The organism is Corynebacterium sp. 239_CJEI, from assembly GCF_001055995.1.
In the GTDB taxonomy this organism is placed as follows: Bacteria; Actinomycetota; Actinomycetes; order Mycobacteriales; family Mycobacteriaceae; genus Corynebacterium; species Corynebacterium jeikeium_D.
In genome coordinates this window covers 1-56,128 of sequence record NZ_JVOW01000001.1, presented here as the reverse complement: position 1 = coordinate 56,128, position 56,128 = coordinate 1, and the positions used below count along the sequence as shown (strand labels likewise).

Sequence of the window (56,128 nt, the reverse complement as noted above, 5' to 3'; positions counted from 1 at the left end):
AAGCCATACCGGACCAGCGACTATCCCCATTATCGGGGACACTCACAAGGTAACGGGCAGTAATGGCACTGATTTGGGGCTTGAGCAGTCAGCCGCTCAAGCCCCAAAAAATGCCCAACTTCCGCCCCCCCCCCACAACTCACCCCCAAATTTTCACTTTCCCAGAAACAATTGACCGTTTTCACACACTCGGTTAACACCGCTTCAAATGCTTAAGTCCCTAAAACGGGGTTGCATGAACTGGCGTGTTCCAATCATTATGGAATAGTGACTTCTCTCCTGTGCATCCTGTTCGTTACGGCAGCGCTTGCACCATGGACGATTAAGTGGCTCGGAACCCGCGGGTTCCTCGTACTCAGCCTCCCGCTGGCAGGCGGTGCCATCTACACCGGCACCCATCTCGTTCGCTTAGCTCTAGACAATGGCAACGGGGAAACTTCCGCACTCACGCAACCCGCCGTCACGCATTTTTCGTGGATGCCCATTATCCACTTGGATGTAAACCTGCGATTAGGTCCTATTGAATCGCTCTTCGGCACGCTGGTTTTGACCATCGGCTTTCTCGTACTGGTGTACTGCTCCGGTTACTTCATCAACCCGCCACTCGGCAAACGTCGCCGCGTAGGTTCCTTCGCAGCCCAAATGATCGCCTTCGCTGCGGCGATGTACGGCCTGGTCATCAGCGACAGCATCATGCTGATGTTCGTCTTCTGGGAAATTACCTCGGTTCTGTCCTTCCTCCTGGTGGGCTACTACGCCGAGCGCGCCTCCTCCCGTCGCGCAGCAGGCCAGGCGCTCCTGGTCACGACGCTGGGTGGCCTCATCATGCTGGTCGGTATCGTTCTGATGGGAGTGACCACCGGTTTCTGGAACTTCTCCGAACTCACCGCGCCTGGCGCTCTGACAGCGGCACAGCTGGACTCCACGGCAGTATCCACGGCCGCAATCCTGCTGGTCGTTGGTGCGCTGTCGAAGTCCGCTATCGCGCCCTTCCACTTCTGGCTACCCGGTGCAATGGCCGCCCCTACCCCGGTTTCTTCCTTCCTGCATTCGGCAGCGATGGTCAAAGCCGGTGTGTTCCTGGTTGCCCGGCTCGCGCCGACCTTCAATGACACCAACGCGTGGCAGCCAATCATCATCCCGCTCGGCCTCTTGACCATGATCATGGCCGGCTGGATGGCCCTGCGCCAGAAGGATCTCAAGCTGATTATGGCGTATGGCACTGTCAGCCAGTTGGGATTCATCATCACAGTCGCGTCGATAGGCACGCGTGCGACGATGCTGGCAGCCCTGGCGCTGACTCTCGGCCACGCCATGTTCAAGGCCACGCTGTTTATGGTCGCGGGCACAATTGACAGGCTGACTGGTACGCGCGATATCCGTGAGCTTTCTGGGCTCGGTAGAAAGTCGCCGCAGTTGCTGGTGATTTCGGTTCTCGCGGCCGCCTCGATGATGGGTGTGCCGCCGTTCTTCGGCTTTGTCGCGAAGGAAGCGGCGCTGGAGGCCACGCTCAATGCTGAACCACTGCATGGTATGCCGTCGGTGTTTACCACGATTGGCCTGGTCGTAGGGTCGATTCTTACCGTGGCGTACTCGCTGTACCTGCTGCGAGCCGCGTTTGCGACTAAGGCCGACACGCACGCTAGCGGTGGTGGCACTTCCCCCGTCGTCGCCGAGATGGATTCCCCGACATGGGATCAGATTGGCCCGGCTTGGCTGCTCGCGCTGGCAGGTTTGGTTTTCGGCCTGGTTCCGCGCGTCCTTGACTCGATTATCTCGCCTTACCTCACCAGCGCATTCCCGAATACGGAAGCAGAATCGCACCTGGCTCTCTGGCACGGATTCACCCTTCCGCTGGCGCTGACGGCCACAATTCTGCTCGCGGGTGCCATCATGCATTGGCAGCGTAATCTGGTGCGTCAGCTGCAGTTTGATCAACCGGCTCTCGGTAGTGCGGATGCGCTTTACGACGGAATCCTGGACTTGGCCCGCCGTCTTTCTCTCCGTGTCACTGCCGCGACCCAGCGTGGTTCCCTCCCGTTGAATGAAGCGGTCATTCTGCTGACCCTCATCGTGCTGTCCATCGGCGCGTTGTTGCTCGGCGAGCGCGATGAGCTGCGAATGGAACTGTGGGACTCAGCTCCGCAGGGTGCAGTTGCGCTCATCATGATTATCGCGGCGCTGGCCGCTACCCGGCAGAAGAACAGGCTTTCCGGAGTCATCCTGGTAGGCGTGACCGGCTACGGCTTGGCCATTATTTTCGCCATGTACGGCGCTCCTGACTTGGCTCTGACGCAGCTGCTGGTTGAGACGGTCTCAATGATTATTTTCGTGTTGGTGTTGCGTACGCTCTCCCCGCGGGCGCCGGCATCGAACCCGAGGTGGACACGACACCGTGCTTGGTTGGCCATTGCAGTCGGTGTCACGGTTCCCGTGTTGGCCGCCTACGCCATGGGCTCCCGTCGTACTGAGCCAATCTCGGGCGACATTCCGCCGCTGGCGCACGATATTGGACACGGCCAGAATGCAGTCAACGTACTGCTTGTCGACATCCGCGCCTGGGACACCTTCGGTGAAATCACCGTGCTGGTGATGGTGGCTCTGGGGATTACCTCACTGGTCTTCCGCACGCATACCATGCATATGCGTTCAAAGATTAAGCCGCAGCGGAATCGAGCTCGCCGCACCAACCGTTGGTTGAACACTCTCGATGAGTCCGGTGAAGCCGAGCGGTTGCGCTACCCGATCATGGTGCTGGTGGCATCGCGCGTGCTCTTCCCCGCCATGATGGTGGTTTCCTTCTATCTCTTTTTTGCCGGCCATAACGATGTCGGCGGTGGCTTCGCCGGTGGTCTCGTGGCTGCGCTGGCACTGACCATGCGTTATCTCATCGGTGGTCGTCGTGAGTTGGCGGCAACTCTGCCGATTCCTAACGAGATACTTCTCGGCGGCGGTTTGCTGGTGTCGGCACTCAGCGCGTTGTGGCCACTGTTTGTGGGGTGGGCACCGCTAACTTCTACGTATGGCTCGCGGGAAATTCCGCTGGTCGGCGATGTCACTGTTGTCTCCCCGATGCTCTTTGATCTGGGTGTGTACATGATTGTGGTTAGCACGATTGTCTACATCCTGCGCAGTTTGGGCGGTGGCATCGATGCTCAGATAAACCTTCGCGCTGAGCGTGATCGTTCACGTCGTGTGAATCGAGCCGCACTCGGCCAGTCCCGCCAGCTGCGCAGCAAGTTGGCGGCGGCTAAGCCCGCAGGTGTTAAGTCCACAGGCGCTAACCCCGCAAGCGTTAAACCTGCCGGCACTAAACCCGCAGGCTCTGCCAACACAGCCACCTCAGAGGCCTCAGAAACGACAGCCCCAGCTAGGACCGAAGGAAAGGACACACACCCGTGATTCTCAATTTTGTTCTGCTAGCTACTGTCGGCACGCTGATTGCTACAGGGGTGTACCTGTTCCTCGATCGTTCGTTGACAAGGATGCTCATGGGACTGTTGCTGATGGGCAACGGTATCAACCTGCTCATCCTGCTTGGTTCCGGTTCCCCGGGGCAGCCACCGATTTGGGATAGAGAATCGCTAGTCAGCGATGCCCAGGCCGACTCGCTGCCTCAGGCCTTCATCCTCACCGCGATTGTTATTTCCATGGGCATGACCGCATTCCTGTTGGCTCTGCTCTATCGCCAGCACCGCTACCGCATCGGCGATCACGTGCAAGATGACCACGAGGACCGCAGCCTGGCAATGCGTCGGGCCAGCGACCCATCAGCTGCTCCGGATCACGACAAATCCGACGACCCCACCACCGGTCGCCCCACAGAGGCCGGCGATAGCTTCGGTCCGGCCAGTTTCGAAAAGCCCGTGACCCCGCCATCAAACTCCCCGGGAGGTGACGACGATGACGACTGAGCAACTAATTCTGGCACTAATTCCGCTGCCTATCATCGTCCCCGCCGCCACCGCCGCGATTGCACTGCTGCTGGCGCGTTTCCCCAAAGCACAGCAGGCGATCGCGCTGTTTTCGCTCGGCAGTCTGCTGGGAGTCGCCAGCGCCTTGGTGTATCTCATCTACGCGCACGGCGTCCACACTGTCCAGGTGGGCGGCTGGGACGCACCAATCGGCATCACGCTCGTAGCCGACAACCTCGCAGTGTTGATGATTACCGTCTCTCAGCTGGTCCTCTTTGCCGTGATGTGGTTCGGCATCGGTCAGGGTATTAGCGATGGTGACGAAGATGAGCCGATCTCCGTCTTCGTTCCGACGTACATGCTGCTCAACATGGGCGTCTCAATGGCCTTCTTGGCTGGCGACCTGTTCAATATGTATGTCGGTTTCGAGGTTCTGCTCGTAGCCTCCTACGTGCTGCTCACGCTGGGGGCATCGTCGTCACGCACGCGCGCAGGCGTGTCGTATGTGATGGTCAACATGCTGTCCTCGATGGTGTTCCTGCTGGCGATTGGCCTGGTTTATCAAGCGGTCGGCACGGTGAACTTCGCACACATTTCCCTGCGCATGGAGGACATCCCCGATGGCACCCGCACCGCGATCTTCGCAGTGCTGCTCGTCGCCTTCGCGGTGAAGGCGGCGGTGTTCCCGCTGTCGGCGTGGTTGCCAGACTCCTACCCCACCGCACCGTCGATGGTTACCGCGGTCTTCGCGGGGCTGCTGACGAAGGTGGGTGTCTACGCGATCATCCGCACGCGCAGTGTCGTTTTCCCAGACGGCAGGCTTGACGACGTCCTGATGTGGGCCGGCCTAGCGACAATGCTCATGGGCATTCTCGGTGCCATGGCCCAAAATGACATCAAACGTCTCTTGTCATTTACGCTGGTATCCCACATCGGATACATGATCTTCGGCATTGCCGTCGGCAATACGCTGGGGCTCAGTGGCGCGATTTTCTACATCGTCCACCACATTCTGGTGCAGACGGCATTGTTCCTGGTGGTCGGGCTTATCGAGCGCCAGGCGGGCTCGTCCTCCCTGCGCAGCCTCGGTAGCCTGGCCAAGACGTCGCCGCTGCTGGCGTTGCTATACCTCGTGCCCGCGCTCAACCTCGGTGGTATCCCACCGTTCTCAGGCTTCCTGGGCAAGGTCATGCTCATTGAGGCCGGCGCACAGAACGGATCCGCCACCGCATGGATTCTGGTTGCGGGATCTATCATCACCAGCCTGCTGACCCTCTACACCATGATTCTCGTCTGGTCGAAGGCCTTCTGGCGCGACCGTTCCGACGCCCCCGAGGGCGACACCGTGCTTGCGCAGCCAGCCGCGCTCCGGGAAAGGACTCAGATGGTTGCTATCGCAGAGCGTGACGACGTCGGCAAGATGCCACTCGGCATGGTGATGCCGACGGCCCTGCTGGTGATTGCCTCTGTGGGGGTTACCGTTCTGGCCGGGCCGCTGTCCAATGTAGCTACCGAAGCGGCAAGCAACGTCGCGAATGTTGATGAGTACCGCGCAGCGGTCCTCGGTATCGACTCGGCCGATGACAAGGGCCTGGAGCAGCTGGAAAACCCAGGCCGCACCAAGAGCCCATGGAAGTCGGATTCGGCGACCGAACGTGCCACCAGCACGCTGGAAGGAGCAGGTGAAAGCTGATGAGTAAAACGCGCGCCAAGGTGGCTGCAAAGCGACCACCACGTATTTCAATCCTGCTCTTCTTATTCACAGTGATTATTTGGGTCATGCTGTGGGGCGAGGTGACATTTGCCAATGTGCTCTCGGGAATCCTGGTAGCCACGTTGCTGAACCTCGCCATGCCTATCCCGCCAAGCAGCGCACTGGACATCAACTTCGGTGGCATGGTGCGACTGTTCGGTTCTTGGACAATCGACTTCGTGAAGGCCTCTATCAGTGTCGCCTGGCTGGCCATCCGACGAGATAATCCGCCACCGACTGCCATTATCAAGGTCCCCATGCGGACCAATGACGATATTTCGCTCACGACTGCAATGGCACTAATTAATCTGCAGCCGGGCGGCATCATCGTGGACATCGATAAGCGAAAAAAGACGCTGACCATGCATCTTCTCGACGCTTCGTCGACAGGCAAGGTAGCTGAACAAATCAACCAGTTGACCCGAATCGAGCGACGGGTGATTCGCGCGTTTGAGAACCGCGATGTACATGAGCAACCGACTAAGCCAGGCTCTGGCGAAGAGCAGCCGAGCAGTGCGAAAAGCGGCGAGCAAGGCGAAACGAGCAGCGAAAAAAGGGGAGAAAGGAGTAGCCGATGAACCCGGAAGTTTTTAACATTCTGCTCGGAGTGGCTGCCGCAGGCTATTTCATTGCGGTGATGATTACCCTCGGGCACATGATCGCAGGACCAAACTCGCTGGACCGCCTGGTGGCGCTGGAGTCCATGACTGCAATGTTGCAGGGCATGCTCGCTGCGTTCATGGCCTGGAGCTTGGACACTTCGGTGGTCTACCCAATGCTCATCGTTGCGCTGCTCGGTTTCCTGTCTTCGCTGGCAGTCGCCAAGTTCCGTGTCCCAGACGAAGGAAAGAAACCCGCGAAGAGCGCTCGGAAGGGCACGGGGAAAGCTGCAAGCAAGGTCGCCACAAAGAAAACCGCACAGAAAGCAGCGCCTAAGGCAACGCCAACAGCAGCTCCGACAACCATAAAGGGAGAGCCCAAATGATTCTCGTGGCAGACATTATCGCCATCGCACTCATTATCACCGGAATGCTACTGTGCGTTGCAGCGTCCGTGGGATTAATACGCTTCCGCGACACCATCAGTCGCATGCATGCATCCTCCAAGCCACAAACGCTGGGGCTAATTCTGACGCTGTCGGGTTCGCTTTTGCACGTCGCCACGCACGCGTCAGCTCACACAACTACTAGTAGTGACTTGGCTCTGTTGACCCTGATTATCCTGTTTGCTCTGGGTACATCGCCAATTGTCAGTAACCGCGTTGGCCACGAGGCGTTCAAGGAGAGGCTCGTCGACGAGGACAGCCTCGCCCGCGATGACAGCCGGGAATAACGAGAGGACACTCCCCGTCAAGATTCGACCCCGATCTGGAGCGGAACCGGGTTCGACCGGGGCCGCCCGGGGCGCCTTTCTTCAGTTAGTGGCTAGGTTTATGCACCCCAAAAGTGCTATAGGCCTAGTCGCTAATTTTTGTCTAGGCACACACCGCTTAACGACGGCTAGTCGTCTACTTGCTCGTGGAAATCTGCAGGCGCTATCGGATGCCCGGCGCGCAGTTCCTGCACCGCAAGATCCACGGCGGCACGCCACGGGGTGTGGCCAATGCGCTCTTCGTTCGCCCGTACGTCGTCTTCGGTAGCCATGGAAGGCAGCGCCCCGGCCGCATCCGCCACAGTGCGCTGACGCTCATATGCCGCGCCCATTTCCACGATGTTGTTGACGAATTCCAGTTCGGCTCGGCAACCCAGTTCGTCGGCAAGCGGGGCGAGTTGAACCACAAGTTCACGAAGTTCGTCGCGAACCCACCGCTCGTCGGTATCGCGATTGACGATGACCAGCGCGTCCATGCCGTAGCGAGCGGCGCGCCACTTGTTTTCGGCGATGTGCCAGGACTGTAGCGACGGTAGTTCCTCGCCAGCCTCCCACATGCGGTCGTAGTAAACCGTCAGACAGTGCGTCAATGCCACGATAGCGGCGAGTTCCTGCAGGTTAGAGGTAGCGTCAGCGACACGAATCTCAATGGTGCCGTACTTTGATGCTGGGCGAATGTCCAAGTGCATCGAGCCGGTGTGGTTGATGACGCCGGAGCGGGACTGGTCGTGCATGTAGGACTCCCACTCGGACCACGTGTAAATCGCCGGCGGCTGACCAGCGGTGGGAAGCTGCTGGTAGAGCAGGCTTCGGTTGGAAGCGTAACCCATGTCCTCGCCGTTCCAGGCCGGTGAGGAGGCAGACAACGCCAACATGTGCGGCAGCTGCGTTGCCAGGGCCTGAATGATCGGCCAAACGCGTTCGGAATCCTTAATGCCAACGTGGACGTGGACTCCCCAGATGATCATCTGGTTGCCCCACCACTGAGTGCGGTTGATGATTTCGGAGTAGTGCCCCTTGGCGCTGACCTGCTGAGCAGTACCGCGGGCGAACGGATGCGAGCCCGATGACCACACATCCACCCCAACGCGGTCAGCGGCATCGAGAACCATGTCCAGCTGGCTTTGGAGCTCCGCTACGGCATCGGGCACGTTCGTGTGCACACCGGTGACGAGCTCTACGGTGTTGGCGAGGAACTCTCGCTGGAGCCCATGTCCGGGATGCTCCGCATCGATGATGTCGAGCACCTCGGCGGCAGCGGGGGCGGTGTCGCGCGTTCGTCGGTCAACGAACGCCACTTCCCATTCTACTCCCAGTGATGGCTGCGCCGATCCGGAAAATTGCTCAGTCATACCGCTATTTTTTCACACTAGGAGTCGTTTTCCTCAGTTGGCTCCGTCCAGGTGACGGTTTTTGCGCAGGAGGCAAGGTCACCGTTGGAATCGACAAGCGCAACTGTGGTGAAACTGTCTTCATCCACCTTGGACGGAACGTTCCAGACATCTGCATTCCGTTTGTCATCGACGTGCACTTCGCCGATGACACCCAACCCTTCGGTTGCGGGGCTGCCGATGCCACTGCAGCCAGATGCACCGCGCGCCTGCACTGTGTACTTGCCCTTATCCAAGGTAGTGAACTGACCTTTTTCGTCGGACAGTCCCATCCATCCCTTGGCGCTCATGACCTGTACAGTTGCCAGCATTTTCATTGATCCGTCGTCGTTTGTTCGGATGAAGTTATAGGCGCTGACTCGCTCGGTCAGCTTCGGTGCAGCCGGATCTACGCTCACTGGCGCAGTGCTTGTCGACGCGCCTGCGTTCCCGTCCTTGTCGCTGCTGGATTCAACCCCCGAGCAGGACACCAACAGTGTTGCAGCACAACCCAACGCGGTGGCGACAGCAACACGACGACGCTTTACGGCGAACATAAAAACCTCACAGACCTCACTGGCTACTAGCAGAATACTAGTACCCCTTTTTCAGCCGTGATCTGTTTGAGACTGCAAAATATGCAAAAGCCCCGCGTAGGCCATGAAATGTGTGGCTTACGCGGGACTTGGAAAGCTATGGGGCTTCGCACCACGGCGGCAGGTTTTGAGACTTAGGCCGCAAACCTTAGTGAGAGACCAAAGCCTGGTGGGCCGGGAGTCTAGTGAGCCGGGTCAGTGGCGACCACGACGATTCCCGCCGGAGCGTCCCGGAGGCGGTCATCGCGAGGTGCGGCTTCCCAACCGTTGTCATGCGCGATCTGCTCAGCGGCGGCCTTTTCCTCTTCGTTCCTCGGGTCGAAGTAGACGGTGGTCTTCTCCCACACACCCATCTTCTCTTCAGGAGCATTGCCGGTCTCGCCGGCGCCCCAGCCCTGCTCGCCCATCTGCTTGGACAGGTCATCGGCGAGGCCCACGACCTCAGAGTTATTCAGGACACTGACCTTGACAGTCTTGCGGTCAATCTGGGGCGCTTCGTTGGCCTCATCCTGTGCCGGCGGATTCTCAGCGGGAGGAACCGGTTTGCCTGGCTCATTTGCCGGTGGCGGCGGCGGAACCTCGCCGTCACCATCTCCAACAGCACCATCCTTTGCCGGATCACTGCCGTTGGCCGAGTCAGCAGGCGCACCAGAGTCAACCGGAGCGGATGCCGAGGTGTCATTCTGGCCGGTGTTCTCGGCATCGTCGCCACGTGTGCTGAGTGCATAGGCACCGTAGGCGACCAGGCACACGCCGATAGCGAGCAGCACGATAGCGAGAACGCGCATGTAGCGGCCATCACCGGCACCGTCGCCGATGTCGCCGTCATCAACACCATCAGCAGCTGCGGAATTGCTAGCAGCCCCAGCGCTGGCACCGGTCGAGGCGGCGGTGGCACCAGCAGCAGCTGCACCAGCGGCGGGAGCCGCAGATTTTGGCGCTGTGTGTTGAGCATCCGACGGCTCGGAGTACGCATGGGCGCCGCCAGCGGCGGGAGCCTCCGCGTAATCGCTGTACTCATCGAAGTCGTCGAAGTCGTCATCGAGTCGATGACGGCCCGGACGCGGCGAATTCTGAGGGTTTAGTTGGTCAGACACATCCCACATCCTATATGTTCTGCCGCCGAACCGTGAAGTGAAACTTGAACCTTATGCGTCTTGGTTGTCCCGCACGGCGCGCAGCCGATGAACCAACACGGGTTCGGCCGCTTCGGCTGCCGGAGAATCGAGAAGTCGCGAAAGTACCTGGTGGTAACGGATTGTGTTGTTGCCGAAGTCCTCGGCAAAGCGACGCCGAATTGCCTCCTGCCGCGCACCGGCCATACGCGGCCCACGGCGGGCAACTTTCAGCCATTCCTTCTCAAAATCCAGCATTTTCTGCGCCAAAATGGGCTCAATGCCGCCGGTATCGCCCGCGAGTCCGGGATGCTCGGATGAGTCAGGCCGCAGCTCAGTCTCAGGTTCGTGGCTGCCGCCTATGGGTTTCTTGCTCACCATTTTCCGCACCCCGCTTTCCTTCCCACTCGCCCTGATTTTCTATTCTGCACAACACTGCCTATGCAGATACTTAGCGAAGATACATGGTAAGGCCCAGCCGCCCAGCCCTACATACCACTTCCGACATCGCCCAACGTCTCCAAGACCCCTGACATCACCAGGCGATATAGAAAACATGGACGCCGAGTAGAATCAGCGACATGACTATCCGTCCCATTGTGATTGCCGGAGACCCCGTTCTCCACACTCCTACCCAGCCGGTAACCGAGGACATCTCCGAGCTGCGTGAGCTCATCGAGGACATGTACGAAACCATGGACCGCGCCCACGGTGTGGGGCTGGCTGCCAACCAGGTGGGCGTCGGCAAGCGTCTGTTCGTCTACAACTGCCCCGATGATGACGACGTCTGGCACCGCGGCTGCGTCATCAATCCGGTGCTGACCACCAGTGAAATCCCGAAGACCATGCCTAATGACGACGGTTCCGATGACGAAGGCTGCCTCTCTGTACCCGGCCTGTCCTTCCCCACCAACCGCGCGGAGAAGGCTGTCGTCACCGGCCTGGATGAAAACGGCGAAGAGGTCCGCATCGAGGCCACCGGTTTCCTCGCTCGCTGCATGCAGCACGAGGTCGGCCATCTAGATGGGTTCCTCTATACCGATTGCCTCACCGGTCGTTGGAAGCGCATGGCCAAGAAGGAAATCAAGCGCGCCGGTTGGACCGAGGGCGGCCTGACCTGGATGCCGGGCGTGGATCCGGATCCGTTCGGCCACGAGGATTAGATCGTGGCGGATAGGCAATTGGAGTCGTCGGCAAGCGAAAATGCAGCACAGAAGCTACCGATTTCCCGCTGGGGCGTCGGTGAAGTGGCGGTGGGACGTCGTGTCATTGTGCGGCGCGCGCTGACCGATGAAGAAGCATTGGCCAGCGGCAAGAAGACTACGGACGTCATTGGGCATGTGCTCAGCATGGATCCGTTCGTCGTGCGTCCGCAGGTTCGTGCTGGCGTGCGTGCCGACGAATCCGTGGCAGCGGTGGACTTTAGCGATAAGCACATTTTGATTGTGAAGGCCCTGCCGGATCATCCGGTGCGCAATTCGGATATTCGCGCCGTGGAAACTGCGACAGCGAAGGCCTTCCCGGGTATCGCGCATGTGGTGGAGTCGGGCTGGCTGCTGCGAGCCGGCGATGGCATTACGGAGCGTTCCAACTCCGCGCTGCCGCTCGAACCCGGAGCCAGCACTCAGCCGGTGCCGTTGGAGAAGATTAAGTCGTTTTACGATTCCCACGATTTGCCGGTGCGGATTGCGATTCCGGATAGAATCGCCAAACCTGCACAGGCGCTGGTCGCGGGGCCGGAGTGGACGGTCGGGCCGGACATTGTGGTTATGACGCGCTCACTCGATGGGGATTTGCCGCCTGCTGAATTGGCAGCTGAATCGCACAGCGCCGTACAGGTGCTTGATGAGCACAGCGCCGAACAGGTGCTCGATGAGCACAGCGTCGAGCTTGCAGACGTGCAGGTGGATATCGCTGATCAACCTGACGACGACTGGCTGGGGCTCTACCATTTCCGCGGTACCACGCTGTCCGAGCATGCACTACAGCTTCTGCGCAATGAAATTGATGGCCGCATGTGCTTCGGACGCCTGCAAGTGCCTGCCAACAATGCGCCTGAAGGCATACGCACGGTAGCCATTACGCGCGGCACGCTGACCGAATCGGACGACGGCCGTGTGTGGCTCGGGTTCTCCGCTGTGGAAGTCGCAGCCGATATGCGCCGCCGAGGACTTGGCACCCTACTGGGAATTCACATGATGCACTGGGGCGCACAACACGGGGCAGATTCTGCATATCTGCAGGTATTGGGCTCAAATGAGCCTGGCATTGCGCTATACCGGACACTCGGTTTTACCGAGCACCACCGGCACCGCTACGCGGAGCTGACAGGGGCTTAGGGGCCGGGGGTTACGTTTCGGCCCTGCGCTGCTCGCCCTGATCGCCCTACTTCCCGCGCTTAACCCTTTTAATCCGCTTCAGCTGCTTGCCCTGCTGCTCTTTGCTACCCATGCGATTGTCCATGCGGCGCTGCCCGCGCGGCAGCTCGCGCGTCTCCGGCTTTTCCACCACACGGGTGTGGACCGAGAGTTCATGACGACCTCTCCCCAGCGGATCGCGGGACGCACCCATCGCAATCCAGCCAGCCAGGCCCGCAGAGACAAACCAACCGGCGACCGGAATCATCGACGGCAGAATCCAGGCATTGCGCACAAAACCATCGCGGGCTGAGACTGGCATCCCGTGTGCACCTTCGATTTTCATGCCCATGGCGTGTTTACCCGGCGACCCGTCGAAGATGGAGTCCCCCGCCACGCGGTAGAGGTAAAAACCACCGGGACCGAGGAAGAGGCTGATCAGCATCACCATTACGCCGCTGTCCGATGTCCCCACGATGCTAGTGAGAACTGCAATGGAGGCAATCAATGCAGTGTAGATGACAGAATCCACCAACAGCGCACCACCACGACGTGCCACTGAGCCATTGGCCAGATTGGGGTCAAAGCCCAGGTGTACTGCCATTTGAGCGGTCAGCGGCGCGACTTTGGGATTAGCACTGAGCTCACCGAAGGAAGACACCCCATAGCTAGCGGGGTACCCGCTTTCATAGCCGACCGGAATGTTTGCTACCGGATATGGCACTTCCTGATACGGCATTGCCGCATCGTACGCCGCATATGCGTCGTGTTCCCGATAAGCGTTCCTGCCACTACTACCCAGGTAATCCGTCGGACTGTACTCGCCGCCGTAACGGCGATCGTCCCAGTTAGCCAACCTCGAAACTCCCTTTCCTACCGGGCTTCCGCCCACCTTATCCGTTTTTGTCCGCCTATTTTGTCACTGCTTTGTTCAACGCATGAGGCCGCCGTTTCGTTCCCCTTTTACAATCGTTGATATGCGAATCTGTGTCTGGAACGTCAATTCGGCTCGAACTCGCCTCGACCGAATGGTGGAAATGCTGCGCCGGAATGACATTGATGTCCTGGCCGTCCAGGAAACCAAGTGCAAGGACGACCAATTCCCCACCGCTGCTTTTGAAGAGCTGGGATACCAAGTCGCCCACCACGGCCTGAATCAGTGGAATGGCGTTGCCATCATCTCCCGCGTCGGCCTTGAGGACATCCAGGCAGAGTTCCCCGGTCAGCCCGGTTTCAACAAGGACCCCGACGCAACTCCCGCATTGGAGGCCCGCCATATCGCCGCTACCTGCGGTGGCGTGCGCGTCCATAGCCTCTACATCCCGAACGGCCGCGACATCACCGACCCGCACTTCGAGTACAAGCTCGAATTTCTGGAGCGGCTCCGTCAGCACATCATCGCCACGCTTGACGACGACCCGGAGGCCACCTTCATGATGGGCGGCGACTTCAACATTGCCCCGACCGACGGCGATGTCTGGTCAATGGCAGCCTTCGCAGGGAAAACACACGTCACACCGCCTGAACGCGCAGCTTTCTATGCGCTGGAGCAGGCGGGCATGAAGGAAGTAACTCGCCAATTCACCCCAAACCAGTGGACCTACTGGGATTACAAGGCTGGCCGCTTTTTCAAGGATGAGGGCATGCGCATCGACTTCCAGCTCGCCTCCCCCGACCTCGCGGCAAAGGCGTCCGCCGGATTCATCGACATCGAAGAGCGTCAGGGCAAAGGCGCATCCGACCATGCTCCGGTGATTGTGGATTACGAAGTGTAGATAAACGGGCGGAAAAGCGCGTAGGCCTAGTTCCTACTAGGGGGTGTCGCTGGGGCCGTCGTAAAGCGGAGTCTTTGCTGCCAGCCCCTAAAATCAGGGGCAGAAATGGGTGATAAAGCACCCGCACAACACTTATGAGTCTAACTTTTTGTTCAATCTACAAATTTTCACCACAGAAAGTTATTTCGACGATATAAGGTGTTTATTCAGAACATCAATTCATTACGTCGGGAAGGAAGATCATGACTTCTGCACGCTCCCCTCAGCGCACCACTACCCCGGAGCCAGCGAGCGGCTTCCCCACCGCGGATGACTCGACTGAGTCCGATGAATCCCTGCGCGAAAGCGTGCAGAAGATTTCCATCGGCCTGTATGACTTCCTTGCATCGACTCGCCGCCTCGGTGAGCGCCCGAATGCCAGGATGGACATTTCCCAGTCGGAAATGGAAGTACTGCACTTTATTTCAACCCACCCGGGCTGCGGCGTATCCGACATTGCACGCCTGCGTTTCCTACGCCCGTCCAACGTTTCGGCAACAGTTCGCCGTCTACTCGACAACGGACTGATTGAACGCGAGAACAACGCAAAGGATCGCCGTGCGCAGAACCTCTATGTCTCCAGCGATGGCGAAACGCTGCTGGAGCAACTTATCGACCACTGGGGTGCGCTGGTGTACGAAATTGTGCGGACAATGTCGCAAAAGGACGTTCGTGCGCTAATTAAGGCACTGCCCTCGCTACTAAAGCTGGCGGAGCACTCGGAAAGCTATGTTGAGGAGCACCAGCGCCGCCAGGAGCCGTTCTAAAAGCGCGCCGCCAAGCCCTTCTTACTAGGTACGATGATGCTTATGGCTATTACTTTGAAGAAGGCAAAAGACGTAAAGACCGCTCCGCTCGTGGCCACTGGCCTCATCGGCGGCTGGCTCACCGCTCGCGAAACAGGCATTCGTCCGCTCGGTGGCGTCATCTTGGGTGCCGCCGGCGCATACGCAGCACGCACCTGGAATGCAAAGACCGGCGCCCTGGGTGCCGCCGGCCTAGTAGCCGCCTACCTCGGCGCTTTCGGCCTCTCACACCCGCTGGCTAAGAAGATTGGCGCATGGCCGTCTGTCCTGACCGTCACCGCGCTGGCCGCTGGCGCGGCAGCAGTTGCCGACTCCAAGTAGTCGACGCAGAGAGCGCCGGTAGGTGCGAAGCCGACACCTAGTCAAGGGCCTCCAGCAGTTTCTCGAGGTGCGCGCGCACCCGGGGCCACGATTCCACAAAAGGCGGCAGCAGATCGAGGCTGTCGACGTCGTCAAGCGGAACCCAGCGCAACTCTAGGGACTCCTCGTTCGGATTCGTCTCCAGCTCTTCGGCAGCTAGTGCGTAGACCGTGTGGTATTTCCAGCCGCCGGCGAGCTCGGGGCGATTCGGATCGGCTGGGAAGGGACCGGTGGTGACCTGCGTGTCGAGGATGCGAAGCTGATGCTCCAGCAGCCCAGTTTCCTCAGCCGTTTCACGCAGCGCGGTCGCCTCAGGAGCCTCATGAGAATCACAAGCCCCACCAGGAACACCCCACGTTAGGGGGAACGATGTCCAGTCAGCTCGATACTGCATAAGCACAGTGCGCTGAGGGCTCACAATCAGCAGCCCTGCAGCTCCGAAGCGTCCCCAGCAGCGCGTACCGTTGGGGCCGGCTGCCCAACCATTTCCATCCTGAAGCATGTCTCCACCCTACGCCAGATACCCTTGTGTTTTCCGTCACAAGCCCGAGCGACTAAGATTTGCAAGGAACTAACGTTGCTCTGAGCGGAGAGATCGTCGCGGGCGACTTCGGTCACGTCGGAAGGACACGTGCACATGGGTGAAACCACTTCAAGTGCGCCTCATTCCCGTGCCCACGACAAAAACCGAAACCCATTCCACCGCAAGAATCGTGCTCCACGCCGAACTCGTTTCAGCGGTCGCACCACTCCTGGTGGCGAAAGCTTAGACACACACACTGCGGCTCAGGCGGCAAAGGAATCGAAAGATACTCCCGACACCACCCCGGCTACCGAGAGTGCGGCACCATCAACTGCTCTGGAAACTACAGAGTCCTCGGCTAATGCCCCAGCAACGGCCACAACCCCAACAGTCCTAACAGACTCTCCGCGTGATACCGACCTGCGTGTGGATGCCCTGGAAATTGGCCCGCGCAACCGGAGATTGACACGTTTTCTCGGTGAGCGTCTCTACGACAAGCTCGGCCCGTCGGCCACGTATGTGCGCCGGTCAGCGTCATTTTTGATGACGTCACCGGGCCGATTGACCACAGTCGCCCTCATCCTCATCGTCGCTATTCTGGCCGCCGGCCTATCCATGTGGCAAACAACCTCGCAACGCCAGCAGCAGCTCACCCGAATTTCGCAGCTGAGCGAGCCGATGGCCAATGCCTCGCAGAATCTCTATGCCTCGCTGACGATTGCCGATGCGTCGGCCAACACCGCCTTTTCCCGCGGCACACTCAACAGCAGCCAGGACTTGGTCAGCAACTTCGACGATGTCATCGCACAAGCATCCATGTCCGCTACCCGCGCAGCTACGGGCATTGAAAACGTCGATGCCCCAGAGATGAAGAATATCGCGACTGTACAGCGGCTGTTGCCGGTCTACACCGGCATGGTCGAGACAGCTCGCGCGAATGCGCGCCAGGGCAATCCCGTCAGTGTCGCGTACCTCGCCTCTGCCTCAAACTTGATGCAGGTCCAGATTCTGCCAGCTGCAAAATCGCTCTACGAACGCACCAGTACCACCACTAATGATGAGCAGCGCCAACTATCGAAGCCACCTCTTTTCCCGATGTCGGGCCTGGCAGCGGCAATTTTGATGCTGCTAATCACACAGTGGTGGCTGACTCGCCGCACCGGTCGACTATTCAACGTCGGCCTGTTTGGTGCAACCATGCTGATGGCCATCGCACTTGTCGGTGTGGGAATTGCCACCACTCAGCCGTGGCAGTCCAACTCTCTCTTCGGAGAGCAGCGCCCGGATGTTCATGCCCTAACCCAAGTACGCATTGATGCCCAGCAGCTACGCGCCAGCGAAACCCTCGGCTTAGTGCGCCGTCAGCCCGCGGATGCGGAGTCCTTCTCGCAGTCGGTGCGCACCCTGGTCGGCGAGCTGGAAAGAGTGGACGCCAATGCGCCGGACGACGATGTCAGAGCCGCCATCCACGGTATCTACAGCTGGGAGTCCGGTCACAACCTGATGATGGAGCACTTGAGTTCAGGCGACTACGCCGGTGCGGTTCGCATCGCGACCGATGTGGATAATGCCAGCTCGTCGGCGGCTGCGTTCAACCAGGTCGATGAGTCGCTACAGAATTCCATCGCCGAGTCCCGCCTGACCGCCCGTGAGAACCTCGACCAATCCCGTCGCGCTATCGCGGCACTGTCCCTCGCCACGGTTACACTGACCGTCATCGCGGCAGTTCTGGTTGTTTTCGGCTTCCGACACCGGCTTCTGGAGTACCTATGATCGTTCCGTTCTCCCCATCGCTCCGCGGTCTCGCCGGCTGGCGGCGCAGAGCCATCCTTGGTGCACTCACCGTCGCGGGCCTCACCGTCAGTGCCTGCGCGACCGATTCGCTTGCCGACGATCCCTACTCGCGCACAATCCTGGAGGCCACCGGTGACTTTCCCCTGCCACCGGGCGCGTTCTACGACAAAGCCTCCTCGAGGAAGCCTGCGGCAGAAGCCAACACCCCAGATCTGTCCACACTCGCCCCCGATGACCAAACACCGGAAGAGCGAATCCCGGAGATTTACCAGCGCGGCCGCATCATCGTTGGTGTTGACCAATCATTGAACCTGCTCAGCTTCCGCGACTTCAGCAGCGGAGAGCTCTCGGGGTTTGAAGTATCCCTGGCACAAGAGATTGCCCGGGACATCTTTGACAATCCCGATGCTGTCGAGTTTCGGTTCGTCGACAGCAACGAACGCACTGCCGCACTCGAAGACGGCACTGTCGATGTCGTTTTGCGCACTATGACGGTCACCGATGCCCGGCGCGAAAGGGTGCTGTTCTCCACACCGTATTTGACAGCACGAGCTGGAGTTCTAGTCTCTTCGCCGGGTGGCGATGCTTCCCCCGAGGACGTCGAGGACGGTCGCATCTGCGTTTCCCGGGGATCCACTACCGAGGATTTGATTCGACGGCTCTCGCCGAACAATACGCTGCTGTTGGTCGGTAACTGGTCGGACTGCCTCATTTCACTTCAAAACAGCCAGGCAGAGATTGTCGTTGCCGATGACACCATCCTCGCTGGTATCAACGACCAAGATCCGGCTACCGCCATTGTCCAGCGGGGCTTGAACGAGGAAAGCTACGCGGCCGGTGTATCCAAGGGGAACCCAGGCCTAGTTCGCCAAATCAACGCGACCCTGGAGCGTATGGCCAGCGATGGCACCTGGCAGTCCCTCTACGACACTTGGTTCGGCCCCTTCCTGCCAAGCGGTACACAGCCATCGCCACAGTACGGCGACGATGAAGACATACTTGGAATCTCCCCCACACCGGAAGCTGCTCCAGAAGGCGAGGTGGATAACCGATGAGCGACGAAAACCAGTTCTCCGAACAAGCCCAGCAATCCGAGCAAGCCCAGCATCCCCAGTACACGCCGGAGCCCCAGGAGGATGCTCACGCAGAGGCAGAGGCAGCTGCCACTCAGGCCGTCGCCTTCGACCCATTCGCCGATGAAGACGACGAACAAGAGCCCGGCACTGCCGCTGTCGCCTTCGACCCTTTTGCGGACGATGATGACGATGACGAAGAGTTCGATATCGCCGAATTGTTGGGGCGCGGAGGCTCGTCGTCAAGCGTGACGACCCAACCCGGCACCCAGGCACCAGATCCGTCGATGGCCTCGCACCGGAAAGCGTTGGAGGACTTTCGCCGGAAGCGATCGACTGCGCACCGTGGACGCACCGTCGCCGACGGCATGGTGCACCTGCCGTACATCACAACGCAGGATCCGCGCGATGCAGTAATGAGTGATGAGAAGATTCACGCGACGAATAAGCCGGCGCCGAGCCTGAAAGCCGGCGATATCGTGGCGGATCAGTACGAAATTGTGGGCCCGATTGCCCACGGCGGTCTCGGCTGGATTTATCTGGCGATTGACCACAATGTCTCGGATCGCTGGGTCGTGCTCAAGGGCATGATGGCAGCGAAAAATGAGAAGGATTTCGCCGTAGTCCAGGCAGAACGCGAGTTCCTCGCGGAAATCTCGCATCCGGGAATTGTGAAAATCATCAACTTCATCGATGAGACGGACGCCAACAGCGCCACCGGCTTCATTGTGATGGAGTACGTCGGCGGCCCGTCGTTACGCAAACAGCGACGGAGCTACCCAGACGGCGTCATGCCCTGTGACCTGGCAATTGGCTACATCCTGGAGCTGCTCCCCGCGCTGGATTACCTGCACTCGCGCGGCGTTGTCTACAACGATTTGAAGCCGGACAACGTGCTGCTCAGCGAAGACCACGTCACGCTTATCGACGTTGGCGCGGTCACCGGCATCGGCGCCTACGGCCATATCTACGGCACGCCCGGTTTCCAGGCGCCGGAGATTGCCACGACGGGACCGACGATTGCCAGCGATATCTACACAGTCGGCCGCACGCTGGCCTCCCTGATTCTGAAGTTGCCGGCGACCAACGGCGTCTACGACCCGGGGCTACCCTCACCTGTCGAAGAGCCTCTATTCCGCCGTTTTTACTCGCTCTACCGCTTCCTACTACGCGCTTGCCACGAGAACCCGGAGGCTCGCTTCGGTTCTGCCGAAGAGATGAGTGTGCAGCTCATCGGCGTATTGCGCGAGATTCTGGCGGTGCGCGACGGCGTGCAATTCCCGCAGGCGGTGTCGAATTTCTCGCCGCAGCGTTCCACGTACGGCACCAAGCACCTGGTGTTCCGCACCGATCAGCTTGTCGACGGCATCACCCGCGGCGTGGAAATCACTCCGCAAGAAGTGACCTTCGCGCTGCCTGTACCACTGATTAACCCGACAGATCCGGGTGCGCGCATCTTGAGTGCCTCGTCGTTTACAGAGCCCAACGAACTTATCGAAACACTGACCAATGCGCTGTCCGAACCCGAGTATGGCTCTTCCGTGGAAATTCCACTGGGCATCGTGCGTGCGAAACTGGACCTCGGATTAATTGATGAGGCCCGCGACAGCCTCCGCGATGTCTCTGAACGTTTGCAGCGCGATTGGCGTTACCACTGGTACGAGGGCGTGACTTATTTGCTTCTCGACCAATTCAACGATGCCCTCGCCTCGTTCCACCACGTGCTGACGATGCTGCCCGGCGAGCCCGCCCCGAAGTTGGCGCTGGCAGCGACTCTCGAGTTGATTCAACAGCGCTTGGGCATCGCCAACGCATCTCTCCTCGAGCCCGCTGTCGCCCGCGCCGCCGCGAACTTGAGCAGCGCGCTGGATAATGTCGCTGCCGATACGCCCGAGATCTTCTCCCCCGCCTGGGCCAGCGAGTCCCTGTCGCCTCAGACGATTCGTTTCAACACCCTGCGTCTCTACGCCGTCGTGTGGGCGGCCAACCCGACGACGGTATCCTCCGCCTTCGGGCTAGCTCGTCAGCTGGCCTCTGAGCGCCAACACGAAATGGCTATCTCCCAGCTTGACCGCGTACCCGGTAACTCCCGTCACCATCGCATGGCACGTTTGACGACGATTCTGATGCTCACCTCAGGGATGCCCTCCGAGTTAACTGAATCGAGAATTCGCCGTGCTGCGCGTCGTCTGGTGGAGCTGCCGACGAATGAACCGCGCATGCCACAGCTGCGCATCGCCGTGATGGCGTCCGCGCTGAACTGGTTGCGCAGCTCGAACCTCGACCATGCAGCTAGCTCCAATGGTCTTTTCGATGCGCCCTTTACCGTGGCCGGCCTGCGTGAAGGATTGGAAAAAGACTTACGGATGCTGGCACGCTCTTCGCAGTTTCCGCGACACCGCTACAACTTGGTGGATATCGCAAATCTCATTCGGCCACGGACTTGGCGTTAGCTCTCTAACAGCTCCTTACCGAACCTGGTCAAACATGCTGTTGTGGGCCTGAGCGCCACCCCAGAATTGGTGAATAAAGAGAGAATTGCCTTTCGTGGTTTAAGATATCCTCTATGTTTGCCTCTTCGAAATCCTCTCTCCGCAGCGCTAAGCGCGTAATTATCAGCGCTGCAGCCCTCACCACCGCCTTTGGTATTGGGGCCGGCACTGCCGTTGCCCTGCCGGTTTCTCCAGACCTGCAGTCGCTTAGCCAGAGTGTTCGGGACCTCAAGCTGCCGGAGATCTCGACTCTGAATTCGGGCGACCTTGCCCCTGAGCTCTCTGAGGTACTGGATTCCTCTTCGGTGAAGCTGCCGGATTCGGTCGTCGCTCTGATTAATGAAAACTTCAAGTTCGCTGAAAACAACAAGCAGGTGGCGGACAAGGTCAAAACTCAGCTGCTGAACGCCATCGACAGCCTGCCGTTGCCAGCTGCACAGAAGGCCGAAGCCACCCGCGTCGTCAACGAGATTTTCGGTTTGCTGGGGGGCCAGGACGAGCCGTCGCAGCCTGAGCCGGCGCCTGCCCCTGCTCCACAGCCAGAGCAGAAGCCACGCCCTGAACCACGCCCAGAGCCAAACAACCCGTGCCCGCCGAGCGCCCGCGCATGCGTTGACCTGGCTAACCAGAAGACCTGGCTGCAGGAAAATGGCAACATCACCTACGGTCCGGTGCCAATGTCCTCCGGTATGCCGGGTTACGAAACCACCCGCGGCCACCTGAGCGTTACCCGCAAGGTCCGCGATGAGTGGTCCCGTCCTTACAACGGTCCGATGCCGTTCTCGGTGTACTTCACCAACGACGGCGAAGCTTTCCACGAGGGCTCTGTTAATCAGATGTCCCACGGCTGCATCCACCTGAACCACGATGATGCTGTGAAGTACTTCGATACCCTGCAGGTCGGCGACGGCGTCTACATCTGGTAGTTAGCTGCGCTGATGCGTTGAAACGATGACCGGGTGACTGAGCCTGTTGAGGCATAGGCGCAGTCGCCCCGGCGGTGAAAAATGAGCTCGCCCCACTAGGTTCTTCCAGTTTGGAAGGCAGTGGGAGCGAGCTCATTTTTGTTGAGTTACAGCTGCCGATTCAACAGATGGGGCATCTAGCAGCCGTCGATTACGGAGGGTTACAGGAGCCCCTGCCTACTCGTCAGTGCCCCTGCCTCAAAACCTACTCCACGAAGCTCATTGCGTAGCGAGCAATGGCCAGTTCCTCATTGGTCGGTACCACGAAGACCTTGACCTTCGAGTCCTCCGCCGAAATCAGACGCGGGCCGTCATTCGGCTGGGAGTTGAGCTCGTCATCAATCTTGATACCGAAGTTCTCAAGCTCAGCCATCGAATCACGGCGAATACCGACATGGTTCTCACCGACACCTGCGGTGAAGGTGATGGCATCGAGGCGGCCGAGAATCAGCATGTAAGAACCAATGTAGCGGCGCAGCTGGTGGACATACATCTGGTATGCAGCCCAAGCATCCGGGTCGTGGTCATCCATGCGCTCCTGCAGAACCCGGAAGTCATTGACACCAGAGACACCCTTCAGACCGGACTGGCGGTTGCACAGATTGTCGATCTCGTCGATGCTCATGCCGTTGCGGTAGAGGTGGAAGATGACGCCCGGGTCAATGTCACCGGTACGAGTGCCCATCATCAGACCAGCCAGCGGGGTCAGCCCCATCGAGGTATCCACCGCCTGGCCACCTCGGATAGCCGCACACGACGCACCATTACCCAGGTGCAGCGTAATCTGGTTGATTTCCTCTGCCGGCTTATTCAGAAGGTCCGGCACCTGCTTGGAAACAAACTCATGCGAGGTGCCGTGGAAGCCGTAACGACGGATATCAAACTTCGATGCGACCTCTGCGTTGAGCGGGTACAGAGCAGCAGCTGGCGGCATGGTGTGGAAGAAACCAGTGTCGAAGACGGCGACGTGAGGCACGTCCGAAAGCAGCTTGCGAGACTCCTCGATGCCTACGATATTGGCCGGGTTGTGCAGCGGCGCCAGCGGAATAAGGTCGCGGATCATGCCGACGATTTCGTCGGTAATCAGCTCCGGTCCAGAGAACAGGCGACCACCGTGAACGACGCGGTGACCGACGGCCGCAATATCCACCGACTCCGGACCAACACCGTGCTCATCCATCAGCTCGAACGCGCGGTCAAGACCACTGGCGTGGTCAGCGATCGGCTCAGTGATTTCAATCTTCTGTCCGGAGAACTTCAGATTAATAATGCCGTCTTCTTCACCAATGCGCTCCACCAGACCGGAGACATACGGCGGCTGCGTTGAGTCCTTCTCCGGATCTACCAGCTGAAACTTGATAGAGGAGGAACCGGAGTTCAAAACAAGTACGTGACGGGACATAATAATTAGTTTCCTCCAGCCTGAATAGCGGTAATTGCAACCGTGTTGATGATGTCCGGCACCGTGGCGCCACGGGAAAGGTCGTTGACCGGCTTGTTCAAGCCCTGCAGAATCGGGCCGATTGCCAATGCACCACCACAGCGCTGGGCAATCTTGTAACCGATGTTACCGGCGTCCAGATCCGGGAACACGAAAACAGTTGCCTTACCCGCAACGGAGGAATCCGGCATCTTCTTCGCAGCCACAGACGGGTCAATAGCAGCATCGAACTGCAGCGGACCATCGACAGCGAGCTCCGGAGCCAGCTCCTTGGCCTTGGCCAGACCCGCCTTCACACGGTCCACATCCTCACCTGTGCCGGATACTCCAGTGGAGTAGCTCAGCATGGCGACGCGGGCATCGATGCCGAAGGAAGCTGCAGTCTCGGCGGATACCACCGCGATTTCACCCAGCTGTTCCGGAGCAGGCTTCGGCAGCACCGCACAGTCCGCAAAACCCCACAGCGAGTTGTCCATAACCATGAGGAACAGTGACGACACCGTGGAAGCCGACGGCTTGGTCTTAATGATTTGCAAGGACGGACGAATGGTGTGCGCAGTTGTGTGGGCTGCACCGGACACCATGCCGTCGACAAGCCCATTGTGAATCATCATCGTCGCGAAGTAGGAGATGTCCCGCATCGTCTCACGGGCCTGCTCCAGCGTGACCCCCTTGGCCTTGCGCATCTCTGCGAACTGTTCCGCGAACTGCTCAACATATTCGGAGGTCTGCGGGTTCCAGAGATGGGCAGCGTCGATGTCAAAACCCAGTTCGGCGGCGCGTGCCTTCATCGCATCCGGGTCGCCGAGGATAGTGAGCTCACAGATGTCCTCGCGCAGGAGGTAATCAGCGGCTTCAAGAATGCGGTCATCGTCCCCCTCTGGCAGCACAATGTGGCGTTTATCAGCCTTGGCGCGCTGCAATAGCCACCACTGGAAACGCTGTGGAGTCATCACTGCGGTGACCTCGCGGCTTACGACCTTGCGCAGCCCCTCAGCATCGTCAACGGCAACAACGGGAACGTCGAGCTCGAGAGTCTTAGCAGCCTCAGCTGCCTCCTCCCCTGTAAGGACAACTGCGAGTACCTCGCTGTGACGCTGAGCTGCACTGCTGAGAGCCAAACGAACGCGAGCCTTTGCGGCCTCTGTGTGGCAGCCCTCGCCGCCAGCGACAACGATGACACCGGCGCCGGCGACGGTGGCAATGCGGAAGTCAAAATCGAGGTTGCCGGAGCCGGTCAGAACAGCCGCCCCCTCGTTAGCAGCGCGGTCAGCCTCAACAGCACTGACGATGGTGTCAAGCGCGAATTCCGGATCCACAACAACCTGATCCACGGTGGCGCCGTGCGCCCCACCGACAGTGTGGAGGCAACGTGCCCCACCCAGTGCCTCAGACAATGCCGTAATGACATCTTGCAGATTGTCTGCGCGGTCCACTGAAGTAATCAGGACTGCGGAGTTGTTGGTGGACGCTTGGGCGTTCTTATCGCTCACCGACGTTCCTTTCTCGCACTGCGCTTAATCGTTGACTTATTTAAACGTTGACTTGGCTCGAGCCGTTGGACTGCCGGAGGCTCAAGATCATGCTGAGCTTCTAATCCTGCTGAATCTAATCCCGCTGAGTCCCAAATCATTATTTTCATCTTATTGTGAGTCACCTTACATCTCACGGCGGACTCAAACCTCTTTGGTTACCCCTGGTAGCCACACTTTTCCCCGCAGATTCCAACAATTTTCCCGCATAATCGCGGGTTTTATGCGGTTTTTCTAGTGAACTAGCCCAAATTCCCACATTAGACGTGACTAAGGTCACATTTAGTTTTGTATGCCTTCAAAAGCATCTCACCGATGATGTGATGCTCGCCTCTCGATTTTTCGTAAGTTATCGCTACGATTGGGGGCGCTACCATTGGGAATGTCGAATAAACCGATAGCTCACCAATAACTCCTTTCCCCCACGAGGTCACCGCTGGCAGCTACTTACGCCGCGGCCTCGTGGCCGTCGTAAAGCATTAGAGAAAGAAGGACACACTTCATGAATCGCCCGCTCCGCGTTGCCGTAATTGGCTCTGGCCCGGCCGGTGTTTATGCTTCCGATGCACTGATGAAATCCAGTACTGACGTGGAAGTCGATCTGTTTGAAAAGATGCCGGCTCCATTCGGTCTAATCCGCTACGGCGTCGCCCCCGACCACCCACGCATCAAGGGCATCATCATGGCCTTGCACCGCGTGATGGAAAAGCCGGAGCTGCGCCTATTTTCCAACGTTGAGTTCGGCAAGGACATCACACTCGACGAATTAAAGGAGCATTACGACGCCGTCATCTTCGCCACCGGTGCCGTCGGCGACCGCGCACTGCCAACGCCGGGAGCGGACCTGCCGGAGCACTTCGGCGCAGGCGAATTCGTGGGCTTCTACGACGGCAATCCACTCTTTGAGCGCACCTGGGACCTTTCGGCGGAGTCCGTGGCCGTCGTCGGTGTCGGCAACGTCGCGCTGGATGTCTCTCGAATCCTGGCGAAGACCGGTGAGGAACTGCACGTCACAGAGATTCCGGACAATGTCTACGAGGTTCTGAAGACAAATAAGGCCAAGGAAGTCCACGTCTTCGGCCGCCGCGGCCCGGCACAGGCAAAGTTCACTCCGCTGGAGCTCAAGGAGCTCGACTACTCACCGAACGTCGAGGTCGTTGTCGATCCGCGCGATATTGATTACGACTCCGCATCCGAGATTATGCGTCGCAACTCCAAGATCACTGACCAGGTCTGCACCATCCTGGAGAACTACGCCATCCGTGAGCCAAAGAACGCACCGCACAAGCTCTACATTCACTTCTTCGAGTCGCCAGTGGAAATCCTCAGCGAGGAGGGTACCGACGGCCAGCAGCATGTGACAGGCTTGCGCACTCAGCGCATGGAATACGACGGTGCTGGCGGGCTGCGGCCGACCGGCGAGACCACCGACTGGAAGGTCGGCGCTGTCTACTCCGCCGTGGGCTACCGCTCTGATGCGCTGCCGGGTATCCCGTTCGACAACGTGAAGAATGTCATTTCCAACGTCGGTGGTCGAGTCATCGAATCCGATAACACCGAGGATGAAGCAGCCGAGGCCATCACTGGCCTCTACACCACCGGTTGGGTTCGCCGCGGACCGGTCGGCCTGATTGGTAATACCAAGGGCGATGCCAACGAGGCCGTAGCCAATCTGCTGGCCGATGCCGCCGAGGGCAAGAAATTCAACCCGTCGAAGCCGGAGTTGTCCGCTGTCAACGAGCTGCTGGAGTCCAAGGGTATCGACTACCTGGACTGGGAAGGTTGGCACAAGCTCGATGCTGCCGAACGCACCGCCGGCGAGGCCGAGGGTCGCGAACGCAAGAAGTACGTCGAGTGGGATGAGATGGTCACCCACTCCAAGGGCGAGTAACGGCGAGTAACTAGGACGGATAAAAAGCGTCGGCTACGCCACTACCTTCACGTCCGTGTACGCGGCGCGCGAGTCCCAGCGGCAGCACACAATCGGCGCCAACAGCTCGGCCAATGGCTCACCAAAAGCCACCTGACCAGCACCGTCGGCAGCGCCTGCATCGATGACTCGATCCCACAATAGGCCCGGCGCGGTAAACAGCGGCACCACTACGAGTCCGCGTCCGCGCTTGGCCGCGCGCTCCTGCGCCGCGGCCACAGCATCGGCTCCCTTGATTTTCTCAGGACCGACCACGAATGCCGCGCTCACATGTCCCGGCAGCATCCCGCCAAGGTTTGCCGCAAACTGGTGCACCGCCGCATTGGCATCCTCATCAGAGGAGCCGACCCCCATCACCAGCGCATCGACCGGCCAGGAAAAAGATGCATTCTCCGCCGCTTCGATGATTCGCTTTACGACGGCGCGCTTCGTGCCGTCGCCAAGCCCGAGTCCTTCAGCCACTGTGATGTCAACACCATGCCGATCGCAGAGTCGAACCTGCTCGGGAACGTCGACTCGCGAGTGGAACGCATCGGTGAACAGCAGCGGTACGGCCAGTGCCTGAGTCTCGCCGGCAGCGGCGAGCTCGGCACAGACGGTATCCAGTGAGGGCTCGTCGAGGTCCAGCCAGGCGAGGCGAATCTGAGAGGGCGCATCCAGACGGGTGAGCGGCATCTTCTCGCGCACGAGCGCGACCACGTCTTCGAGCACCGGTTTGGTCTCTGAGTGCCGAGAACCGTGCGCAAGCAGAATCAGTGCGGTCATCGATGGTCTCCTCAGGCTCGCTAGCTGTGCTTTCTGGTTTCTCTACCTGGCAGCTCTACTGGGCAGCGCCACGCACGAGGCCTGCGGTGAGGGTGTCACCGGTGCCCGGCTCGATGAGCAGGAACGCACCGACACGACCACCGACGCGGTAGACATCGACCGGCAGCGGCTGTGCGACCTCGACGGTGATCTCAGCGACGTCGTTGACTGCAAGCTGATCAGCCACACCGGTGGGCTCACCGGTTTCGATGTCGATGAGCGCATCGACGGAAGCGATACGACCACGCACCAGCGCGGCACCGTAGCGCACCTCTACGACGCGACCGACTGCCAACGGCTTGTCTGCAAGGTGGACGGCCACGGCGGAGAAACGGCGCACGTCTTCCGGGCGCGTGCCACTGATGAGGTCGCCACGGGCTAGGTCGAACTCGGCATCCAGGCTGATGGCCACCGACTGGCCGGCCACGGCCTCAGTGACATCCTCAGCTGCCACGGTGATCTTCGTGACCGTAGCCTGACGGTTGGCGTCTACGGAGACAACATCGCCCACACGCACGCTACCTGCGGCGATACGGCCGGCGTAACCACGGTATTCAGTGGCGTGATCGCGAATGACATAGTCGATGGGCAGGCGCAGGTCAGCCTCGGCATCGGTTTCCAGGTCGGCACCGATGTTGAGGTTTTCCAGCAGCTCCAGCACGGTCGGACCCTCGTACCACGGAGTGTGCTCAGAAGAATCGACAATGTTGTCGCCGACCAGAGCCGACACTGGAACAACGAAGGTGTTCTGCAGACCCAGGCGCTCTGCTAGTGCTGCCACATCCGACTCAATGGCGCGGAAGGCCTCTTCGCTGTAGTCCAGCAAGTCAATCTTGTTGACAGCAAAGATTACGTGGCGAACACCCAGCAGACCGGCCACCGTTGCGTGACGCTTGGTCTGCGTCACGACGCCGTTGCGCGCGTCGATAAGCAAAACGACGGCCTCGGCGGTGGACATACCAGTGATGGTGTTTCGGGTGTACTGCTCGTGACCAGGGCAGTCAGCGAGGATGAACGAGCGGACGTCGGTGGCGAAGTAGCGGTAGGCGACGTCGATGGTGATGCCCTGCTCGCGCTCGGCCCGCAGACCGTCGACCAGCAGCGACAGGTCAGGGTTTTCCTGACCGCGCGCCTGTGAGGAGGCGACGACGGCCTCGTACTGGTCAGCGAGGATGTTCTTCGTGTCGTGCAGCAGGCGACCGACGAAGGTGGACTTACCGTCGTCCACGGAGCCAGCGGTGCACAGGCGAAGAGTGCGACGAGCGCGAGTGGCGCGGTCAGCGGTAATCAGGGTAGCTGGGGAATTTGGCTGGCTCATCAGAAGTAACCTTCCTTCTTGCGGTCTTCCATGGAGGATTCGGACAACTTGTCATCTGCGCGGGTAGCGCCGCGCTCGGTGAGCTTGGATGTGCGAAGTTCCTCCATGACCTCCGCAATAGTGGTGGCAGTCGATTCGACAGCGCCGGTGCAGCTCATGTCACCGACAGTGCGGTAGCGGACAGTGCGAACCTCGAGGGTCTCGCCGTCGCGGGGGCCACCCCACTCGCCCGGCGCCAACCACATACCGCCGCGGTTGAACACCTCACGCTCGTGGGCAAAGTAGATGGGCGGCAGTTCGATGTCACGGGCTTCGATGTAGGCCCAGACGTCGGCCTCGGTCCAGTTCGAGATTGGGAAAACGCGAACGTTCTCTCCGGCGGCGTGGCGACCGTTGTAGAGACCCCACAACTCAGGGCGCTGACGGCGTGGATCCCAACCACCGAAGGAGTCTCGGACGGAGAACACGCGCTCCTTGGCGCGGGCCTTCTCCTCATCGCGGCGGGCGCCACCGAGAACGGCATCGTAACCACGGTTGGCAATGGTCTCCACCAGCGGCACTGTCTGCAAGGGGTTACGGGTGCCGTCGGCACGCTCGGTGAGCACGCCGCTGTCGATCCAGTCTTGGACCTTGGCTACGTGCAGCTTGATGCCCGGCTGAGCGGCAATCTTGTCGCGGAATTCAATAACTTCGGGGAAGTTGTGGCCGGTGTCGACGTGGAGCAGCTCCAGCGGGATACCCGCCGGTGCGAAGGCGCGCTTGGCCAGCTCGAGCACGACGACGGAATCCTTTCCGCCGGAGAAAAGTAGTGCCGGACGGTCGAACTGACCGGCGGTCTGGCGAATAATGTCGATGGCCTCGGCTTCGAGCTCGGCAAGCCGCGGGTCGAGGCGGTTTTGTACGGAAACGGTGGTTGAGCTAGTCATGGGGGTTCTTTCTGTTGGGCTGTGTTGGCTGTTGTAACTGCGCTGTTTTAGCTGATATCGGTTATCGGCGGGCGGCTAGTGGCTGGCGGCAAGTAGCTGTCTGCTAGCCGCTCGAACTAGAGGTGCAATCCGCACTCAGTCTTCTCGGAGCCCGCCCAGCGACCCGAGCGCGGATCCGCACCTTCTGCCACTCGCGCGGTGCATGTCGCGCAGCCAATCGACGGGAACCCCTGTTGCGTCAGCGGATGCACAATGAGGTCGTTGTCCTCGATGTACTGGGCAACATCCTCATCTGTCCAGGTGGCCAACGGGTTGAGCTTGATGCGACCAGTCTTGTCGATCTCCAGTACCGGCGTGTGTGCGCGGGTCGGCGCGTCGACGCGCTTCAGACCTGTGACCCAGCCCTCGTAGGGGCGCTTCACGGCAGACAGCGGCTCGACCTTCCGCAATGCGCAGCATCGCGTCGGGTCGGTCTTGTACAGATCAACGCCCTCTTCGGCGTCCTGCTCGGCGCGGGTGCGCTTCGGCTCAATCGACAGCAGTCGGTTGTCGTAACGCTGTGCGACCTGCTCTGCCACGTCGAGGGTCTCCGGGAAGTGGTAACCGGTATCCAGGAAAATCAGATCTGCCTCCGGCGCGTGCCGAGCAGCCAGTTCCGCCAACACTGTGTCCTGCATCGACAGGGTCACAGCCAGTGGCGTGTGCAGGTGCTCCGCACCCCATTCCAGTACTTCCCCAGCAGTGGCGGTCTCCAGCTTGGAACCCCACTCCAGTGCGAGCTCAATCAGACGGCGAGCAGTTTCCGGGTTGTCCAGCGCGTCTTCACGCGCGAGCGCCTCCTGAGTCTTAATGACCTCAGCGGTTTTCAGTCCCGTGCTCATGACGCCACCTTTCTATCGATATGTCCGTGCAGTTTCACTGTGAATACCCGGCAGCATTCGCGGCATTGCCAGGCGTAATCGGTTTCCAGGTCGGGCCACAGATCATCACCGCCGCAGTAAGGGCAATGCATCACCGCACCCCGGTTCGGATTGGGGTGTGCGCTTCGGCCACCGATTCCCAGTCGCGCTGGCGTCTCGTCTTTTTCGCTTGACGACGGCCCCTGCGACCGAACCCCATTGGGAGATTCACTCACTTCAGGTCCTCCTCATCAGCGCGGACAATCCACTCGCGGAACTGTTCACCCTCGTGGCGCTGCTCCTTGAAGTGATTGACGACGCGCTCGATGTAGTCACCCAGTTCTGCCGAGGTGACCTTGTGTCCGCGAACCTTGCGGCCGAAGTTGGCATCGAGCCCCAGCGAACCACCGAGGTGAACCTGGAAACCCTCGACACGGTTGCCCTCGTCGTCGGTGACAATCTGCCCCTTGAGTCCGATGTCGGCAATCTGCGTGCGGGCGCAGGCATTCGGGCAGCCATTGAGCGCAATGGTGATTGGGACGTCGAGGTCACCGAGGCGTTCCTCCAAGTCGCCCACCAAATCAATTGCGCGCTGGCGCGTGGTGACAAGTGCGAGCTTGCAGAACTCTAGGCCGGTGCAGGCCAGGATGCCCCGTCGGAAAGCAGAAGGCTTGGCAGACAGGCCAATTTCGTCGAGTTCTGCGAGCAGGGAGTCGACCTGGTCGTCGGCGACGTCGAGGAGAATGAGCTCCTTCATCACGGTGGTGCGGACGCGGGAAACACCGTGGCGCTCGGCGATGTCGGCGAGCTTGACCAGGTCAGAGCCCGGAACACGGCCAACAGCGGGCTTAACACCGACGTAGTTGAGACCGTCGGCCTGCTTGTGCACGCCGATGTGGTCCCGGTCGCCCTCGAAAGGTTCGGGTGCGGGGCCGTCGATAAGCTTGCGGTTGAGGTAGTCGTCTTCGAGTACCTGGCGGAACTTCTCCGCGCCCCATTCGGCAACGAGGAACTTCAGACGCGCACGATTGCGCAGGCGACGGTAGCCGTAGTCCCGGAAGATGCGGCACACACCCGCCCATACCTCGGGAACCTCGTCCTCTGGGATCCAGGCGCCGAGACGCTGGGCGAGCATCGGGTTGGTGGAGAGACCACCACCGACCCAAACGTCGAAACCGGGGCCGTGCTCTGGATGATTGACACCGACGAAGGCAACGTCCTGGACCTCGTGGGTGACATCGAGACGCGGGGAACCGGAAACTGCCGACTTAAACTTACGCGGTAGGTTGGAGAACTCGTCGCCGGAGAGGTACTCCTCCTTGATGCGGCGGATGGCGTTGGTGCCGTCGACAATTTCATCGGCCGCAACACCGGCAACCGGGCTGCCTAGAATAACGCGGGGAACGTCGCCGCAGCCAAAGTTGGTGTCGAGACCAACTCGCTCAAGGCGGTCCCAGATCTCCGGCATATCTTCGACGCGAATCCAGTGCAGCTGGACGTTCTGGCGGTCGGAGAAGTCCGCAGTGTCGCGGGCGAAGTCGCGGGAAATCTCGCCGATGGTGCGAATGCCCTCGGTGGTGGTCTGGCCACCGTCGAGGCGGACGCGGAGCATAAAGTACTTGTCCTGCAGCTCGGCGTTGGTCTTCACGCCGGTGTGCTCACCGCTAAGCCCCTGCTTGCGCTGGGTGTAGAGGCCAATCCACTTAAAGCGAGGCGCTAGGTCCTCCGCGGGGATGGAGTCAAACCCCTGCTTGGAGTAGATGTCGATAACACGCTGCTTAACGGCGATGCCAGCATCTTCTTTCTTAATGCGCTCGTCGTCGTTAAGTGGCTCGCGGCCGTCGATAAGCCACTGCCCCTGTGGCTTCGGTGCGCGCTTCTTACGTCGGGTAGCCGCTGCGGAAGCTGGACGCTCGGCGGTTTTCGTAGGAGAGCTCATGGGGAATCTACCGAATCACTTTCGTTTTGTTCTCGTTGACCGAATTAGTTTCTAATCTTTATAGACCGTTTGGTCTACGTTGCATTGCAGGCAACATTAGACCGACCAGTCTGGCTAGTGCAAGCCGGGACACGCTCGGATACCTAGCGGACCCCCGCTTCGCCCACGCGGACACCGTTTTTCGCACCCACTTTGACACCTTCAGAAGCATCCTCGGCCCCGGCATCAACCGAAGCGGGTGATGGAGATCCAGAACTAGGCACATCAGCCGAGGAAGACTGAGAAGTCGGCTCAAGCTGGATCCGCTGACGAAAACCCGGAAGAGTGTCGTGCGAACGCGCCCACAGCACCAGCGCGACGACAACAAAAGCCCACACAAGCAGCACCGTTGCCAGCACGCCCCCAGAAACCAGCGACGAAAACAGAGTGCGAATATTCAGCCCCACCAACACGCCGCCGATCGCAATTCCAAGCAGCCGCGGATTAATGCGCCCCACCAGGTACGCAGCCAAGGGGGCCGCAATCACACCACCACACAACAAACCAATTACCGGTGCAGCATGCTGGGTGAATTCCTCCCGCAGCTTGGGCAAAAAGCCCAGTACAGCCGCCGAGGCAACGAGAAATTCCGCCGCAGAGACAGTACCGATAATCTTGCGCGGCTGGTCAGCCTCAGCGCCGAGCAAAGTTGAGGTGGTAACAGGCCCCCAACCACCACCTCCAGTGGAATCAAGCAGGCCACCAAAGAGCCCCAGCGGAGCGAGCTTCTTCGGCCCCCAGGCCTTCTTCTTGCGCTTAACACTGGCCAAAAAGGCGAAGCGGATAATCACCCACAGACCGAGGAAAAGCAAGATTGTCGAGGTCACAGGCGTCGCAGCATCACCGTCGAGATTCGCCAAAAAGGTCGCACCAATAAAGGCACCGATAGCACCCGGCACGCCAAGACTCAGCGCGCGTCGCCAGTCGACATTGCCGAATCGCCAGTGTGAAATACCGGAGGCCAGTGTCGTACCCACCTCTGCTACGTGAACCACCGCCGACGCAGTGGCAGCACTACTACCAGCGACAATAAACAGCGAAGTAGCGGTGACACCGAAAGCCATCCCCAGAGTGCCATCGACTAATTGCGCGCCAAGGCCGATTAGCACGAAGACTATGAGTTTTTCCATGACAAGCCCTTCCCCGCTTACCCAACCAGAGCCTGCCGTTGCCACGACGTCCGCACGACAAGCTCTTTTAGACCTCGTTCAGCAGAAGCAATACGCAGCAAAACCCTCTCAAGCCAAAGCAGTGATTCTTGCGGTGTTTTGTGTTTGCTTTTTGTAGACCAGTTTGTCTATATTCTGTTTCAGCAAGCATAGACCGATTGGTCTACGATAAGCAATCGCGACAAAGAAAACGTAGAAAAAGGATTCCACCCAATGACCAACGACCAGACTGCAGCCCAGAACACGGCCGCTTCCTCACTGCCCGATCTCGCCAACTCCACCACGCCGCTGCGTGTAGCCGTGGTTGGCTCGGGTCCGGCCGGTATCTACGCCTCCGACGCGCTGATGAAGTCCGGCCGCGATGTCGCCATCGACCTCTACGAGCGCCTTCCAGTGCCGTTCGGCCTCATCCGCTACGGTGTTGCGCCAGACCACCCGCGAATCAAGGGCATCATTAAGTCCCTCCACCGAGTGCTGGACAAGCCGCAGGTTCGACTACTGGGCAACGTGGACGTCGGCAAGCAGGTCAGCGTTGATGAACTGCGCCAGTTCTACGACGCCATCATCTTCGCCACTGGCGCGACCGGCGACCGTGATCTGAACATCCCGGGCTCGGACCTGCCGGAGCACTACGGCGCCGGTGAGTTCGTAGGTTTCTACGACTCCCACCCGGAGTTTGCTCGCGAATGGGACCTCTCTGCTGAGTCGGTCGCTGTGATCGGCGTCGGTAACGTGGGCCTCGACGTCGCCCGTATTCTCGCCAAGACTGCCGATGAGCTGCACGTCACCGAAATCGCCGACAACGTCTACGACGGCCTGGCAAAGAATGCCGCCCGCGAAGTCCATGTCTTTGGCCGTCGCGGTCCGGCTCAGGCAAAGTTCACTCCACTGGAGCTGAAGGAACTGGACCACTCTGACACCATTGAGGTTGTCGTGAATCCGGAGGACATCCAGTACGATGCCGCCTCCGAAACGTCCCGTCGCGAGTCCAAGATCACCGATCAGGTCTGTACGATTCTGGAAAACTACGCCATCCGCGAGCCAAAGGGCGCCCCGCACAAGCTCTTCATCCACTTCTTCGAGTCCCCGGTCGAAATCATCGGCGAGACCGGTGAGGATGGAGTACAGCATGTCAGCGCTATCCGCACCGAACGCACTGAACTCGACGGCGAGGGTGGCGTCCGTGGCACCGGCACGTTCACCGAATGGCCGGTCGGTGCGGTCTACCGTGCAGTCGGCTACCGCTCCGACGCAGTCACCGGCGTACCGTTCGACACCGGCACCCACACCATCCCAGATGCCGGCGGACGCGTGCTTGACGACGTCGACGGCAACCACATCCAGGGTCTGTACACCACCGGCTGGATTCGCCGTGGCCCGGTCGGGCTAATCGGTAACACCAAGGGCGACGCCAACGAAACTGTCGGCAACCTCATCGCCGACTGGGAGGCAGGCCGCCTGGTCGCACCTGCAAAGCCCACGCATAACGACGTCGACGAGTTCCTGGCCAACAAGGGCCTCCAGGTCACCACCTGGGAGGGCTGGCACGCACTCGACGCCGCCGAACGTGCAGCGGGCGAAGCCGAAGGCCGCGAGCGCAAGAAGCTGGTCGAGTGGGCCGACATGGTTGCGGCCTCCACGGTCGTCGCAAAGCAGCCAGATGCCGATGACGTGGCCGAAGCTGTACACGAAGCGGTTGTGGAGACTGTCGCCAGCTAGCGCGTCGGGTCTAACCGGGCAGTTGATTGTGCACGTCAGTCGGTCTTCGGATTAGAGTTAATACATGGCTTATCATGCAGACTCATCCAACCTGGACGTCAAGGAAGTTCTGACCTGGGAAGGCTTCGGCGTCGCCTCCCGTGAACTGGCACAGCAGATTGTCGATTCGGGCTACGAGCCGGAGATCATTATCGCCGTGGCCCGCGGTGGTCTTCTACCTGCAGGTGCACTCAGCTACACCATGGGCGTCAAGCTCTCTGACGCCATTAACGTCGAGTTCTACACCGACGTGGCGGAGACCCTACCGGATCCGGTTTTGTTGGAACCGCTGCTGGACATCGAGTCGATTTCCGACCGCCGTCTGCTGGTCGTTGACGATGTCGCAGACTCCGGTCGCACGCTGCACCTGGTGCTCGATCTGCTTAAGACCCACGGTGCGGAAGTACGCTCCGCTGTGCTCTACGGCAAGTCCCGCTCGGAGATTGCACCGGACTATGTCTGGAAGCACACCGATGACTGGATCGTCTTCCCCTGGTCGGCCGAGCCACCGGTACAGAAGTCCAAGTAGATCAAGTAGCTTACGCACCATAGCGGGCAAACAAAAAAGTGCGCTGCGGGGCCGGTTATGGCCGTACCGCAGCGCACACTAGGTCGTCGAACTAGCCCAGTTCGACGACCTTAATCTTTGATGCCGCCTCCGATGCACGCTCACGAGCAGCATCGACAGAATCCGCGGTTGAAACAGCAACGCCCATGCGGCGACGCGGGCCAGCGACCGGCTTACCAAAGATACGAATATCAGTCTCCGGAATAGCCATGGCCTCCGTCAGCCCGGTGTAACCCGGCTGCTCGATGTCAGCACCGCCGTAGACCACAGCGGAGGCTCCCGGGGACACCAGCGTGACGTCGATAGGCAGACCCAACACTGCACGCGCGTGCAGCTCGAACTCAGAGAAACGCTGGGTGCCCATGGTGACCATGCCGGTGTCGTGCGGACGCGGGCTGACCTCGGAGAACCACACCTCATCGCCGCGGACAAACAGCTCGACGCCGAAGATACCGCGACCGCCCAGCGCGTTGGTGATGCGCGCGGCGACAGAGCGCGCATTGTCCAGGGCGTTTTCACTCATGGCAGCCGGCTGCCATGACTCAACGTAGTCGCCGTCCTGCTGACGGTGCCCAATGGGCTCACAGAACCACGTTGCCCCCTCGCCGGTCTCCGGATCAACGGAGCGCACGGTCAGCAGCGTGATCTCGTAGTCGAAATCGACGAAGCCCTCCACAATGACGCGGCCGGACTCGACGCGGCCGCCACTCATGGCATAATCCCACGCGGCCTGGACATCCTCCGGCGAACGCAGCGTGGACTGCCCCTTGCCCGAGGAACTCATGACCGGCTTGACCACACACGGGAAGCCAATCTCATCGACAGCTGCGGTGAATTCATCAAAGCTGGAGGCGAAGTGATAGCGGGAAGTCGGCAGCCCAACCTCTTCCGCAGCCAGACGGCGAATACCCTCTCGGTTCATGGTCAGCTGAGTCGCCCGTGCGGTTGGAATAACGGTGACGTCCAGCGTCTCGTCTTCCTCAACCTCTTCCAGCACCTCGGTTGCCAGGGCCTCGATCTCGGGGACGATGAAGTGGGGCTTGACCTGGAGAATCAGATCCCGCAGTGCACTGGAATCCGACATATTCAAGACGTAGGCGTGGTGAGCGACCTGGTGTGCCGGTGCATGCTCGTAGCGATCGGCAGCGTGCACCTCAACGCCAAGACGTTGGAAAGCAATGGTCACCTCCTTGCCGAGCTCGCCAGAGCCGAGCAGCAGAACTCGCGTTGCTTCCGGCTGGTACGGGGTTCCGGTGACTTCAGGGGTGAACATCGAGATAAATTCGCTTTCGTCTACGGCACATACGCTGCGCAACCAGCAGCTGTTAAATTGATTGCCTCCAGCATACGACAGCGAGCTGATTCACCGCGGCGGGCACGGGCGGGAACCTAGCGCGGGAACACCCGCTGGAACTCAGCCAGCGCCACCTCACGGTCAGCGGCCAGGACAACATTCGCCACCGAACCGGCAGGATCTTCCACCACCTGTCCGCGGCGTGCTGGCTCATCTGCAAAGGTTCGCTTATCGACGCCCACGAGACGCATCTTCTCCACTTCCCCGGTCACCGCACCGACGGCCACCATCGCGGCAAAGAGGTCATGAACCTGCGCCTTGTAACCGACTCCAACTCCCTGGTGGAACTCAAAGTAGAACTTCAGTGAGCGACGCAGAACACGCAGTAGCTCCGGGTTCATACCGGCATCTCGCCAGGATTCAATCTCAGTATCACTAATGGTGATGGTCTCGGTGACATTGAGCGGAACCAGCGTCGGCACCGGCGCGCCTGCGGCGGTGGCGATGCTGCGCACGGCATCCTCCGGGCGCTCGACGGCCACAGCGCCCGCGGTGCCGAAGACCTCGATGACCGCGGTGGGGTCAACCCAGAAGTTCCATTCCGCAAACTCGGTAACGTTACCGTGGTACTCCACAGCACCACCCATAATGGTCACGCCGTCGAGCTCCCGCATGAGTTCCGGGTACTTCTTCAAAGCGGCCACGTAGGTGGTCATAGGGCCAGTGACCAGCAGGTGCACCTTCTCCCCCGTCGACCGTGCCTGCTCGATGACCTGGCGCCACAGCGCCAGCGGATCCGCCGCTCCTGCGCGCCCCGGTTCGTAGATGACGGCCGGTGGCGCCAGGTTGTAGCCCAGCCCGTACGGGCCATGAGTCTCAGGCGTGGTGGTCAGCTCACGGTCAGCGGGCCCCTCGAAACCGCTGACGACCGGAACCTCCGGACAACCACAAAGATTCAGCATGTACTTGGTATTACGGGCAGACCATGCCGCAGTGGTGTTACCACCTGCGCAGGTCACACCCACCAGCTCGATCTCGCCTGCGGTATGCAACCCCGCGAGGTAGACGAGAGCAAGACTGTCATCGATACCCGTGTCAACGTCGGCAAGCACTTTCAAACGCGTCATAAGGTCAAGTGTGACACGAAACACGCTCGGCCCGCAGAGCTAAACATGGGCAAAACAGGGATACAGACGAGTTTCCGCTGGTGCTGGCCGGGTTTACTAGTTCGTCGACATCGCTGCATCACCCACCGGAGCAGGCTCCGGCAGCGGCATATTCAGCTCGGCCAAGACCTCGCGCAGTCGCGTCGGGTAGTCGGTGATGATGCCGTCGACACCAGCGGCAATCTGCTCGCGCATGGTCTCCTTTTCGTTCACCGTCCATGGCACCACCTTCATGCCGGCCTCATGCGCACGGGAGATTAGCTCCGGCGTGGCGACCGGGTGGTAGTCAGCATCCGACGGTGTCTTGCCGTAAGGAATGCTGTGCGTCGGCGAGAGCACCTGCACGCCGAGCTGCTTGGCGGCCTCGATGATGTCGCCATTGACCTCGTCGTAATTGACATCGCCAATCCAAGGAGAATCCTTCTTCCAGGTGGTTTCGTCCCACAGCATGACCAGCGGAATCTCCGGGTTCCGTTCCGCGACCAGCGGCAACGAGCGCCAATCGAAGGATTGAATCATCACACGATCAGCCACACCCGCGCGGTCAATCTCGTCGAGAATCACATCGACGAACTCCTGCGGTTCTGCCGAGTCAGCGCGCTTTTCGCCCTCGATCTTGGTCTCAATGTTGAAGTGGATGTCCTGGTTATCCTTAGTCAGCTCGAACAGCTCCGGCAGGGTCATCATCCTATTGCCCTTGATTGGCTCCGCATCCGGGAAGTCCTCGAGCTTCTTGTCACAGACCAGGGTTTGTACCTGCTCATAGGTGAGATCATGTACGAGCTTGCCGACGTACGGGTACTGCGGGTCCCCCTCCGTCACTGGCTCGGTGTCCGAGCACTTGTCGTCTTGGATTTCCGGATCGTGCCAGACCATAGGCACGCCATCCTTCGTCAGGACGATGTCCAGCTCCAACGTCGTAACGCCCAGCTCCAACGAGTTGATCATCGCCTGCTTGGACTCCTCCGTCCACTCACCGCGACCACCACGGTGTGACTGCAGATCAAAACCCTCCGGCAGCTTAGCCATCGCAGCCGGCCGCACATTCGCGGCCGCATTCAGCTCAGCGACCTGCTGCTTTTCAAAGGTCTTCTCTTCGCTCGACGTAGTGCTAACCGCGCTTGCACTGCTTGACGACGATGCCGCGTCGTTGTCCGCATCATTGCTGCATGCTGCAATAGGAGAAATAGCAAACGCGCCCATAGCGATGGCCGCGATTGCGCGACGCGTGCCGTGGACGCGTGAATTCTGAGGCTGCTCGCTCTGCTTGGTCCGTTCGTCAAACATGGAGTCAGATGAGTTGCGAGAAGACATGGCCGGTGATTTTTCCTCTTTGGGCGTAGTATTAGCGACTTCATAGCGACGGCGCAGTACCGACAACACAGTGTCGACAAACTACCGTCGGAGGTTTACGGAACACAGAAATCTAGATGAAAACTGTGTGGCGCGCCACTACTTTAAAACGGCCTGACAGCACTCGCATCTGGAGAGAGTGCGGGGTGAGCGTTTAATTTCCCTCTGCTTTTGGAATCTCGCCTTCTTGAGCGACCTCTGACCCATCCCAGGAGTACGTAACGGGAGCGTTGTACTGGTCTTTAAAGGCGAAGGCACCGCCGTCTTCGATCATTTTATTGACATCGAAGAAATTGACGGTCACAGTTTTGCCATCGCCCTCGACCGAGTTGATTGTCTGCGGACCACCGGCGGTACCCACGTACTCGCCCTTATGAAACAGCAGCACTGCACCAGCGGTAGTTGAATGCGTAATTTCATTCTGTACTGCTGAGGCAAAGGTCAACTCGCTGGTGGTATCCCAGTTCGTATCGTCCGTGACTGTCCAACCGCTGCCATTGCCACCTTCCATTGAGTTCAGGTCGGCAACCGCTTCTTCGAAAGCCTCTTCCTGGGTTGGCGCAGAAGAACCCCCATCGGAGTCGTTGTCATCGACATCCGGATTGGGGGTATCTGCACTTTCACTGTCATCCTCGACAGTGGTGGTCGTAGTGATGGTCGTCGTTTCTTGATCTACCTGAGAAGCAGAGGTCGGTGCTGCGGTCTCATCAGTGGAGCAACCGGACAAAGCCACTACACCTGCGACCGCCGCGCTAACCAGCATCGACCCGCGACGAACTGAATGACCACTCATGGCTGGAACCTCTTCTGTTCTCTCAAGTTTTCTCAAGCACTGCGCTACGACGGAGCATTACTTTCTCATGTCCGACTCTGAATTGAGTTTACTTGGAAAAAATCAAGAGTCCCCGCGAGTGCCCAAGAATTCTCGAAAGCTCTCGAGAGTTCTCGGGAGCCGTTAGGAAGCGGGCTTCGCGCCGCCGGGAATCTTCCCCTCGTGAACGACGTGATCGCCGTTCCAGAAGAAGTGAACATTAGAGGTGAACTTGGCCACATCAGCGTTCGGCGCACCTGCGGCCTCCTGGGCCTCCCAGTCGTGGTAGATGACCGAGATGTTCTTACCATCAGGGGTCGGCGTCACCTTGTTGATGTGCTGAGGCCGGTCAGAGTCCGTACCAATGTATTCACCCTTGTGGAACATCAACAACACAGTGGAGGACTGAGCGTTACCCTGCTTGGCCTGATCTGCGAGAGCAAAGCTCAAATCGCTACACGGGCTGAAGTTGGAGGTGCCAGTGTACTTCCACCCATCATGGTTGTTCGGACGCTCCCTGTTGACCTTATCCAGGGCCGCCTGGATTTCAGGTGCAGCCGGGTTCGGGGTACAGCTATCCGCCTGCGCCGGAGCTGGAGCCGGTGCTGGTGCCGGAGCTGGTTTCGCCTGAGCCGCAGGAGCTGCAATTGCTCCACCTACTGCGGAGAAAACCATCGCGCCGGAAAGCACGGCGGAACTTGCCAGTCGTTGTACTCGGTGTCCTGTGTTTTGCATGAAAACCACACGCCTTCTGTCGTTTGGACTTCTGTCGTTGGACTACGCGGTGAGGCCTACGATACAAAAATGACTCTGGGATGCCAGGGGCAACTGACAATTCCCAGAGCCTTCGCGTGGTTAGCAAATGTTCTTTTTTACAGCAGCCAGCGGTTTCGGCACCGAAGATTTTTTATCTAACAGTTCGATAAAGCCGGGTCGAAAGCCGGACTATTTTCCGGTTAGTTCGCCACTGCCTCCAGGTTAAGTGTCCAGCGCTAGTTATCCAGCACGTCGTGAACAACGATGGTCTGGTCACGACCCGGACCAACACCGATGTAAGAAATGCGAGCGCCGGAGAGCTCCTCCAGTCGGTTCAGGTAATCCTTGGCCTTGTCCGGCAGCTCATCGAAGGTGCGGCAGCCAGTGATGTCTTCGTCCCACGCAGGCATGGTCTCGTAAATCGGGACAGCGTGGTGGAACTCCGACTGGGTGAGTGGCATTTCGTCGTGACGCACGCCATCAACGTCGTAAGCGACACAAATCGGAATCTCGCCGATACCAGTCAGGACATCCAGCTTGGTGATGAACAGATCCGTGAAACCGTTGACGCGCGCGGCGTAGCGAGCCAGCACCGAGTCGTACCAACCACAGCGGCGCTTACGGCCGGTGTTGACTCCGACCTCACCGCCGGTGGTCTGCAGGTACTCGCCCCACTTGTCGAACAGCTCCGTCGGGAACGGGCCAGCACCGACGCGGGTGGTGTAGGCCTTCATGATGCCCAGCACCGAAGTGATCTTCGTCGGGCCGATGCCGGTGCCCACGCAGGCACCACCAGCGGTTGGGTTCGAGGAGGTCACGAACGGGTAGGTGCCGTGGTCGACGTCGAGCATGGTGGCCTGGCCGCCCTCCATGAGGACGTGCTTGCCGGCATCCAAAGCCTGATTGAGCTCAAACTCCGAGTCGATAATCATCGGGCGCAGACGATCGGCGAAGCCCATGAAGTAATCAAAGACTTCATCCGGGTCGATAGCGCGGCGGTTGTACAGCTTGACCAGAATCTGGTTCTTCTGAGCCAGCGAAGACTCAATCTTCTGGCGCAGAATCGACTCATCCAGAATGTCCTGGACACGCAAGCCCGTACGGCCGACCTTGTCGGCATACGTCGGGCCGATACCGCGGCCAGTGGTGCCGATAGCGCGCTTACCCAGGAAGCGCTCGGTCACGCGGTCCAGCGTCTGGTGGTACGGAGCAACCATGTGGGCATTGCCGGAAACGCGCAGGCGGGAGGCTTTTGCACCGCGAGCTTCGAGGCCATCAATCTCGTCGAAAAGCGCCTCGAGGTTGACCACACAGCCGTTACCGATAATCGGCACAGCGTTTTCCGACAGCACACCCGCCGGAAGCAGCTTCAGCTCGTACTTCTCACCGCCGACGACAACGGTGTGGCCGGCGTTATTGCCACCGTTGGGCTTGACGACGTAGTCGACGCGGCCACCGAGAATATCGGTTGCTTTGCCCTTGCCCTCGTCGCCCCACTGGGCACCGACGATAATGATTGCGGCCATAGTCCTACTTCAACTCCTGGGATTGCAGACGACGCATTAGAGTGTAGTCCTATGCGTATTGTTGTGCTGCAGTGTGGCCCCGATGTACCCGCGTTTCCCCAATTGCTCCGCCAATCATGGTCTACATCAGCACCGTCCACACCATCAGCACCAGCTACTCCGGCACCACCCGCCTATGCGCTTCACGACGTCGCGATGATCCCCACCCGCAAGGAGCTGGCTTTCATCGACGACCTGGCCAAGGACGTACTGCCTGTCGATACAGCTCCGACGCCGGAGGAAATCTCCAAGCAGAAGAAAGTCGACCACTTAGGCGCTCCGCAACCCGCTCCGCAAAAGCCGAGCGAGCCGTTACGAATTGTGGTCGTTGGCACCGACGCGGCACTGGCTACCGTGGCAACCTACCTGATGCGCAAGAACCTCCTGTGGATTGAAGTGGCACATGTCCCCACCGCACCGTCGACCGCGGCCAAAAACTGGGGCATCGAAGGAGGAGAAGGGCTCGATGCGGCGACCGCGCTCACACGCCCGACGACGCCAGTGCCGCTGATTCGCGATGACACCGGCCACGCAATTGTTGGTTACGCCCTACTGACAGAGCCGGGAATTACCGGAGTGTCCTCGGCAAACGGGTTTACTGGCGAGGTCTATGTCGACGAGCATCAGATGTTCTCCGGCACATCCACCGGCCTGCAGATTCGCCCTACCCCCGACGCCCCGGGCATCGTTGCGGCCGAAGTTCCGGCTCCGGAAGCGGAAATCGGTAACGAGGATGGAGGCAACAAAGGCCTGCTGAGCCGACTCGGATTGGGGCGCGGTGGCCGTCGTAAAGCGAAAGAAGCCCCGGCCCGCGAGCTACACCGTCCGATGACGGGTCGGGCAGTTCAAGTTGGTGGCCTGGGCTTCCGATATGTGCGCGATGGAGTCGAGTCTCGAAAGCCGCGAGAGAAGACAACTCTGTACCGACACCTTCGCGACTTGCAGATTGTGCACTAACTGCGTCGGGGCAATAGCCACGGTCTGCCCGTGAGAAAGTGGCTTGCGCGAAAGTGGCCTGCGCGATAGCTCGAGTACAGATAACATTTGGGTGTTAAAGCCCCTGCCCGCCACTGCCTCGATAGGACAGCATCATGACTGACAACACCCCACGGCTACGCGCTGGCGACCAAGCCCGCCACACTGCGCTGGAACGCTTGGAATGGGCATTCCGCGATGGCCAGATTGACTTTGCGGAACTGCAGGAGCGCACCGAGAAAGCCCAAAAGGCAACGTACATTGATGAGTTGCCCACATTGACACAGGACTTGTCGCTGCCCGCGAACCTGGCCGAGCCGACTCCACATGCGCACCCAAACCCTAACCTGCGCCCGAACCTGCACAGCGTCCCGGACGAGCACCATTCAGTGGCACCGAATGCAGCCAGCAATCATCAACCAGCCCGGATTGATAGCTCCGCCGCGGCAACTGGTTCGAAGCTCTCCATCGGCATCTTTGGCGGCACCGACAAGAGAGGCCCTTGGACGTGCGCTCCCACGCACACCACGGTGGCGGCCTTCGGCGGGACTGGCTTGGATTTCCGCGAGGCCATCCTTACCGCGGAAACCACTGTCGTCAACATTGGCTGCGCCTTCGGTGGAGTCGACGTCATTGTCCCCGACCACTACCAGGTTGATGTCGACGTGCTGCCCATCTTCGGAGGCACGGATGTTACTGGAAACCCGGGACGTAACCTTCCTGCTCCTGGCGCAGGACAGGCTCCGAAGATTATTGTGCGCGGCTTCGTCGCTTTCGGTGGCGTCGAGGTCAAGCGCGTACCGCACTAGAGCACGCTGCAGTAGCACGTGGGCAGTAGCATGTGCGCCGGAGCACGTGGGCAGTAACCGCCTGGCGCCTAGCGAGCCACTACTCGCCCACGCCTCACCGGCTACTCGTCCCATACCTCCGGTGGCATTGCTGGGAACGGCGTCGTCGGCGGCAGCGTTGCCACAGCTGAACGTCTGGACAGGCCACACACCTGCAACAGGTCCACCACCAAGGAGCGGGACTGCGCAAACACAACCTGTTCCGACAGCGTTGCGTCCTCGATCACGCGCGGGTGCATTTTCGCCGCTAGACGACGCAAGTACCGAACCACGTCTTCAAGCTTGACCTCTCCGGATCCCTCGGAAAGCTGAGCGATAGCGATGTCGCCGGACTCGAAAGGCAACTCGCCCCACTCTGGGATTCGGCGCACGGCGGCTTCGTCGTCAAGCACATGACTGACCAGACGCGTACCTTCAGACACGCCGAGAACAAGTGCGCACAGTTCGGACGAGAAGTCGATGTGGTCCTCACGTGCTGTGATAGCGCGACGCGCGAGCACACGGATGTTGCGCATGGCGTTGTCGACGGGATGAACCATACGTGACAGCGAGTGGATTCGATCCCGGGAGCGCCAGAGCAACGGCGAGATACGGACCTGCTCGCCCGCGTCGGCGACAGTGCGGTCCATCAGCGAGACTTGCGCCTGCATGGAGCGCACCACGCTCAGTGCGGTGCGGATGCGATCGGTGTCGCCCTCTTTCATGCCGATGCCGATGTCATAAAGTACATCTGCACCCATGTCGAGGACCTTGGCCACCTTGCGGCGAGCACCCGCCAGCGGGCTTCGCGGCAATATCATGAGCACAATAATGCCCACCACACCACCGACGAGAGCATCGATCATTCGGTAATAAGAACCAGCGGTGCCCGGCGGAATAATGGTGGCGATGAGCACGGCTGAAGATGCCGCTTGGTTGACCACAAGCGGTCCTCGACCGACAAACACACCGATGACCATGGCGACGAACACACCGACGGTCAGCTGCCAGATACCCGAGCCGAGGATGGAGATAATCACATCACCAATGCCGACTCCCAACGAGGCACCGAGCACCAACTCCACAGAGTGCTTTAAGCGAGGACCTGCGGTCATCACGTTGAGGCTGATGAAAGCGGCCATCGGCGCGAAGAACGGGTTGGGGTGCCCCAGTACCTCAAGTGCGAACCAGTAGGCCAACCCAGCGGCTAACGTGGCTTGGACAATGAGCATCCAACGGGAGCGCACACGGTCAATCGCATGGAGGAAACGCGTGCGGGGCCTCACTTTCTGACGCAACTTGTTTGCTGCGCGGGAGGCCGGATGTAGGTACGTATTGCGAAAATCTTGGAAATCCGGGCGCGGATTATCCTCGACGAATTGCGTTTCCTTAGCTTCGACGAGGTCGTCGACATGCGCGGGAGCAAGGTCCTCTAGATTCCTGGCAGCTGCGGCATCCTTATCTTCCCCACCAGCTATGCCAGCCATGCCGAAGTCACCATCCTCATGTAAAAAACTGTGCGCTTTTTATGTACCCGTTGTGCTGTTGTGCACTCTTATGTGCCCGCTGAATCTCTGTGCGCGATTAAAGACCCAGTTCTGGCAACGCGGATTCATCACTGTCACGCAGCAACGCCATCATGCGATCGAATTCATCATCCTCGCCGATAGCCTTAGCAGCCTTAGCCAACGCTGCGAAGGCGCGAAGCACACCACGATTCGGCTCGTGCTCCCACGGAATGGCTCCGAACCCCTTCCAGCCGTTTCCACGCAGCAGGTCCAGACCGCGGTGGTAACCAGTGCGAGCGAAGGCATAGGCCTGAATCTCCTGGCCCTCGGACAAGGCGCTTTCAGCCAAATCCGCCCAAGCCTGGGAATCGCGCGGGCATGCGCGAACCACGGCCTCCGGGCTTGCGCCACCGTTGCGGGCAGCAACGGCCTCGTCAAGAACGGGGAGCTTCACGGGAGCAGGAGCCATCATGTCATTGAGTTTCATGCGTCCTATTGTGCCAGGCATCACGTGGCGATGGCAGGGGCTCAGTAGGTGACTCCCTGTTGGCAACGGCGGGCACAGCGCGGTGGTACAACGTCGGCAAGCGCCAGATGACGACCAACTAGCGTTCCCCGACTACTCCGGGCAGCTCGGCTTCGTCGAATCCAACGACTCACCATTTTCCAGCTTGGTCGCAACAAAATCGGCCACTCGGGCGCACGCTTCCATCAGCATCCAACCCGACAGTTGGACAGAGAGGTCACGCTCCTTAATCGCCGAACCGCGAACCGCGCCACCGACTGATTGCGCAACCGAACCGCCCTGTGGGAACTGAGCATTATCGTTCCAATCTGCGGGGAAAAGCGGCAGGCCATCAACCTCGAGGCGGTGGTACCAGCACTTCTCCCCCGAAGCCAGAACCAGTCGGCGAGCAATGCGAGCTGCCGCGCGATTCATGCGATTGTCTCCAGGCAAACGCACCGCCGCATCGGCGAGGTATCGCACCAGGATGCCGTTGAACAGACCACCATCGCCGCCACCGGCACCGGCGATAACATTGTCGGTGGTCGCCAAATCCTTTGCCACCGCGTGGATGAGGTTTTGCACGCGCGTGAAATACTTCGTCGCCTGTTCACGCTGGCCGTGCGCCCGAAGCGCAAGTCCCACTTCGAGGCAAGCGCCAATCATGACACCCTGGTTGTACGTAAACATGCCCTTCTGCACGACGGCACCTGCCATGGACAAGCGAATGCCGTCGTAGAGCAGCCCTGAGTCCGACAGGAGGTTGGCGTAAACCCAATCGATAAGTTCCTCTGCCTCCTTGATACGACCAGCCCGGGCCAGAGCGATGGCTGCAGGACCGTTCGAGGGAACGTTGAAGAAGAGGTCCTGCTCACGCCACGGCAGCACACCCGTGGACTCCTGCCGACCATCACCCAAGCATGAAATCAGCCGTGCTGTCGTCTTCTTGGGCACCGATGCGCCGAGGACCGCGTCGGCACGCCCGAGCGCCAACGCCATCCACGCGCGATCGTCGTAGTACTTGTTCTTGGTCAGCAGCGTGAGGTTGCGAATGCGGATACCCCGAGTGGTCTGGCGGATAGCGCGGTACTTCTCCTTAGAAGGCACGCGCTTGGCTGCGTCTACCAGGCAGTCGAGATACTGCGCCTGCCACCAGTAATGCCAGTTGATGAAGACCTTATGTCGCAGCGGCGCGGGCCAGGAAGCCATTGCCAAATTCGTGCCCGGAAGACCCCACAGCTTCGCCGCATGACGGTTGCGAATCGCCTGTTCAGCCACGTCCGCACGATAGGCCCACGTTTCGGCCTCCGGACGCGACATTTTTAGAACCACTGGCTCTCCTTAAAACGGCTGTGAAACAGCTCTAAAACAGCCTTCGAAATAAAACACCTAAGCAGACAATTACCAGGCCGCGGTGATATCTGCATGAGTACGAATCCAAGAGTGCATGGCAATACCCGCCGCTACCCCCGCATTTATCGAACGCGTCGAGCCAAATTGGGCAATCGACACCGTCAAATCCGCCGACTGCTGTGCTTCTTCAGTCACTCCCGGCCCCTCCTGGCCGAAGAGCAAAAGACAACGCTCGGGCAACTCAACGGTTTCGATGGGTACGGAGCCCGGCACATTGTCCACGGCCACGACAGCCAAATCATGCTCGCGCGCCCAGCTAATGACCTCCGACACCGTCCCGTGGTGCAGCAAGTGCTGGTAGCGGTCAGTCACCATCGCGCCGCGACGATTCCAACGCTTGCGCCCCACGATGTGCACGGCCTCCACCAGGAAGGCATTTGCGGTGCGTACCACGGTGCCAATGTTGGAGTCATTCTCAAAATTCTCGATGGCGATGTGCAACGGATGACGACGCTTATCCAGCTCCGCGACGATAGCCTCCATCGTCCAGTAGCGGTAGGCATCGACGACATTACGTCGGTCGCCCTCATCCAGAAGCTGCTCATCGTATTCTGGGCCGGTCGGCCGGGGTTCGTTCGGGTGCTCCTGCTCCCACGGCCCCACCCCGACACGAGCCTCAAACCATTCCGTCGGCCCCTTCCCGGGCTCAGGCGCGGTCAAGAGCCAACAGCCCCTCGACCAGGAACAACTGCGCCACGGTGTAGGTGTCCATCACTGCCGCATTCAGAAGCTTGCCGACGACGCCCTCCTCCGCAAACATCTTTCGAGCCATCAGTAGCGTGTCGGAGACGAGGAACAGGTTGCCACCGTGGCCGAGGCCGTAGGCGGCATCGGCAATCGGTAGGCCGGTCTGCTCATCAGTACCGACAGCACCGGCACCCTCCAGCAGCGCCGGGTCATCGGCCAGTGCGGAGGTCACAGCCAGCAGCGGACCGTAGCCAACAGCAGCGGGCAGCGCCTCGGGCTTTACAGCACCGACCAGCGGTACCGAACCAGCCCACAGTGGGAAGCGAATGGCAGCACGCAGCGCGCTAATCCGAGCTCCGGCACGCCACAGCAGCACGTGGTAGGCAACCTGGTTAACTGCGAACGGCACAGAACCGCGGTTCAGGTTCGGCTTATTCGGCATGAGAATCAAGTCGCCCAGCCAACCGCCGGCGAGGCCGATGAGCAGGGTGGTCGTCGTAAAGCGAGACGTCTCGTGGCGACGGCGCCAAACATTGGCCGCCAACAGTGGCATGAGGACAGTCTTGGAAACTCGACGTGGAGTCTCCCAGCCGAAGGCACTGGAGACAACGTTGACCGCACTGGCGGCGATGTAGCCGGCACGTTCTGGGGCACGGCGGGTGTCGGAGCTTGCGCTGGCGATACCGACGAGTGCGCCGAGGCCCTCGCCCGTGCGACGCACAAACATGTCAGCGACGGTTTCCTTTGTGCCGGGAAGTTTGGTCGTGGTGAGCTTGGACAGGAGTCCTGCGCGCTTGGTGGTCATGGGGATGTTCCTCTTTCGTGGGACTGCGTTGGGGCGGTGAGCTGGGTGAGGCTCGGCGAGCAGGGTGAGGCTCGGCGATAGCTCTAGCGCTCAGATTCTTAGGCCAGACCCAAGTCATCCAAACCGAGCAGGTAACGGTAGTCCAGGCCTTCAGCCTTGATGACCTCGTCGGCGCCCGTCGCGCGGTCAACCACCGTGGCGACACCGACAACCTCAGCACCGGCCTCACGTAGTGCAGCGACGGCGGTCAGCGGAGAGTTGCCCGTGGTGGTGGTGTCCTCCACAACCAGGACCTTCTTGCCTACAATGTCCGGTCCCTCGATGCGGCGCTGCATGCCGTGCTTCTTGGCTTCCTTACGCACCACAAAGGCATCAATTGGACGCCCTTCGGCGTGCATGACAGAGGTAGCCACCGGATCCGCGCCAAGCGTCAGACCACCGACGTGCGCGTAGTCCCAGTCTCCAGTGAGCTCTCGTAGCAGAGAACCAATCAGACGCGAGGCCTCATGATGTAGAGTGGCGCGGCGCAGGTCAACGTAGTAATCAGCCTCACGTCCAGACGACAGCGTGACCTTGCCATGAACAACCGCCAGCTCCTTGACCAGCTCGGCCAAACGCTGCAGCTTCTCCTGATTGACATTGCTCGTGTGGATGCTCATCTGAGGTTGTCTCCTAAATAAACGACTGTGTGCTCAAGGATATGTCTGGTTCTACTCGTCCGCGGAATCAGGGGTTACGCCCTTGTCCTCGGACATAGATTCGATGGGGTCGTCGCTGCTGTCGAGGTCTGGGGCGGCGTCGGTAAAAATACTGGCGGGCTTCACATTTGATCGCACCACACGCCCCTGGCTCGAGCGCATCCGGCTATGTTCGGGGTCCTCCCCAAGCGCAGGAATCTGCTGGCCAGAATCCCCAATGTCCTCCGACTCGCCAACGTTTGCACCCATCTTTCGTGCCGTCGACCGCGAAGGCAGCGCCGTCGGATCCAGCGGTATATCCCGCGTAGGGCGCCACGACGAACCGTCAATCGCCTGCACCACCGTGGGTTGTGCATTGCTTTGCGACGGCCACTGCGAATCATCCGTGGTTGCATCCGCGGTAGCAGCGGACGAGGACGAAGGAGAATCTGCGTAAACAATTTCCTCAACGTCCAGCGGCTCTTCACCCTTGCTATTCTGCGCGCTGTGACTCTGGGCATGCCCGTTCTGTGAGCTGTGATCCTGCGAATCGTGGTTAGCAGAACCGTTGCGACGCTGATCTGGTACCGCGTGCAAGTGCCCACGCCCGGTTCCATCCGAAATCAAGGAACCAGAGTCAACGGACTGCTCGGTGAGCTGCAAACGAGTGGGATCCCACTGTTTAGTGTCCGGAGCGACGGTTTCGCCTTCCGCTGGTGGCAACCTGCGTGCAATGTCGGAGAAGTCCGACAGCGATGCCAGTGCACCGTCCCAGTCCTCTGGCACCGAATTATCAATCAGCTGAGCCAAGGACCAGGAGTTTTCGGACCACATGCGGGTAATGGCCGGGTGCACGTCGGCAAGCATGCGGGTTGCACGGTCGTCGAAAATGCGATGAATGAGCTCTGGGTCGGTAGCTGCGACTACCAGGCCGGCTTCGGTAGCTACGTGAGGCAGCGTCGTGCCGCCGCTGCGGCGCAACTCGAAAACCTCATCGCTGGATACAGAACGGCGGATGGCGATGGTGGTGATGCCGCCGACATCGGCGAGGTGCATTTCCCGGCCAAAGGCGAAACCGGAGACCACGGCCTTGGCATCGCCGTCCGGCGTACGCTGCCAGTACGACGGCAGCTCATGGTCCACACGGTTATAGACAGAATTACGTTCCTGCGCCCAGGCTTTCCGCAAGTGACGCACACGGCGACCGCTGATACGTCGACGGATAGGGGCCACTGATTGCTGCTGAGCGCGCTGCGGTTGCGCGGGCTGGGTGGACACAGTGGGCGGGGTGGCCTGGGTGGCCTGGGTGCGCGCCGCACGATCGGATGATTGCGGCACTTCGTCAGTCTCAGCATTTTCGCCGGGCACAGCCTCGAATTCTGCACCGTCAACAGTTCCAATGCGAGCGTCAGGAGCAGTGGTGCTGTTGGCATCTATGGCACTGGTGTTGTCCACTAAACCTGTCTCGGGCTCATCCGTGGTATCGGTATCTTCAGCAGTCACCGACTCGGCTGGCTCCATGCCAGGCCCTGCTCCAGATTCTGTGCCAGACTCCGCGCCGCTTCGGAGAGTCACGTCCGTTCCCGCATTCAGATCAGCTGCTGCTTCCGATGTTTCGGCAGCACCCGCGTCTTCTGTTGCTTCGGGCATTTCAGCAGTGGCCGCCGGCTCGATTCCCGAGACAGATTCAGGCTCCGTCGGTGTCTTTTCTACAGCTGAAGTCCCCAGTTCTGTCGTCGAAACCTCAGTTTCAGAATCAACTTCAGCGGCGCTATCAGTCTCAGCGGCAACCTCAGAGTCAGCGTCAGCTGCGACATTCGGTCTCGCCACAGAAGTTGTCTCGGGGCTGCCTTGCTCCGAAGAATCCGACTGTTCGGACACAACATCTTCTGCCGCCACACCGGTTACTTCGCCGGTGGAGTCCGAGGGCTCGTCGTAAAGCGATGGCGATGACGGAGACGCCACAGCAGTCTCACTTGTGCTGCGACGGCGGCGGTCGACAACGAACAGCGCGACTGCGGCGATGATGAGAATCGCTGCGAGGGTGAATACTAGGGGAATCATTAATCTCCTAGCTTAAGCCAGAAGCCGTTCTATTTGGTCAGCGACAAGATGCCGTCCCCCGTCTGGCGCAATGCCAATGCCCGAGGAGAGAGCGTACGGGACTCTCTAGGACGGTAAAGGGCGAGGGGCAAAAGCCACATGGACGGCACATCTGGGGCCCTGGGGCGGTCGCCCTGGCCCGGGCCCGCTTAGAAGCGGACGATAGGCAGGCTCGGATTGCCAGCCCACTGGGACCAGCCACCGACATACAGAGAGGCCCCCGTGATGCCCGCTTCTTCCATAGCCTGAATGAACAGCGAGGAATGAAGACCGGAACCGGAGTAGACCGCTACATTGCGACCGTCTTCGATACCGACGGAGGCAAAGCGCTCACGGAGCTGCTCAACAGGCAGGAAGGAGCCGTCGGCATTTTGCAGACTGCGAGCCGCCAGGTTCACGGCACCCGGGATGTGACCTGCCTGCAGATCGACGCGCTCACTACGACCTTCAAAACGGCTGGGCTCACGCGCATCCACCAAAATTCCACGCTCAGACCAGGTGCGTACGTCATCGAGGCTGGCAACAGGCATATTGCCTTCACTCACCGCAATCGTTCCAGGCCGCGGCAGATTTCCGGGCCCGAAGGCAGTCTCGTTTCCATCTGCTTCCCAAGCAGCTAACCCACCGGTGAGGACACGCACATTCTCCAAACCTGCCCAGCGCAGAATCCACCAAGCACGTGACGCGAACAGTCCATCGCCCGCGTCGTAGACGATCACGAGATGCTCCGAGCGGACTCCCCATCGACGGACGGCATCGCGCACACGCTCGATATCCGGCAACGGGTTGCGACCAGCTTCTCGGCTTGGAACACCTGCTAGGTCCAACTCGGGATCACAGAACACGGCCAGTGGGATGTGAGCCGTGGCGTAGGAGTCATATGGTTTTTTAGCACGCGACCAGCGTGCGTCAACGACGACGATACGACCGCCGCCGGCAATCTTGTCACGAAGCTCTTGTACCGAGATGGATGTTGTCATAATTCCGGATTCTAAATCGATTGACTTGGTAGCGCGATATGTACGTTATTAAAACTAGGAGCTTGGGAAGGTGCCTGAAGATGCTGCCCACCTGGCCGTTTTCATCTCAGGCACCGGCCATGGAATCGGCTGTGCCACCGCAGAAAAACTACTGCACTATGCCGCCAGCGTCGGCACCCCTTTTCTTAACCGCTTCATTAACGCAAAGCTGACTACGAAACGGAAGATCAACCTCTAAGCCAGGCCCCGCCTCCCAATCCGACTACCCACCGGGATCCTGTCCCGTCCCACCATTGCCATCCGCTGTGTCCCTCGTCCGTTTCTCTCGCGCTTTACGACGCAACCAGCGCCCCGGGCTATCGAACGTATCGGGGTCCTCATTGGATTCCGCTTTCCGGTTTCCTTCCTCGTCTTTCGGGGGCACCCAGACCACACGATCAGTAGAGGCCGGCTCACACTCCCCGCTAACCCCGTCCCCTTCGTCAGTTCCTAGAATCTCCGGCACCTCATCCGGCCGGAGCGTCCACCAAGCATTTTCATCACATCGAGCATCATCGATCTTTCGATGCGTACCCGGATCCACCAACGTGAGATTATCCAGGTCAGTGCCACCACCGGAAGCCCACGACTGCACATGGTGAACATCGCACATAGCTCCCGGAGTGCCCATGCCCGGCGCGGAGGAACCTCCTTCCTCTCCAAGAAGGGCCAGATACTGCGGCAAAGTCCCCAGCCTGCGGGATCGACCAAAGTACAAGGTCTGCCCCTCATTCCCCAAGACTTGGAGGAACGAATTTCTATCGACCATCTGTTGCACGGCCTGACTAATGGAAATTCGCACTCCCGCGTCTGAGACCGCTTTACCCGATCCAGGAAGTACAAAATCTTCCCCCTCAGGCAGGGAGACTCCAGCTAACGCTGCCACATCTGCGATATGCGCGACGGTGACCACCGATGTCGTCCCCCGCGCCGGCTGAAGCTCACCGCCCGGTTGAAAGCCCCCATTCACCGCCGCTTCCACGGCATCATGGAAACGCTGCTCCGGATTCCGCTGGTCATCGGCACCTTCTTCGAGCAACCCGCCAGGTCGCGCATAATCTGCCTGCAGCCTTTTGAGCACCGCCGCAAACGAAGGCGTAACCACACCGCTCAACCGGCTCATGCCATCCGGCCCTTGAGCACCGATTTTTAGGCTTCGTTTCCGAGCACGGTCCTCATCCGTATACGGGTCATCAACCCCCAGCATCGCCCGCAGACGGTTCGGCAATTTATTGAGATCATCAACACGGATTTTGTCCACTAAATCTGCAATGTGCTTGTCCAGCAGCCTAGACAGCTGTGCATGCTCCGTTGCCGGCAGCTCGCGAACGGCTTTGTCAATCTTCGCAACAGCATCCGCACCGACAACACCTTCCTCAACTTTCTGACGAAGGTTCGGCATTCGCACATCCTCATTCGCCGGAGCAAACGGATCAACATTCCTACTCAGACGTCCGACGACATTGATACGCTGCCTCGCTTCTGCTCGCGAGATTCGCATCTCCTGCGCTAGCCACGCGATCCTTCGGTGCTCCGCGCTGGGCATCCGCCCTTTCATTGTCTCCACATAAGTCGCATCAATTACTGCGAGTCGTTTTCGCGCTTTCTCAATCGACTTATATGCGTCGTGCGCATGATCCGGTGCAAGTACTTCGAAGTTCTCCACGATGACTGTCGACAGAGCTTCAAACTGCGCAACCGCATCTAAAACCTGCGATGTCGAAAGCGGTCCACCGCCGTTTGACGCCGATGGTGTAGACATTTCCCCACCCCCCCTTTTAAAACGCTAGCAATCCGAATCCCCAAATGGACTAACTAATTTCCCTCCCCCACATTATCGCACACCCATTCGACACACCACAACCCCCTAAGTCAACTTTTTCGAACCTTTTTCCGAAACGCTGCCTCGCTTCCAGCGCCTAAACACCCCACCATCCGCCCTGAAAACCCCACCAACTCGCGCAGTCCCTCACCACCCGCGCAGCCCGTTACCTTGTGAGTGTCCCCGATAATGGGGATAGTCGCTGGTCCGGTATGG

Annotated in this window: 50 protein-coding genes; 21 read left to right on the top strand and 29 right to left on the bottom strand. The window is 59.7% G+C overall.

The window, feature by feature from the left end; all coding sequences use genetic code 11:
- Positions 1-264 precede the first annotated feature (264 nt).
- From ADB08_RS00245 to ADB08_RS00220, 6 genes are read left to right on the top strand one after another with little or no spacing between them, the layout of a single operon-like run.
- Positions 265-3,402 carry a Na+/H+ antiporter subunit A gene (locus ADB08_RS00245; RefSeq protein ID WP_049169918.1) on the top strand — a complete coding sequence of 1,046 codons (3,138 nt, stop codon included), beginning with the start codon at positions 265-267 and terminating at the stop codon, positions 3,400-3,402.
- Positions 3,399-3,914 (top strand): Na(+)/H(+) antiporter subunit C, encoded by a 516-nt coding sequence (locus ADB08_RS00240; protein WP_038626682.1) that lies wholly within the window; start codon positions 3,399-3,401, stop codon positions 3,912-3,914. The genes ADB08_RS00245 and ADB08_RS00240 overlap by 4 nt, the downstream gene beginning before the upstream one ends.
- Positions 3,904-5,607, top strand: coding sequence for a Na+/H+ antiporter subunit D (locus ADB08_RS00235; protein WP_049169914.1), 1,704 nt, complete (start codon positions 3,904-3,906; stop codon positions 5,605-5,607). Before ADB08_RS00240 ends, ADB08_RS00235 begins: the two co-directional genes overlap by 11 nt.
- Positions 5,607-6,245 carry a Na+/H+ antiporter subunit E gene (locus ADB08_RS00230; RefSeq protein ID WP_049169912.1) on the top strand — a complete coding sequence of 213 codons (639 nt, stop codon included), beginning with the start codon at positions 5,607-5,609 and terminating at the stop codon, positions 6,243-6,245. Before ADB08_RS00235 ends, ADB08_RS00230 begins: the two co-directional genes overlap by 1 nt.
- Entirely contained in the window at positions 6,242-6,652 is a 411-nt protein-coding gene (locus ADB08_RS00225) for a monovalent cation/H+ antiporter complex subunit F (RefSeq protein WP_049169910.1), read from the top strand. The genes ADB08_RS00230 and ADB08_RS00225 overlap by 4 nt, the downstream gene beginning before the upstream one ends.
- Positions 6,649-6,999 carry a monovalent cation/H(+) antiporter subunit G gene (locus ADB08_RS00220; protein WP_038626688.1) on the top strand — a complete coding sequence of 117 codons (351 nt, stop codon included), beginning with the start codon at positions 6,649-6,651 and terminating at the stop codon, positions 6,997-6,999. Before ADB08_RS00225 ends, ADB08_RS00220 begins: the two co-directional genes overlap by 4 nt.
- 167 nt (positions 7,000-7,166) lie before the next feature.
- Here ADB08_RS00220 and ADB08_RS00215 read toward each other — a convergent pair whose 3' ends face one another.
- From ADB08_RS00215 to ADB08_RS00200, 4 genes are all read right to left on the bottom strand, one after another.
- Positions 7,167-8,390 (bottom strand): glutamate--cysteine ligase, encoded by a 1,224-nt coding sequence (locus ADB08_RS00215; protein ID WP_049169908.1) that lies wholly within the window; start codon positions 8,388-8,390, stop codon positions 7,167-7,169.
- A gap of 17 nt (positions 8,391-8,407) precedes the next feature.
- Positions 8,408-8,965 carry a hypothetical protein gene (locus ADB08_RS00210; RefSeq protein ID WP_049169906.1) on the bottom strand — a complete coding sequence of 186 codons (558 nt, stop codon included), beginning with the start codon at positions 8,963-8,965 and terminating at the stop codon, positions 8,408-8,410.
- A gap of 221 nt (positions 8,966-9,186) precedes the next feature.
- A complete protein-coding gene (locus ADB08_RS00205; protein WP_222865186.1) occupies positions 9,187-10,110 on the bottom strand; it encodes a LytR C-terminal domain-containing protein in 924 nt (307 codons plus the stop codon).
- 42 nt (positions 10,111-10,152) lie between these two features.
- Positions 10,153-10,500 carry a DUF3263 domain-containing protein gene (locus ADB08_RS00200; protein ID WP_016421513.1) on the bottom strand — a complete coding sequence of 116 codons (348 nt, stop codon included), beginning with the start codon at positions 10,498-10,500 and terminating at the stop codon, positions 10,153-10,155.
- A 200-nt stretch (positions 10,501-10,700) separates the two neighbouring features.
- Between ADB08_RS00200 and ADB08_RS00195 the strand changes: the two genes are divergently transcribed.
- Both ADB08_RS00195 and ADB08_RS00190 read left to right on the top strand, forming a co-directional pair.
- The gene (locus ADB08_RS00195) at positions 10,701-11,282 is read left to right on the top strand and encodes a peptide deformylase (RefSeq protein WP_049169904.1); all 582 of its coding nucleotides are present in this window, start codon (positions 10,701-10,703) and stop codon (positions 11,280-11,282) included.
- Positions 11,283-11,285: 3 nt separating this feature from the next.
- A complete protein-coding gene (locus ADB08_RS00190; protein ID WP_049169902.1) occupies positions 11,286-12,458 on the top strand; it encodes an N-acetylglutamate synthase, CG3035 family in 1,173 nt (390 codons plus the stop codon).
- Positions 12,459-12,504: 46 nt separating this feature from the next.
- On the opposite strand, the gene ADB08_RS00185 is transcribed toward ADB08_RS00190, so the two are convergent.
- Complete coding sequence (locus tag ADB08_RS00185) at positions 12,505-13,332, bottom strand: RDD family protein (RefSeq protein WP_222865547.1); 828 nt, start codon at positions 13,330-13,332, stop codon at positions 12,505-12,507.
- A gap of 121 nt (positions 13,333-13,453) precedes the next feature.
- On the opposite strand from ADB08_RS00185, the gene ADB08_RS00180 reads away from it, so the two are divergent.
- The 3 genes from ADB08_RS00180 (at position 13,454) to ADB08_RS00170 (ending at position 15,417) form a co-directional block, all read left to right on the top strand.
- On the top strand, positions 13,454-14,251 hold the full coding sequence (locus tag ADB08_RS00180; protein ID WP_038626705.1) for an exodeoxyribonuclease III: 798 nt from the start codon (positions 13,454-13,456) through the stop codon (positions 14,249-14,251).
- 242 nt (positions 14,252-14,493) lie between these two features.
- Entirely contained in the window at positions 14,494-15,057 is a 564-nt protein-coding gene (locus ADB08_RS00175) for a MarR family winged helix-turn-helix transcriptional regulator (RefSeq protein WP_016421518.1), read from the top strand.
- Positions 15,058-15,099: 42 nt separating this feature from the next.
- Positions 15,100-15,417, top strand: a complete 318-nt coding sequence (locus ADB08_RS00170) for a hypothetical protein (RefSeq protein ID WP_172954624.1) — start codon at positions 15,100-15,102, stop codon at positions 15,415-15,417.
- Between the two features lie 37 nt (positions 15,418-15,454).
- Here ADB08_RS00170 and ADB08_RS00165 read toward each other — a convergent pair whose 3' ends face one another.
- Entirely contained in the window at positions 15,455-15,958 is a 504-nt protein-coding gene (locus tag ADB08_RS00165; RefSeq protein ID WP_049169897.1) for an NUDIX domain-containing protein, read from the bottom strand.
- A 135-nt stretch (positions 15,959-16,093) separates the two neighbouring features.
- Between ADB08_RS00165 and ADB08_RS00160 the strand changes: the two genes are divergently transcribed.
- From ADB08_RS00160 to ADB08_RS00145, 4 genes are all read left to right on the top strand, one after another.
- Complete coding sequence (locus ADB08_RS00160) at positions 16,094-17,752, top strand: hypothetical protein (RefSeq protein ID WP_049169894.1); 1,659 nt, start codon at positions 16,094-16,096, stop codon at positions 17,750-17,752.
- On the top strand, positions 17,749-18,828 hold the full coding sequence (locus ADB08_RS00155; RefSeq protein WP_049169891.1) for a glutamate ABC transporter substrate-binding protein: 1,080 nt from the start codon (positions 17,749-17,751) through the stop codon (positions 18,826-18,828). The genes ADB08_RS00160 and ADB08_RS00155 overlap by 4 nt, the downstream gene beginning before the upstream one ends.
- Positions 18,825-21,299, top strand: a complete 2,475-nt coding sequence (locus ADB08_RS00150) for a serine/threonine protein kinase (protein ID WP_049169890.1) — start codon at positions 18,825-18,827, stop codon at positions 21,297-21,299. The genes ADB08_RS00155 and ADB08_RS00150 overlap by 4 nt, the downstream gene beginning before the upstream one ends.
- A gap of 113 nt (positions 21,300-21,412) precedes the next feature.
- On the top strand, positions 21,413-22,264 hold the full coding sequence (locus ADB08_RS00145) for a L,D-transpeptidase (protein ID WP_016421524.1): 852 nt from the start codon (positions 21,413-21,415) through the stop codon (positions 22,262-22,264).
- Positions 22,265-22,508: 244 nt separating this feature from the next.
- On the opposite strand, the gene ADB08_RS00140 is transcribed toward ADB08_RS00145, so the two are convergent.
- Both ADB08_RS00140 and pta read right to left on the bottom strand, forming a co-directional pair.
- The gene (locus ADB08_RS00140; protein ID WP_016421525.1) at positions 22,509-23,705 is read right to left on the bottom strand and encodes an acetate kinase; all 1,197 of its coding nucleotides are present in this window, start codon (positions 23,703-23,705) and stop codon (positions 22,509-22,511) included.
- Between the two features lie 5 nt (positions 23,706-23,710).
- Positions 23,711-25,237 (bottom strand): phosphate acetyltransferase, encoded by a 1,527-nt coding sequence (gene pta, locus ADB08_RS00135; RefSeq protein WP_016421526.1) that lies wholly within the window; start codon positions 25,235-25,237, stop codon positions 23,711-23,713.
- Between the two features lie 541 nt (positions 25,238-25,778).
- Between pta and ADB08_RS00130 the strand changes: the two genes are divergently transcribed.
- Positions 25,779-27,167 carry an FAD-dependent oxidoreductase gene (locus ADB08_RS00130; RefSeq protein WP_049169886.1) on the top strand — a complete coding sequence of 463 codons (1,389 nt, stop codon included), beginning with the start codon at positions 25,779-25,781 and terminating at the stop codon, positions 27,165-27,167.
- A 33-nt stretch (positions 27,168-27,200) separates the two neighbouring features.
- Here ADB08_RS00130 and ADB08_RS00125 read toward each other — a convergent pair whose 3' ends face one another.
- From ADB08_RS00125 to ADB08_RS00100, 6 genes are all read right to left on the bottom strand, one after another.
- Positions 27,201-27,971, bottom strand: a complete 771-nt coding sequence (locus ADB08_RS00125) for a sirohydrochlorin chelatase (RefSeq protein ID WP_049169883.1) — start codon at positions 27,969-27,971, stop codon at positions 27,201-27,203.
- 55 nt (positions 27,972-28,026) lie between these two features.
- Positions 28,027-29,328 carry a sulfate adenylyltransferase subunit 1 gene (locus tag ADB08_RS00120; protein WP_049169881.1) on the bottom strand — a complete coding sequence of 434 codons (1,302 nt, stop codon included), beginning with the start codon at positions 29,326-29,328 and terminating at the stop codon, positions 28,027-28,029.
- On the bottom strand, positions 29,328-30,254 hold the full coding sequence (gene cysD, locus ADB08_RS00115; protein WP_038626730.1) for a sulfate adenylyltransferase subunit CysD: 927 nt from the start codon (positions 30,252-30,254) through the stop codon (positions 29,328-29,330). The genes ADB08_RS00120 and cysD overlap by 1 nt, the downstream gene beginning before the upstream one ends.
- Positions 30,255-30,370: 116 nt before the next feature.
- Positions 30,371-31,135: a phosphoadenylyl-sulfate reductase gene (locus ADB08_RS00110; RefSeq protein WP_048734528.1), complete on the bottom strand. Its 765-nt coding sequence runs from the start codon at positions 31,133-31,135 to the stop codon at positions 30,371-30,373.
- A 250-nt stretch (positions 31,136-31,385) separates the two neighbouring features.
- A complete protein-coding gene (locus tag ADB08_RS00105) occupies positions 31,386-33,092 on the bottom strand; it encodes a nitrite/sulfite reductase (protein WP_016421533.1) in 1,707 nt (568 codons plus the stop codon).
- Between the two features lie 143 nt (positions 33,093-33,235).
- Positions 33,236-34,261: a sulfite exporter TauE/SafE family protein gene (locus ADB08_RS00100; RefSeq protein ID WP_049169877.1), complete on the bottom strand. Its 1,026-nt coding sequence runs from the start codon at positions 34,259-34,261 to the stop codon at positions 33,236-33,238.
- 252 nt (positions 34,262-34,513) lie between these two features.
- Between ADB08_RS00100 and ADB08_RS00095 the strand changes: the two genes are divergently transcribed.
- Both ADB08_RS00095 and ADB08_RS00090 read left to right on the top strand, forming a co-directional pair.
- Entirely contained in the window at positions 34,514-36,019 is a 1,506-nt protein-coding gene (locus tag ADB08_RS00095) for an FAD-dependent oxidoreductase (protein WP_049169875.1), read from the top strand.
- Between the two features lie 64 nt (positions 36,020-36,083).
- Positions 36,084-36,587, top strand: coding sequence for a phosphoribosyltransferase (locus ADB08_RS00090; RefSeq protein WP_016421536.1), 504 nt, complete (start codon positions 36,084-36,086; stop codon positions 36,585-36,587).
- Between the two features lie 91 nt (positions 36,588-36,678).
- On the opposite strand, the gene purT is transcribed toward ADB08_RS00090, so the two are convergent.
- From purT to ADB08_RS00060, 6 genes are all read right to left on the bottom strand, one after another.
- Entirely contained in the window at positions 36,679-37,899 is a 1,221-nt protein-coding gene (gene purT, locus ADB08_RS00085; protein WP_049169873.1) for a formate-dependent phosphoribosylglycinamide formyltransferase, read from the bottom strand.
- Between the two features lie 116 nt (positions 37,900-38,015).
- Positions 38,016-39,047, bottom strand: a complete 1,032-nt coding sequence (locus ADB08_RS00080; protein WP_049169871.1) for a nucleoside hydrolase — start codon at positions 39,045-39,047, stop codon at positions 38,016-38,018.
- A 96-nt stretch (positions 39,048-39,143) separates the two neighbouring features.
- Positions 39,144-40,400 (bottom strand): glycerophosphodiester phosphodiesterase family protein, encoded by a 1,257-nt coding sequence (locus ADB08_RS00075; RefSeq protein WP_049169869.1) that lies wholly within the window; start codon positions 40,398-40,400, stop codon positions 39,144-39,146.
- Positions 40,401-40,593: 193 nt separating this feature from the next.
- Positions 40,594-41,232, bottom strand: a complete 639-nt coding sequence (locus ADB08_RS00070) for an LppP/LprE family lipoprotein (RefSeq protein ID WP_048734507.1) — start codon at positions 41,230-41,232, stop codon at positions 40,594-40,596.
- Positions 41,233-41,394: 162 nt separating this feature from the next.
- Positions 41,395-41,985, bottom strand: coding sequence for an LppP/LprE family lipoprotein (locus ADB08_RS00065; protein ID WP_049169864.1), 591 nt, complete (start codon positions 41,983-41,985; stop codon positions 41,395-41,397).
- A 257-nt stretch (positions 41,986-42,242) separates the two neighbouring features.
- Positions 42,243-43,532 (bottom strand): adenylosuccinate synthase, encoded by a 1,290-nt coding sequence (locus tag ADB08_RS00060; protein WP_016421542.1) that lies wholly within the window; start codon positions 43,530-43,532, stop codon positions 42,243-42,245.
- A gap of 51 nt (positions 43,533-43,583) precedes the next feature.
- Here ADB08_RS00060 and ADB08_RS00055 point away from each other — a divergent pair, with 51 nt between their 5' ends.
- Positions 43,584-44,528: a hypothetical protein gene (locus tag ADB08_RS00055; protein WP_224784293.1), complete on the top strand. Its 945-nt coding sequence runs from the start codon at positions 43,584-43,586 to the stop codon at positions 44,526-44,528.
- A gap of 134 nt (positions 44,529-44,662) precedes the next feature.
- Entirely contained in the window at positions 44,663-45,355 is a 693-nt protein-coding gene (locus ADB08_RS00050; protein WP_049169860.1) for a DUF1707 SHOCT-like domain-containing protein, read from the top strand.
- A 101-nt stretch (positions 45,356-45,456) separates the two neighbouring features.
- Here the strand turns inward: ADB08_RS00050 and ADB08_RS00045 are convergent, their stop codons facing one another.
- From ADB08_RS00045 to ADB08_RS00010, 8 genes are all read right to left on the bottom strand, one after another.
- On the bottom strand, positions 45,457-46,860 hold the full coding sequence (locus ADB08_RS00045) for an FUSC family protein (protein ID WP_005510217.1): 1,404 nt from the start codon (positions 46,858-46,860) through the stop codon (positions 45,457-45,459).
- Between the two features lie 97 nt (positions 46,861-46,957).
- Positions 46,958-47,368 (bottom strand): DUF3151 domain-containing protein, encoded by a 411-nt coding sequence (locus ADB08_RS00040; RefSeq protein ID WP_016421545.1) that lies wholly within the window; start codon positions 47,366-47,368, stop codon positions 46,958-46,960.
- A gap of 132 nt (positions 47,369-47,500) precedes the next feature.
- The gene (locus ADB08_RS00035) at positions 47,501-48,718 is read right to left on the bottom strand and encodes a glycoside hydrolase family 76 protein (protein ID WP_049169856.1); all 1,218 of its coding nucleotides are present in this window, start codon (positions 48,716-48,718) and stop codon (positions 47,501-47,503) included.
- A gap of 69 nt (positions 48,719-48,787) precedes the next feature.
- Positions 48,788-49,459: a TrmH family RNA methyltransferase gene (locus tag ADB08_RS00030; protein ID WP_049169854.1), complete on the bottom strand. Its 672-nt coding sequence runs from the start codon at positions 49,457-49,459 to the stop codon at positions 48,788-48,790.
- Positions 49,446-50,291 carry a lysoplasmalogenase gene (locus ADB08_RS00025; protein WP_016421548.1) on the bottom strand — a complete coding sequence of 282 codons (846 nt, stop codon included), beginning with the start codon at positions 50,289-50,291 and terminating at the stop codon, positions 49,446-49,448. The genes ADB08_RS00030 and ADB08_RS00025 overlap by 14 nt, the downstream gene beginning before the upstream one ends.
- 98 nt (positions 50,292-50,389) lie before the next feature.
- Positions 50,390-50,950 (bottom strand): orotate phosphoribosyltransferase, encoded by a 561-nt coding sequence (gene pyrE / locus ADB08_RS00020; protein ID WP_049169851.1) that lies wholly within the window; start codon positions 50,948-50,950, stop codon positions 50,390-50,392.
- Between the two features lie 51 nt (positions 50,951-51,001).
- The gene (locus ADB08_RS00015) at positions 51,002-53,032 is read right to left on the bottom strand and encodes a hypothetical protein (RefSeq protein WP_049169849.1); all 2,031 of its coding nucleotides are present in this window, start codon (positions 53,030-53,032) and stop codon (positions 51,002-51,004) included.
- A 188-nt stretch (positions 53,033-53,220) separates the two neighbouring features.
- Positions 53,221-54,051, bottom strand: coding sequence for a sulfurtransferase (locus ADB08_RS00010; protein ID WP_049169848.1), 831 nt, complete (start codon positions 54,049-54,051; stop codon positions 53,221-53,223).
- A 70-nt stretch (positions 54,052-54,121) separates the two neighbouring features.
- Here ADB08_RS00010 and ADB08_RS11680 point away from each other — a divergent pair, with 70 nt between their 5' ends.
- Positions 54,122-54,289 carry a hypothetical protein gene (locus ADB08_RS11680; RefSeq protein ID WP_187271215.1) on the top strand — a complete coding sequence of 56 codons (168 nt, stop codon included), beginning with the start codon at positions 54,122-54,124 and terminating at the stop codon, positions 54,287-54,289.
- 24 nt (positions 54,290-54,313) lie between these two features.
- Here the strand turns inward: ADB08_RS11680 and ADB08_RS00005 are convergent, their stop codons facing one another.
- On the bottom strand, positions 54,314-55,852 hold the full coding sequence (locus ADB08_RS00005) for an HNH endonuclease signature motif containing protein (protein WP_049169846.1): 1,539 nt from the start codon (positions 55,850-55,852) through the stop codon (positions 54,314-54,316).
- Between the last annotated feature and the right edge of the window lie 276 nt (positions 55,853-56,128).

Excerpts from the sequence above, each read along its gene's own strand:
- ADB08_RS00235 (WP_049169914.1), top strand. The coding sequence starts at position 3,904 with ATGACGACTGAGCAACTAATTCTGGCACTAATTCCGCTGCCTATCATC.
- ADB08_RS00230 (WP_049169912.1), top strand. The coding sequence starts at position 5,607 with ATGAGTAAAACGCGCGCCAAGGTGGCTGCAAAGCGACCACCACGTATT.
- ADB08_RS00225 (WP_049169910.1), top strand. The coding sequence starts at position 6,242 with ATGAACCCGGAAGTTTTTAACATTCTGCTCGGAGTGGCTGCCGCAGGC.
- ADB08_RS00220 (WP_038626688.1), top strand. The coding sequence starts at position 6,649 with ATGATTCTCGTGGCAGACATTATCGCCATCGCACTCATTATCACCGGA.
- ADB08_RS00215 (WP_049169908.1), bottom strand. The coding sequence starts at position 8,390 with ATGACTGAGCAATTTTCCGGATCGGCGCAGCCATCACTGGGAGTAGAA.
- ADB08_RS00210 (WP_049169906.1), bottom strand. The coding sequence starts at position 8,965 with ATGTTCGCCGTAAAGCGTCGTCGTGTTGCTGTCGCCACCGCGTTGGGT.
- ADB08_RS00205 (WP_222865186.1), bottom strand. The coding sequence starts at position 10,110 with ATGTGGGATGTGTCTGACCAACTAAACCCTCAGAATTCGCCGCGTCCG.
- ADB08_RS00200 (WP_016421513.1), bottom strand. The coding sequence starts at position 10,500 with ATGGTGAGCAAGAAACCCATAGGCGGCAGCCACGAACCTGAGACTGAG.
- ADB08_RS00195 (WP_049169904.1), top strand. The coding sequence starts at position 10,701 with ATGACTATCCGTCCCATTGTGATTGCCGGAGACCCCGTTCTCCACACT.
- ADB08_RS00180 (WP_038626705.1), top strand. The coding sequence starts at position 13,454 with ATGCGAATCTGTGTCTGGAACGTCAATTCGGCTCGAACTCGCCTCGAC.
- ADB08_RS00175 (WP_016421518.1), top strand. The coding sequence starts at position 14,494 with ATGACTTCTGCACGCTCCCCTCAGCGCACCACTACCCCGGAGCCAGCG.
- ADB08_RS00170 (WP_172954624.1), top strand. The coding sequence starts at position 15,100 with ATGGCTATTACTTTGAAGAAGGCAAAAGACGTAAAGACCGCTCCGCTC.
- ADB08_RS00165 (WP_049169897.1), bottom strand. The coding sequence starts at position 15,958 with ATGCTTCAGGATGGAAATGGTTGGGCAGCCGGCCCCAACGGTACGCGC.
- ADB08_RS00160 (WP_049169894.1), top strand. The coding sequence starts at position 16,094 with ATGGGTGAAACCACTTCAAGTGCGCCTCATTCCCGTGCCCACGACAAA.
- ADB08_RS00155 (WP_049169891.1), top strand. The coding sequence starts at position 17,749 with ATGATCGTTCCGTTCTCCCCATCGCTCCGCGGTCTCGCCGGCTGGCGG.
- ADB08_RS00150 (WP_049169890.1), top strand. The coding sequence starts at position 18,825 with ATGAGCGACGAAAACCAGTTCTCCGAACAAGCCCAGCAATCCGAGCAA.
- ADB08_RS00145 (WP_016421524.1), top strand. The coding sequence starts at position 21,413 with ATGTTTGCCTCTTCGAAATCCTCTCTCCGCAGCGCTAAGCGCGTAATT.
- ADB08_RS00140 (WP_016421525.1), bottom strand. The coding sequence starts at position 23,705 with ATGTCCCGTCACGTACTTGTTTTGAACTCCGGTTCCTCCTCTATCAAG.
- ADB08_RS00130 (WP_049169886.1), top strand. The coding sequence starts at position 25,779 with ATGAATCGCCCGCTCCGCGTTGCCGTAATTGGCTCTGGCCCGGCCGGT.
- ADB08_RS00125 (WP_049169883.1), bottom strand. The coding sequence starts at position 27,971 with ATGACCGCACTGATTCTGCTTGCGCACGGTTCTCGGCACTCAGAGACC.
- ADB08_RS00120 (WP_049169881.1), bottom strand. The coding sequence starts at position 29,328 with ATGAGCCAGCCAAATTCCCCAGCTACCCTGATTACCGCTGACCGCGCC.
- cysD (WP_038626730.1), bottom strand. The coding sequence starts at position 30,254 with ATGACTAGCTCAACCACCGTTTCCGTACAAAACCGCCTCGACCCGCGG.
- ADB08_RS00110 (WP_048734528.1), bottom strand. The coding sequence starts at position 31,135 with ATGAGCACGGGACTGAAAACCGCTGAGGTCATTAAGACTCAGGAGGCG.
- ADB08_RS00105 (WP_016421533.1), bottom strand. The coding sequence starts at position 33,092 with ATGAGCTCTCCTACGAAAACCGCCGAGCGTCCAGCTTCCGCAGCGGCT.
- ADB08_RS00100 (WP_049169877.1), bottom strand. The coding sequence starts at position 34,261 with ATGGAAAAACTCATAGTCTTCGTGCTAATCGGCCTTGGCGCGCAATTA.
- ADB08_RS00095 (WP_049169875.1), top strand. The coding sequence starts at position 34,514 with ATGACCAACGACCAGACTGCAGCCCAGAACACGGCCGCTTCCTCACTG.
- ADB08_RS00090 (WP_016421536.1), top strand. The coding sequence starts at position 36,084 with ATGGCTTATCATGCAGACTCATCCAACCTGGACGTCAAGGAAGTTCTG.
- purT (WP_049169873.1), bottom strand. The coding sequence starts at position 37,899 with ATGTTCACCCCTGAAGTCACCGGAACCCCGTACCAGCCGGAAGCAACG.
- ADB08_RS00080 (WP_049169871.1), bottom strand. The coding sequence starts at position 39,047 with ATGACGCGTTTGAAAGTGCTTGCCGACGTTGACACGGGTATCGATGAC.
- ADB08_RS00075 (WP_049169869.1), bottom strand. The coding sequence starts at position 40,400 with ATGTCTTCTCGCAACTCATCTGACTCCATGTTTGACGAACGGACCAAG.
- ADB08_RS00070 (WP_048734507.1), bottom strand. The coding sequence starts at position 41,232 with ATGAGTGGTCATTCAGTTCGTCGCGGGTCGATGCTGGTTAGCGCGGCG.
- ADB08_RS00065 (WP_049169864.1), bottom strand. The coding sequence starts at position 41,985 with ATGCAAAACACAGGACACCGAGTACAACGACTGGCAAGTTCCGCCGTG.
- ADB08_RS00060 (WP_016421542.1), bottom strand. The coding sequence starts at position 43,532 with ATGGCCGCAATCATTATCGTCGGTGCCCAGTGGGGCGACGAGGGCAAG.
- ADB08_RS00055 (WP_224784293.1), top strand. The coding sequence starts at position 43,584 with ATGCGTATTGTTGTGCTGCAGTGTGGCCCCGATGTACCCGCGTTTCCC.
- ADB08_RS00050 (WP_049169860.1), top strand. The coding sequence starts at position 44,663 with ATGACTGACAACACCCCACGGCTACGCGCTGGCGACCAAGCCCGCCAC.
- ADB08_RS00045 (WP_005510217.1), bottom strand. The coding sequence starts at position 46,860 with ATGGCTGGCATAGCTGGTGGGGAAGATAAGGATGCCGCAGCTGCCAGG.
- ADB08_RS00040 (WP_016421545.1), bottom strand. The coding sequence starts at position 47,368 with ATGAAACTCAATGACATGATGGCTCCTGCTCCCGTGAAGCTCCCCGTT.
- ADB08_RS00025 (WP_016421548.1), bottom strand. The coding sequence starts at position 50,291 with ATGACCACCAAGCGCGCAGGACTCCTGTCCAAGCTCACCACGACCAAA.
- pyrE (WP_049169851.1), bottom strand. The coding sequence starts at position 50,950 with ATGAGCATCCACACGAGCAATGTCAATCAGGAGAAGCTGCAGCGTTTG.
- ADB08_RS00015 (WP_049169849.1), bottom strand. The coding sequence starts at position 53,032 with ATGATTCCCCTAGTATTCACCCTCGCAGCGATTCTCATCATCGCCGCA.
- ADB08_RS00010 (WP_049169848.1), bottom strand. The coding sequence starts at position 54,051 with ATGACAACATCCATCTCGGTACAAGAGCTTCGTGACAAGATTGCCGGC.
- ADB08_RS00005 (WP_049169846.1), bottom strand. The coding sequence starts at position 55,852 with ATGTCTACACCATCGGCGTCAAACGGCGGTGGACCGCTTTCGACATCG.